The 57,671-nt window shown below is 40.3% G+C and carries 48 protein-coding genes and 1 tRNA gene (1 of these 49 running past the window's edge); 32 read left to right on the top strand and 17 right to left on the bottom strand.

Features of this window, described 5'->3' with window-relative positions:
* The 3 genes in view from PSF09_RS11360 to PSF09_RS11350 are tightly spaced (at most 40 nt apart) and all read right to left on the bottom strand, a layout consistent with a single transcriptional unit that may run on beyond the window.
* A protein-coding gene (locus PSF09_RS11360) for a D-cysteine desulfhydrase (RefSeq protein WP_272665765.1) crosses the window boundary here: on the bottom strand, positions 1–307 show its 5' portion. Its footprint begins 692 nt before the window's first position; the window shows 307 of its 999 coding nt (coding positions 1–307); the start codon lies at positions 305–307; its stop codon lies off the left edge, out of view.
* Between the two features lie 16 nt (positions 308–323).
* Positions 324–1,748, bottom strand: coding sequence for a Na+/H+ antiporter NhaC family protein (locus PSF09_RS11355; RefSeq protein WP_272665764.1), 1,425 nt, complete (start codon positions 1,746–1,748; stop codon positions 324–326).
* A 40-nt stretch (positions 1,749–1,788) separates the two neighbouring features.
* Positions 1,789–2,934 (bottom strand): trans-sulfuration enzyme family protein, encoded by a 1,146-nt coding sequence (locus PSF09_RS11350; RefSeq protein WP_272665763.1) that lies wholly within the window; start codon positions 2,932–2,934, stop codon positions 1,789–1,791.
* A gap of 1,216 nt (positions 2,935–4,150) precedes the next feature.
* Between PSF09_RS11350 and PSF09_RS11345 the strand changes: the two genes are divergently transcribed.
* The 3 genes from PSF09_RS11345 (at position 4,151) to dbpA (ending at position 8,390) form a co-directional block, all read left to right on the top strand.
* The gene (locus PSF09_RS11345; RefSeq protein ID WP_272665761.1) at positions 4,151–5,281 is read left to right on the top strand and encodes a M20 family metallopeptidase; all 1,131 of its coding nucleotides are present in this window, start codon (positions 4,151–4,153) and stop codon (positions 5,279–5,281) included.
* A 23-nt stretch (positions 5,282–5,304) separates the two neighbouring features.
* Positions 5,305–6,744, top strand: coding sequence for a YfcC family protein (locus tag PSF09_RS11340; protein ID WP_004913421.1), 1,440 nt, complete (start codon positions 5,305–5,307; stop codon positions 6,742–6,744).
* 272 nt (positions 6,745–7,016) lie between these two features.
* Complete coding sequence (gene dbpA / locus PSF09_RS11335) at positions 7,017–8,390, top strand: ATP-dependent RNA helicase DbpA (RefSeq protein WP_210837787.1); 1,374 nt, start codon at positions 7,017–7,019, stop codon at positions 8,388–8,390.
* Between the two features lie 70 nt (positions 8,391–8,460).
* Here dbpA and PSF09_RS11330 read toward each other — a convergent pair whose 3' ends face one another.
* Entirely contained in the window at positions 8,461–8,904 is a 444-nt protein-coding gene (locus PSF09_RS11330) for a PACE efflux transporter (protein ID WP_210837788.1), read from the bottom strand.
* A gap of 101 nt (positions 8,905–9,005) precedes the next feature.
* Here PSF09_RS11330 and PSF09_RS11325 point away from each other — a divergent pair, with 101 nt between their 5' ends.
* The 4 genes from PSF09_RS11325 to cfa all read left to right on the top strand — a co-directional run bounded on the left by PSF09_RS11325 (position 9,006) and on the right by cfa (position 14,220).
* On the top strand, positions 9,006–9,890 hold the full coding sequence (locus PSF09_RS11325; RefSeq protein ID WP_272665845.1) for a LysR family transcriptional regulator: 885 nt from the start codon (positions 9,006–9,008) through the stop codon (positions 9,888–9,890).
* A gap of 161 nt (positions 9,891–10,051) precedes the next feature.
* Positions 10,052–11,299 carry a cytosine permease gene (gene codB / locus PSF09_RS11320; RefSeq protein ID WP_210837790.1) on the top strand — a complete coding sequence of 416 codons (1,248 nt, stop codon included), beginning with the start codon at positions 10,052–10,054 and terminating at the stop codon, positions 11,297–11,299.
* On the top strand, positions 11,292–12,584 hold the full coding sequence (locus PSF09_RS11315; RefSeq protein ID WP_272683919.1) for a cytosine deaminase: 1,293 nt from the start codon (positions 11,292–11,294) through the stop codon (positions 12,582–12,584). Before codB ends, PSF09_RS11315 begins: the two co-directional genes overlap by 8 nt.
* 472 nt (positions 12,585–13,056) lie before the next feature.
* Positions 13,057–14,220, top strand: coding sequence for a cyclopropane fatty acyl phospholipid synthase (cfa, locus tag PSF09_RS11310; protein ID WP_210837794.1), 1,164 nt, complete (start codon positions 13,057–13,059; stop codon positions 14,218–14,220).
* Positions 14,221–14,290: 70 nt separating this feature from the next.
* Here the strand turns inward: cfa and torS are convergent, their stop codons facing one another.
* Entirely contained in the window at positions 14,291–17,044 is a 2,754-nt protein-coding gene (gene torS / locus PSF09_RS11305; RefSeq protein ID WP_272665758.1) for a TMAO reductase system sensor histidine kinase/response regulator TorS, read from the bottom strand.
* 84 nt (positions 17,045–17,128) lie between these two features.
* Between torS and torT the strand changes: the two genes are divergently transcribed.
* Positions 17,129–18,160 carry a TMAO reductase system periplasmic protein TorT gene (gene torT / locus PSF09_RS11300; RefSeq protein ID WP_272665757.1) on the top strand — a complete coding sequence of 344 codons (1,032 nt, stop codon included), beginning with the start codon at positions 17,129–17,131 and terminating at the stop codon, positions 18,158–18,160.
* Here torT and torR read toward each other — a convergent pair.
* On the bottom strand, positions 18,133–18,834 hold the full coding sequence (torR, locus tag PSF09_RS11295) for a two-component system response regulator TorR (RefSeq protein WP_272665755.1): 702 nt from the start codon (positions 18,832–18,834) through the stop codon (positions 18,133–18,135). The two genes, torT and torR, sit on opposite strands and share 28 nt — an antisense overlap.
* Before the next feature lie 136 nt (positions 18,835–18,970).
* On the opposite strand from torR, the gene torC reads away from it, so the two are divergent.
* From torC to torD, 3 genes are read left to right on the top strand one after another with little or no spacing between them, the layout of a single operon-like run.
* Positions 18,971–20,149: a pentaheme c-type cytochrome TorC gene (torC, locus tag PSF09_RS11290; RefSeq protein ID WP_272665753.1), complete on the top strand. Its 1,179-nt coding sequence runs from the start codon at positions 18,971–18,973 to the stop codon at positions 20,147–20,149.
* A complete protein-coding gene (torA, locus tag PSF09_RS11285; protein WP_272665752.1) occupies positions 20,139–22,685 on the top strand; it encodes a trimethylamine-N-oxide reductase TorA in 2,547 nt (848 codons plus the stop codon). The genes torC and torA overlap by 11 nt, the downstream gene beginning before the upstream one ends.
* A complete protein-coding gene (gene torD / locus PSF09_RS11280; RefSeq protein WP_272665751.1) occupies positions 22,682–23,299 on the top strand; it encodes a molecular chaperone TorD in 618 nt (205 codons plus the stop codon). The genes torA and torD overlap by 4 nt, the downstream gene beginning before the upstream one ends.
* A gap of 85 nt (positions 23,300–23,384) precedes the next feature.
* Here the strand turns inward: torD and PSF09_RS11275 are convergent, their stop codons facing one another.
* Positions 23,385–24,311 carry an Rpn family recombination-promoting nuclease/putative transposase gene (locus PSF09_RS11275; RefSeq protein WP_272683918.1) on the bottom strand — a complete coding sequence of 309 codons (927 nt, stop codon included), beginning with the start codon at positions 24,309–24,311 and terminating at the stop codon, positions 23,385–23,387.
* 309 nt (positions 24,312–24,620) lie between these two features.
* Between PSF09_RS11275 and PSF09_RS11270 the strand changes: the two genes are divergently transcribed.
* Positions 24,621–25,157: a GNAT family N-acetyltransferase gene (locus PSF09_RS11270; protein WP_272683917.1), complete on the top strand. Its 537-nt coding sequence runs from the start codon at positions 24,621–24,623 to the stop codon at positions 25,155–25,157.
* Positions 25,158–25,206: 49 nt separating this feature from the next.
* Here PSF09_RS11270 and PSF09_RS11265 read toward each other — a convergent pair whose 3' ends face one another.
* A complete protein-coding gene (locus PSF09_RS11265; RefSeq protein ID WP_272683916.1) occupies positions 25,207–25,830 on the bottom strand; it encodes an SDR family oxidoreductase in 624 nt (207 codons plus the stop codon).
* Positions 25,831–26,312: 482 nt separating this feature from the next.
* Here PSF09_RS11265 and PSF09_RS11260 point away from each other — a divergent pair, with 482 nt between their 5' ends.
* The 3 genes from PSF09_RS11260 to PSF09_RS11250 all read left to right on the top strand — a co-directional run bounded on the left by PSF09_RS11260 (position 26,313) and on the right by PSF09_RS11250 (position 31,582).
* The gene (locus tag PSF09_RS11260) at positions 26,313–27,059 is read left to right on the top strand and encodes a Slam-dependent surface lipoprotein (RefSeq protein ID WP_272665747.1); all 747 of its coding nucleotides are present in this window, start codon (positions 26,313–26,315) and stop codon (positions 27,057–27,059) included.
* 79 nt (positions 27,060–27,138) lie between these two features.
* Complete coding sequence (locus PSF09_RS11255) at positions 27,139–28,593, top strand: porin family protein (RefSeq protein WP_272683915.1); 1,455 nt, start codon at positions 27,139–27,141, stop codon at positions 28,591–28,593.
* A gap of 25 nt (positions 28,594–28,618) precedes the next feature.
* Positions 28,619–31,582, top strand: coding sequence for a TonB-dependent receptor domain-containing protein (locus tag PSF09_RS11250; protein WP_272665745.1), 2,964 nt, complete (start codon positions 28,619–28,621; stop codon positions 31,580–31,582).
* A 77-nt stretch (positions 31,583–31,659) separates the two neighbouring features.
* On the opposite strand, the gene PSF09_RS11245 is transcribed toward PSF09_RS11250, so the two are convergent.
* Positions 31,660–32,106 carry a GNAT family N-acetyltransferase gene (locus tag PSF09_RS11245; RefSeq protein ID WP_272665744.1) on the bottom strand — a complete coding sequence of 149 codons (447 nt, stop codon included), beginning with the start codon at positions 32,104–32,106 and terminating at the stop codon, positions 31,660–31,662.
* A gap of 811 nt (positions 32,107–32,917) precedes the next feature.
* Between PSF09_RS11245 and PSF09_RS11240 the strand changes: the two genes are divergently transcribed.
* The 4 genes from PSF09_RS11240 to PSF09_RS11225 all read left to right on the top strand — a co-directional run bounded on the left by PSF09_RS11240 (position 32,918) and on the right by PSF09_RS11225 (position 37,272).
* The gene (locus tag PSF09_RS11240; protein WP_004913472.1) at positions 32,918–33,706 is read left to right on the top strand and encodes a DUF3100 domain-containing protein; all 789 of its coding nucleotides are present in this window, start codon (positions 32,918–32,920) and stop codon (positions 33,704–33,706) included.
* Between the two features lie 12 nt (positions 33,707–33,718).
* Complete coding sequence (locus PSF09_RS11235; RefSeq protein ID WP_004262394.1) at positions 33,719–34,195, top strand: hypothetical protein; 477 nt, start codon at positions 33,719–33,721, stop codon at positions 34,193–34,195.
* A gap of 18 nt (positions 34,196–34,213) precedes the next feature.
* On the top strand, positions 34,214–35,539 hold the full coding sequence (locus tag PSF09_RS11230) for an amidohydrolase (protein ID WP_272665743.1): 1,326 nt from the start codon (positions 34,214–34,216) through the stop codon (positions 35,537–35,539).
* Positions 35,540–36,093: 554 nt separating this feature from the next.
* On the top strand, positions 36,094–37,272 hold the full coding sequence (locus PSF09_RS11225) for a M20 metallopeptidase family protein (protein WP_272665742.1): 1,179 nt from the start codon (positions 36,094–36,096) through the stop codon (positions 37,270–37,272).
* Between the two features lie 61 nt (positions 37,273–37,333).
* Here PSF09_RS11225 and PSF09_RS11220 read toward each other — a convergent pair whose 3' ends face one another.
* Both PSF09_RS11220 and PSF09_RS11215 read right to left on the bottom strand, forming a co-directional pair.
* On the bottom strand, positions 37,334–38,311 hold the full coding sequence (locus PSF09_RS11220) for a LysR substrate-binding domain-containing protein (RefSeq protein WP_272683914.1): 978 nt from the start codon (positions 38,309–38,311) through the stop codon (positions 37,334–37,336).
* A gap of 226 nt (positions 38,312–38,537) precedes the next feature.
* Positions 38,538–39,041, bottom strand: a complete 504-nt coding sequence (locus PSF09_RS11215) for a DUF2938 domain-containing protein (RefSeq protein WP_272683913.1) — start codon at positions 39,039–39,041, stop codon at positions 38,538–38,540.
* A 401-nt stretch (positions 39,042–39,442) separates the two neighbouring features.
* Here PSF09_RS11215 and PSF09_RS11210 point away from each other — a divergent pair, with 401 nt between their 5' ends.
* The 3 genes from PSF09_RS11210 to PSF09_RS11200 are packed head-to-tail and all read left to right on the top strand — an operon-like array spanning position 39,443 to position 41,600.
* Positions 39,443–40,420: a serine hydrolase domain-containing protein gene (locus tag PSF09_RS11210; protein WP_336298951.1), complete on the top strand. Its 978-nt coding sequence runs from the start codon at positions 39,443–39,445 to the stop codon at positions 40,418–40,420.
* On the top strand, positions 40,404–41,141 hold the full coding sequence (locus PSF09_RS11205) for a GNAT family N-acetyltransferase (RefSeq protein WP_272665738.1): 738 nt from the start codon (positions 40,404–40,406) through the stop codon (positions 41,139–41,141). Before PSF09_RS11210 ends, PSF09_RS11205 begins: the two co-directional genes overlap by 17 nt.
* 9 nt (positions 41,142–41,150) lie before the next feature.
* Entirely contained in the window at positions 41,151–41,600 is a 450-nt protein-coding gene (locus PSF09_RS11200; protein ID WP_272665737.1) for a GNAT family N-acetyltransferase, read from the top strand.
* Positions 41,601–41,815: 215 nt separating this feature from the next.
* Here the strand turns inward: PSF09_RS11200 and arsC are convergent, their stop codons facing one another.
* From arsC to PSF09_RS11180, 4 genes are all read right to left on the bottom strand, one after another.
* Positions 41,816–42,247 carry an arsenate reductase (glutaredoxin) gene (arsC, locus tag PSF09_RS11195; protein WP_272665736.1) on the bottom strand — a complete coding sequence of 144 codons (432 nt, stop codon included), beginning with the start codon at positions 42,245–42,247 and terminating at the stop codon, positions 41,816–41,818.
* 10 nt (positions 42,248–42,257) lie between these two features.
* Positions 42,258–43,547: an arsenic transporter gene (locus PSF09_RS11190; RefSeq protein ID WP_272665735.1), complete on the bottom strand. Its 1,290-nt coding sequence runs from the start codon at positions 43,545–43,547 to the stop codon at positions 42,258–42,260.
* Between the two features lie 134 nt (positions 43,548–43,681).
* Positions 43,682–44,017: a metalloregulator ArsR/SmtB family transcription factor gene (locus PSF09_RS11185; RefSeq protein ID WP_272683911.1), complete on the bottom strand. Its 336-nt coding sequence runs from the start codon at positions 44,015–44,017 to the stop codon at positions 43,682–43,684.
* Positions 44,018–44,604: 587 nt separating this feature from the next.
* A tRNA-Arg gene (locus PSF09_RS11180) sits at positions 44,605–44,681 on the bottom strand.
* 187 nt (positions 44,682–44,868) lie between these two features.
* Between PSF09_RS11180 and folD the strand changes: the two genes are divergently transcribed.
* The 5 genes from folD to fruA all read left to right on the top strand — a co-directional run bounded on the left by folD (position 44,869) and on the right by fruA (position 50,200).
* On the top strand, positions 44,869–45,726 hold the full coding sequence (folD, locus tag PSF09_RS11175) for a bifunctional methylenetetrahydrofolate dehydrogenase/methenyltetrahydrofolate cyclohydrolase FolD (protein WP_004913518.1): 858 nt from the start codon (positions 44,869–44,871) through the stop codon (positions 45,724–45,726).
* 18 nt (positions 45,727–45,744) lie between these two features.
* Complete coding sequence (ybcJ, locus tag PSF09_RS11170) at positions 45,745–45,957, top strand: ribosome-associated protein YbcJ (RefSeq protein WP_004913522.1); 213 nt, start codon at positions 45,745–45,747, stop codon at positions 45,955–45,957.
* Positions 45,958–46,401: 444 nt separating this feature from the next.
* Complete coding sequence (gene fruB, locus PSF09_RS11165) at positions 46,402–47,553, top strand: fused PTS fructose transporter subunit IIA/HPr protein (protein ID WP_272683910.1); 1,152 nt, start codon at positions 46,402–46,404, stop codon at positions 47,551–47,553.
* Positions 47,550–48,494, top strand: a complete 945-nt coding sequence (gene fruK / locus PSF09_RS11160; RefSeq protein WP_110732200.1) for a 1-phosphofructokinase — start codon at positions 47,550–47,552, stop codon at positions 48,492–48,494. The genes fruB and fruK overlap by 4 nt, the downstream gene beginning before the upstream one ends.
* Before the next feature lie 11 nt (positions 48,495–48,505).
* A complete protein-coding gene (gene fruA / locus PSF09_RS11155) occupies positions 48,506–50,200 on the top strand; it encodes a PTS fructose transporter subunit IIBC (protein ID WP_272683909.1) in 1,695 nt (564 codons plus the stop codon).
* Positions 50,201–50,270: 70 nt separating this feature from the next.
* Here the strand turns inward: fruA and PSF09_RS11150 are convergent, their stop codons facing one another.
* Both PSF09_RS11150 and cysS read right to left on the bottom strand, forming a co-directional pair.
* The gene (locus tag PSF09_RS11150; protein WP_272683908.1) at positions 50,271–51,524 is read right to left on the bottom strand and encodes a protein-tyrosine phosphatase family protein; all 1,254 of its coding nucleotides are present in this window, start codon (positions 51,522–51,524) and stop codon (positions 50,271–50,273) included.
* 190 nt (positions 51,525–51,714) lie between these two features.
* Entirely contained in the window at positions 51,715–53,103 is a 1,389-nt protein-coding gene (gene cysS / locus PSF09_RS11145) for a cysteine--tRNA ligase (RefSeq protein WP_272683907.1), read from the bottom strand.
* Positions 53,104–53,370: 267 nt separating this feature from the next.
* Between cysS and ppiB the strand changes: the two genes are divergently transcribed.
* From ppiB to PSF09_RS11120, 5 genes are all read left to right on the top strand, one after another.
* On the top strand, positions 53,371–53,865 hold the full coding sequence (gene ppiB / locus PSF09_RS11140) for a peptidylprolyl isomerase B (protein ID WP_004913539.1): 495 nt from the start codon (positions 53,371–53,373) through the stop codon (positions 53,863–53,865).
* A 9-nt stretch (positions 53,866–53,874) separates the two neighbouring features.
* Complete coding sequence (locus PSF09_RS11135; RefSeq protein ID WP_272683906.1) at positions 53,875–54,600, top strand: UDP-2,3-diacylglucosamine diphosphatase; 726 nt, start codon at positions 53,875–53,877, stop codon at positions 54,598–54,600.
* 150 nt (positions 54,601–54,750) lie between these two features.
* A complete protein-coding gene (gene purE / locus PSF09_RS11130; RefSeq protein WP_272665729.1) occupies positions 54,751–55,254 on the top strand; it encodes a 5-(carboxyamino)imidazole ribonucleotide mutase in 504 nt (167 codons plus the stop codon).
* Complete coding sequence (purK, locus tag PSF09_RS11125) at positions 55,254–56,336, top strand: 5-(carboxyamino)imidazole ribonucleotide synthase (protein ID WP_272683905.1); 1,083 nt, start codon at positions 55,254–55,256, stop codon at positions 56,334–56,336. The genes purE and purK overlap by 1 nt, the downstream gene beginning before the upstream one ends.
* A 116-nt stretch (positions 56,337–56,452) precedes the next feature.
* Positions 56,453–57,671, top strand: a 1,219-nt coding sequence (locus tag PSF09_RS11120) for an MFS transporter (protein WP_272683904.1), incomplete at its 3' end; no start/stop codon positions are given.

Here is a 57,671-nt window from a genome sequence, read left to right as displayed (position 1 = left end):
GGTTTTCTAATAATGCGACACATTCCAGACCATACATTGACGCTATTGCAGCTGTTTGGCGAACATGGTTTGATTGAATAGCCCCTGCCGTCACAATCACCTTAGCCTTTTTTTGTGTCGCATCTGCAATGATATATTCCAATTTACGCAGCTTATTTCCCCCCATCGCTAGGGGGGTCATATCATCACGCTTAATATAAATATCACGGCCTAAATATCCGGAAAGATTATTTAATTTTGCTAACGGTGTTGGCCTTTGAAGTAGATCTATTTTATTTATTGCAGCTAATCGTTGTCTAATATTCATTATATTATTCACCCTATTAATATGTGAAACCTAAATAGAGATAAACCATCAGCGCAAAAGCGGCAGTCACCGTGGCATAAGGCATTTGAGTACGAATATGCTCAATATGGTCACAATCTGTTGCCATAGAGGCCACAATCGCATCACTGGAAATGGGTGATGTCATATCCCCATAAATTGAACCTGCAATTGCTGCACCTATCATATATTCAACAGGCATTCCGACTGAAAGCCCTAATTGCACACCGATTGGGATCATAATGGCAAATGTCCCCCACGATGTTCCTGTTGCTAATGACATCACCGCACTAATTAAAAAGATAAAGCCGATTGAGAAAGCAGGTGAAATGACACCAGAGGTAATTTCAGCTATATAAGCACCAGTGTTTAAATCTGAAGAAACGGTTCCCATTAAAAAAGCGAGGATCATCACTGAGCTAATTTTTACCATGCTGGCATAGCCGATGTATAACTCTTTAAAGAAAGTCTCAATATTGAGTACTCGGCGCGCTAAGAACCACACAAAAGAGACTAAAGTTCCAAACATGACTCCCCAATATACCGATGTTGAGCCACTACCTTTACTAAAATCACCATTACCAGTGATATAAAGCGCAATAGGTACCATTAATACGGTTGATAAAATTGGAATAAAAAAGTTAAGAGAGGTATGGCAATTAGGATGCTCAATAATATCTTCATCATCCTGCTCAGTTTCTTCTGCAGACAATAAAGTTAAAGCTTGCTGCTCTGCGCGTAAATCCGCTTTTTTCATTGGTCCCCAAGAAACATTGGAGAAAATATAAAATAATACTGAAGCTAGAGAAAACCACGCCATGATATTAAATACCATTGAGCCAGCTAAAATTTCAAATGGCTCTCCAGTAATTAAACCTTTAGATATTTGTACACCAATAACACCCATCATCGCCGCTCCCCAGCCGTTAATCATGGCTGATGAACAAACTGATACGCAGGAAGTTTGTACAATATAGGACATTTTTTCTGGCGAAACACCGTACTTCTTCGCTAATGTTTTTGTTGATGCTCCAGCAATTAATTGGTTAATCGAGCTTTCAATAAAAATTAATGACGTAATAATCATCGCCATTAATTGAACAGCTTTTTTATTTTTAATTAACTTTGTTTTATTTGTTAATAATTTAACCAATGAGCGCACACCGCCAGTAACAACGACTAGCCGCATAATACCGCCAATCATTACCATAAATAAAATTGTTTTTGTATTTCCCGGTGATGCAAACGTATTAATAATACCATCGAGTGTTCCGTTTATACCCAATAGTATATTGTGATCATATATAACGGTAAAACCAACTAGTATCCCCAGCAATAATGATAATATAACTTGTCGTGTAAAAATGGCTAAAAGTATCGTCACCATTGGCGTGACGATGGTCCAAATTCCATAATCATTCATTAGATGCTCTCTTATTATATTTTATTTTGATTTTAATAAATTAAGATAGTGCGTTTTCTAAATCATTTAATAAGTCAGTGATATCTTCAATACCTACAGATAAACGTAATGTGGTGTCATATACATGGATACTTTCCCTTTCTTCTTTTGTCATCGACCCATGTGACATCGTGGCAGAATGGTTTACCATGCTTTCAACACCACCCAATGATTCGGCTAATACAAAGTAATTAACTTTAGATAAAAACGTTTTAGTATCTTCAATATTCCCTTTTAATTTAATTGTCACAACTGCTCCACCTGTACGCATTTGCTTTTTACATAATTCATATTGTGGATGTGAAGCTAATTCTGGGTAATAAACCTGTTCCACTTTCGGGTGCGTAGATAAATAGTTAGCCACTTGCGCTGCATTGCTGCATTGTGCCGCCATACGTAACGCTAATGTTTTTAATCCACGTAAAGCAAGGTAGGCGTCAAAAGGAGAAGCAATTGCTCCTAAAGTCGTTTTTAGAAAATCAAGGCGGCTGGCTAAGTCTTCTCTTTGGGTGATCACAGCACCACCAATTAAATCGGAATGACCGCCAATATATTTACTTGCCGATAACATCACTAAATCAGCACCTAATTCTAACGGCTTTTGGTTCCAAGCTGTTGCAAATGTATTATCAACACAAGTTAAAATATTATGTTTTTTTGCAAGTGAACAAATCGCATTGATGTCAACTAACTCTAATAATGGATTAGTTGGGCTTTCAATCCAAATTAAGCGTGTGTTGTCTTTTATTTTTGTTTTAACTTCATCAAGGTTATTCAAATCTACATAATCTATTTGATGACCGCTATTAATGGTTGAAACTCGTTCAAATAACCGAAATGTTCCACCATAAACACCTTTCATCGCAATAATATGGGAGTCTTTTGGTAATAAATTTAAGACTAAACTTGAAGCAGCCACACCGGATGCGGTTGCTGTTGCATAGCTTCCACCTTCAATTTCTGCTAATAAGGTTTCATATGCATAACGCGTTGGGTTGCTGCAACGTGAGTAACAATATTCACCATGCTCTGTTAAACTTTGCTGAACAAAAGTACTGGCTGTTGTTATAGCAGGGAAAATAGCATGATTAACAGTATCTTGCTGCTTTCCACCATGAATTAAAATTGTAGCAATATTCTTAGTCATAATCTAAAACCCAATATAGTAAAATAAAAGTGATATCTTTATATTTGTTGCTAAAAAGAATATGCCATAGGGAAATAGAAAATTTTTTCTAAAAATTGGTGTCTTTATTCAAATTAAGAGAAAAATTTTCTATTAAAGAATTAATTTCCTTTTAATTCATAATGTTGATGCGTTCCCCATAAATGAGCGAGCCGTCACAATATTATTATTTTATTTATCTTCCACAACCAAGCAATCTACAAAAAACGCATAACCCACTAAAACAAAACAATAAATGTTTTATTAAAGTTAAATATATCATCAGCCAATGTAATTATTTAGTAGGTATTTTGTCGTTAATTTAACATAAACCCTAGTATTCATACCTATTTTTTCTCTTCTCATACTGCATAATAGACATATAAGAGAAAGTTATTCTCTTGCACCTTATTTCTTGTAATGAGCTATATCACTTAAAAGCGAGAAGAAGTCGATTAATAAAAATACAAATCAACACGTAAAAGAATGATTATCAAGCAATAAGGGCTATTTATAAGATAAGGAAAACACAGAGACTAAATTTAACTGAGTTATTTTTAATTTAATTACCCCAATTTTTTTGTTCAAAAAAAGCACAATAAACTATTACAAACTATGATAAATAAAATGCTATCGCTATTTAAATTATTAGAAAAACGCATGACCACTATATATTTTATAAATTATTCTAATCACTTTTTCTTAAAGAATCTCAATTTAGCCTAGTGCAGAACTATTCATTATAAATTCAAATTTGCTCGAACGAATTCAGTAATGTATTCCATATTACATATCTTCGTAAAATTACTCTCTATATAGGTTTAATTTTTTAGTGAAGAATCATCTTGTATACAAATTATTTATTATGATACAGTCAAAAAATGCCTATGATTCAAGCATCAAGCATCGATATTTGTTATATCCTTAACTGTGGTATAACTCGCTTGAGCATAAAAGATTGAGGCATTAGTTTTCCACAATACAAACGGTGAGAATCAAAAAAAAACACAATTGTTATTAGTAAATTTGAATTTTATCTTTTGTTTTTATCCTTAATAAAAGCCACGTTTTATTTAGCGAAAATCTGAATTATATAAATTTAACTTAATATAAACTCTGTTTTTATATTACCTAAAATTAAATTTACCACAATAAAAACAACTTAATTTTGTAGTAGAGACAATATAAGGAAACAATTATGAATAATAACTTTTCAGTGCATGAAGCCAGTATGCTTGCGCTACTTAAACAAGTAGTCAATATTGAATCAGGTTCTTATGACAAAGAAGGTGTAGATAACCACGCTGCTGTCTGGTGTGAAAAATATCGCGAAATGGGGTTCGACGTCGAAATCATTGAAAATGAATCACTCGGCAATAATTATCGAATTTATCACCCATCAACAAAGGCTGATATATTAATTTTATTGCATTTAGATACCGTTTTTCCTAAAGGTACCGTTGCTGAACGTCCTTTTAGCATTGAAGGTGACCGCGCTTATGGCCCTGGTGTAATTGATATGAAAGGCAGTCATGTCATGGTATATCAAGTCATGAAGCAACTTCATGATAATCAAGACATTCGCTACAAAAATATTGAGATTCTCCTCAATTGTGATGAAGAAATCGGTTCTATTTCATCTCGCGGTATCATCGAACAATGTGCCTTAGGAAAACGCTACGCACTTGTGATGGAGCCTGCGCGTGCTAATGGCGCGATAGTGAGTGCTCGCCGTGGTGTTGGGACTTATGTGTTAAATATTGAAGGGAAAGCCTCACATTCAGGTATCGCACCTGAAGCAGGTATCAGTGCAATTCAGGAACTATCATATAAAATTCAAAGCCTACACGCACTCTCTGCTCATGATAAAGGCCTATCCGTTAACGTTGGTCTAATTTCTGGCGGAACCTCCGTTAATACTATCGCACCGAATGCCAGAGCAGAAATCGATGTTCGTATCTCGTCTGAAGAACAGGGTATTGAAATCGATAAAAAAGTCAGGGAAGTGTGTAGTACACCAGTATTAGACGGTATCAAACTCACCTTAACCGGCGGAATTAATCGCCCACCTATGGCTAAAACGGATGAAAGCACCGTTCTTATCAACATCATTAAAGAAGAAGCAGCCCAACTAAACATTGATTTACTCGATGTTTCCACTGGCGGCGGCTCTGATGCCTCTTTTACTGCGGGTGTCGGGACTGCCACTGTCGATGGGTTAGGCCCGATTGGTGGTTACCAGCACAGTGATAAAGAATATTTAGAAATACCGTCACTTACAGAGCGCGCTCAACTATTTTTCAATATATTACAACGTATTACACAATAAAAAATAATCCAATAGGAAACTCTATGACAACGATGTCAACAAACACAACAACACCACCTAAAAAACGTTCTGAAGGCTTAAACCCTTATGTGCTTTTGTTTTTTATCTTAGTATTGGCAGGCATTGCGACGTGGATCGTTCCTGCGGGGCAATATGCATCAGAAACAAAAGTCATCACCATGGTAAAAGATGGTATAGAAACAAAAGTATCTAGTTCTTATACCATTCCCGGTAGTTATGAGCGCTTACCTGAACAACACGGTATTTTGCCAGGGCAAATTTTCACCTCAATTGCCGATGGTCTAATCAAAGCTGCTCCTATTATCTTTTTGATCATTTTCACTGGAGGAGCATTACATCTTCTCGAAGAAACTGGGGCTATCAAAAAAGTACTCAATAATATCTCGCGCAGTAAAAGACTTAATGACTTTTTACTAATCAGTATATTCTTTGTTGTTTTTTCTATTTTAGGAACAACTGGAATTGTCGTTAACTCAATTATTGCATTTGTTCCTATCGGCCTTTTAGTTGCTAAATCCGTGGGAATGGACGATAAATTTGGTGCCGCTTTAGTCTATGTCGCCGCTTATTCGGGCTTTAACGCCTCAATCATGGCACCAATGACGGTTGGCCTATCTCAAGGTTTAGCCGATGTCCCGTTGTTATCCGGTCTCGGTTTTAGAATGGCAATTTATATTGCATTTGTTATCGCAGGTATTTTATTTTTAACGATTTATACCAAAAAATGCCGTAACAAAGGTATGGTTCGACCTGATATTGAAATTAACACTGACGAACACCAAACCTCTAAAATTTCAGCTTTGCATGTCATTACCCTTTCCTATAGCGCATTCTGCTTAATCGGATTTATTTTCGGTGCCGTTGAGTGGGGCTGGGGAGAAAAAGAGATGATGGCAATGTTTATTATCTTAGGCGTTGGCGTGGGTATTTTAAACCGTATGTCGCCTAATACCATTGCAACAGGTTTCTTAAAAGGTTGTGCAGGAATGGTAGGCGGCGCGTTTATCGTTGGTATGGCTCGTGCCATTGCTATCGTATTATCTGATGGGATGATTTTGGATACCATCGTTAATGCCATTATTTCAATGATGGACGGTTTACCGAAGACTTTATCCGCCCTTTCCATGTTCGCAACCGCAGCAATTATGCACTTCTTTATTTCATCAGGTTCTGGTGAAGCGGCAGTGCTCGTCCCTATTTTCACGCCAATGGGCGATTTATTAGAAATCACTCGCCAAACGACAGTGCAAACTGTATTACTTGGAGAAGGTGTTGTTAACTGTATTAACCCAACATCTGGAATTTTAATGGCTGTGCTTGCAACGGCAAAAATTCCTTATACACAATGGGTGAGATTTATTTGGCCATTAGTCTTCACATGGATAGCCATTTCTATTGTCGCTCTAATATATGCAGTAATGACAAATTTAGGTCCTATCTAAGACATCAATATTGAATAACCCATCTTTTTAGCACCACTTTTAAGTGGTGCTAAAGGTTGTTGATACAAAACAAAGTAAAAACGTGTTTTTCCCGCCTCGTGTTATCAACCGCTGTTGCAAATTTTCCATTTCATCACTTCCTGGTGATTTAATTTTGAACTATATCAGTGATAGGCAGGTTCTACATTAATAACGAATTAAAAACAGACAGAATAAGGTAGGAATAGTATTATTAGCGCCATTATGCCTTTTATTCTATTTGAGATTGTATTGTGACTTCATTTGCTGACCTAAATGCGCTTTCTGCGGAACAACTCGCTAACTTGCAAGAGTTAGGCTACCTCAACATGACGCAGATCCAAGCTGCCGCTCTTCCTCCGATCCTTGCGGGTAAAGACGTTCGAGCACAAGCTAAAACTGGCAGCGGCAAAACTGCTGCTTTTGGTCTGGGCTTATTACAACATATTGATGCCAAGTTATTTAAAACTCAGTCATTAGTTTTATGCCCAACTCGCGAACTGGCAGATCAAGTCGCCAATGAATTGCGTCGTTTAGCTCGCGCTATTCCTAATATCAAAATTTTAACGCTCTGCGGTGGTGTCCCTTTTAGCGTACAACGCGACTCCCTTGCTCATGCAGCACATATCATTGTTGCTACACCGGGGCGCTTACTTGATCATCTAAATCGTGAAACCGTTCAACTTGATGCCTTGCAAACATTGGTTTTAGACGAAGCAGACCGAATGCTCGATATGGGCTTTATGCCAGATATTGAAACCATCATTGACTACGCACCAATTAATAGGCAAACATTATTATTTTCAGCTACTTGGCCAGATGAAATTGCACGAATTAGCCAGCAAATTCAAAATAATCCACAAGCCATTGAAATCAATAGCGTTGATGAGCTTCCCGCAGTTGAGCAGCAATTTTATGAAGTTGCTCGTCACGAAAAAATTACATTATTACAAAAGCTCTTGAGCCGTGAACAACCCGCTTCTTGTGTCGTTTTCTGTAATACTAAAAAAGATTGCCAAGCTGTTTATGATGCCTTAACTGCAAGCAAACAAAGTGTCCTAGTGCTTCATGGTGATATGGAACAGCGTGAGCGTGACCAAACTCTTGTGCGTTTTGCTAATGGAAGTAGCCGTGTATTAGTGGCTACGGATGTCGCATCCCGCGGGTTAGATATTAAAGCCCTCGAAATGGTAATTAACTATGAATTATCATGGGATCCTGAAGTGCATGTTCACCGCATCGGTCGAACTGCACGTGCCGGTGAAAGCGGTTTAGCAATTAGTTTATGTGCACCAGAAGAAGCTCAACGAGCCAATGCTCTAGAAGAAATGTTAAACATGAAGCTTAATTGGCAAGCCGAACCGACAGGTTTACGAGTCACTCCATTAGAAGCGACGATGGTGACCTTATGCCTTGATGGCGGTAAAAAAGCCAAAATACGTCCCGGCGACATTTTAGGTGCCTTGACCGGAGAAGTTGGCCTCAATGGCGACGATATTGGCAAGATTGTGATCCACCCGACCCATGCCTATGTGGCGCTCAAACGCGAGGTTGCCGAACATGCTCGCAAGCATTTACAGCAAGGGAAAATTAAAGGGAAATCCGTTAAGGCTAGGTTATTAAAATAATATGTGTGATTCGTGTTTCCTTCCGCACAGCGTTAGCACGCAAGGAAACACGATAATTTCATTACTTTTCTTATGATGTGGCGTTATTCTCTTGCGGCAAAGCAGATTTAGGCAATCCAAAAATCTTATCAAATGCCCAATTAAAAAAGAAAGTATAAATTGGGATAAAAATAATTAAGGCGAAATCGAGTATTAACGCCTGTAAAAGACTAATTGATAACCACCACGCAATTAAAGGAATTAAAAAAATCACTAACGTTAATTGGAATAATATGGCGTGTACGAACCGGCGCCTAAAGGTTCTAATGCGTGATTTTTGTTTTGATTCCCAATACTCAAATGCGGTATTAAAAATAAAGTTCCAGCTCACTGCAATAGTTGTTATGACTAAAGCTAATGGACCTGTTGTTTCTGCTGAATTACCCGAAAGAAAAGCCAATGCTAAAGCTGAAATTAGCCAGCCAATAACCTCATAAGCCGTTACAAAAATAATTTTACGTTTAATCCCCTGCATTTTCCCACCTCCAAAAATATCATTATCAACAAGGTGGTAAAATAAATATAATTCAATGATAATAAAAGTCAGCTTCTATCAATTTTATTGACAGGTCAATGATGCCATTTAATAGCGATAACCTAACGATTTTTCTCACCGTGTTAGATAAAGGCTCATTTTCTGCGGCAGCTAGGACATTAAAACGTGTGCCATCAGCGGTCAGTATGGCAGTCGCTAATCTAGAAGCTGAACTGGGATTTGAACTATTTGATAGGCACACTAGAGAGCCTAAACCCACTGAAAAAGCACTGTCATTAGCCCCCTATGCACGACATATTGTGGCTAATTTATCGCAGCTCAATACTTTTTCTCTTGAATTGACCCAAGGCGTTGAAAGCACTCTGACTATTGGTATTGCGGCAGGTATTAATGCCAATTTACTCTTTGACGCTCTACATATTTTAAGCCAGCGTTACCCTTTACTGCATATTGAGCTGATTACCGCGCCTCAAGATGATCTTTTACCCTTATTACATGAACAACAAATTCATCTCGCAATCGTCTTTGGTGGTTTAAATGTTAATTCCCAAGAGCAATTTCATTACATTGGCGAAGAATCAATTATTGCCACCATTTCGGCTAAACATCCCTCTTTGCAAAATAAAACGTCGCTCTATATCGAAGACCTTGTTGAAAGCCGCCAAATAATTATTGCGAGTCGTCAGCGTGAATTGAGTGATATCCGTATTCTAGTTTCTAGTAATTATTGGAAAACAGACAGTTTTTCTTTGGCTCTCGGTTTAGTCGAGAGTGGTATGGGATGGGGAAATTTTCCTTTATCACTTATTAAAGATAAATTGCACGATGGCTCACTAAAGCCCCTTGAATTTAAAAATACCCCAAATGGCTTCAAGCTGCCTATTCACGCAGTATGTTTGCAAGGTCATGCGCTTAAACGTGGCGCACAAGAATGTATTGAGTTGCTGAAAAATAAGGTAATTTAGACCTTCAGTTATCTATTTTCCCTATTTTTAATTCCATAAATTAAATTATTTTTGAACACATTAATTCTTTTAAATTATCAACGAAAACGTTTGCTTTTTATTTTGATGGCTATAAAATGCGTCGGATTTTTTTGGCCTGAAAAAAATAACTGGAGACAATCGTGCCTGACGATAAAAATTATAGCCATGGCCCCGTGCCCATATCTGCGCGGAAAGGCGGACTAGCATTAACCTTTGTGATGCTAGGTTTAACGTTCTTTTCCGCCAGTATGTGGACCGGAGGCGCTCTCGGTACCGGTCTTGATTTTCATGATTTCTTCCTCGCAGTTCTTATCGGTAATCTTCTTCTTGGTGTCTACACCGCATTTCTTGGTTTTATTGGTTCTAAAACAGGCTTAACTACTCACCTTCTTGCTCGTTATTCCTTTGGTATTAAAGGCTCATGGCTCCCCTCATTCCTATTAGGTGGCACACAAGTCGGCTGGTTTGGCGTCGGTGTTGCGATGTTTGCCATTCCCGTTGGCAAAGCCACGGGTTGGGATATCAACTGGTTGATTGGTATTTCAGGGGTCTTAATGACCGTTACGGTCTTTTTTGGCATTTCTGCTCTGACTATACTGTCAATCGTTGCAGTTCCTGCCATTGCGATACTCGGCAGTTATTCCGTCTACCTTGCTATCACTGATATGGGTGGAATGAGTGCATTGCAGGCTGTCGTTCCCGCGAAACCTATCGATTTTAACCTTGCCTTAGCCATGGTAGTGGGGTCTTTTGTGAGTGCAGGAACATTAACCGCTGATTTTGTGCGTTTCGGACGAAAACCTAAGATTGCGGTGCTTGTCGCCATTATTGCTTTTTTCCTTGGTAATTCATTGATGTTTATCTTTGGAGCCGCTGGCGCGGCATCATTAGGTATGGCAGACATCTCTGATGTGATGATTGCCCAAGGTTTATTATTACCCGCAATTATCGTTTTAGGCTTAAACATTTGGACAACTAATGATAACGCCCTATATGCGTCAGGTTTAGGGTTTGCCAATATCACCGGGTTATCCAGCAAAACCTTATCCATTGTCAATGGACTGGTCGGAACACTATGTGCGCTGTGGTTATATAATAATTTTGTTGGCTGGCTAACATTCTTATCCGCGGCGATTCCCCCAATTGGCGGAATTATTATCGCAGACTACCTCATGTACCGTCACCGCTATGAAACCTTTGACCGCAGTAAAATGCGTGATGTCAACATCAGTGCATTAATCGCCGTTGCCGCTGGGGTTATCGCAGGTAACTGGTTACCAGGCATTGTTCCTGTCAATGCCGTACTGGGTGGTGCATTATGTTACGCTATCCTTAACCCATTATTAAATCGCCGCCATACTACTGATTCGGAGATGACCCGTGCTTAACCAAACTATCAAACATATCCATAATGTCCGTTTACCTGAACGTGATGGCCTGTGGCGTATCGATATCGACAATCAAAAAATTCAAGCCATTCTTCCACAACCTCAAGGTGAAGTATTACCAGACAGCGTAGATGGTGAAGGTGGATTAGTTACGGCTCCCTTCGTTGAGCCACATATTCACTTGGATACCACTCAAACCGCAGGGCAACCAAGCTGGAACCAATCAGGAACACTCTTTGAAGGCATCGAACGTTGGGCAGAGCGTAAAGCGATGCTCACCCACGATGATGTTAAAAACCGAGCGTGGCAAACCCTTAAATGGCAAATTGCCAATGGTATTCAACATGTTCGTACTCATGTGGATGTGTCAGATCCGACATTAACCGCACTGAAAGCGATGTTAGAGGTAAAACAAGAAATCGCACCTTGGGTTGATGTGCAAATTGTAGCTTTCCCGCAAGAAGGTATTTTGTCTTATCCAAATGGCGAAGCCCTGTTAGAGGAAGCGTTACGCCTCGGAGCCGACGTCGTTGGTGCTATTCCACATTTTGAATTTACTCGTGAGTATGGCGTGGAATCACTCCATAAAACATTCGCTTTAGCACAAAAGTATGACCGCTTGATTGATGTCCACTGTGATGAAATTGATGATGAGCAATCTCGTTTTGTTGAAACCGTCGCAGCGTTAGCGCATGCACAAGGGATGAGTTCTCGCGTCACGGCAAGCCATACCACCGCGATGCATTCATACAATGGCGCTTATACTTCCCGTTTATTCCGCTTGCTAAAAATGTCTGGAATTAACTTTGTCGCTAACCCGTTAGTGAACATTCACTTACAAGGCCGCTTTGATACCTATCCTAAACGTCGAGGCATTACCCGTGTTAAAGAGATGCTCGCTGCAGATATTAATGTCTGTTTCGGTCACGACGATGTATTTGACCCATGGTACCCATTAGGTACCGCCAATATGCTGCAAGTACTGCATATGGGGTTACATGTTTGCCAATTAATGGGTTACCAGCAAATCAATGATGGGCTGAAACTGATTAGTGAATACAGCGCACGTACATTGAACTTGCAAGATTATGGTGTGAGTGAAGGAAACCGAGCTAGCTTATTGATTTTACCTGCAGAAAATGGCTTCGATGCTGTGCGTCGTCAAGTTCCTGTACGTTATTCTATTCGTGATGGCCAAGTGATCGCCAATACCCAACCTGCGGTAACACAAATTCATTTAGAACAAACAGAAACAATCCGTTATGGATATTCTCCAAAAATCTAATCATTGAATTTTTATTCTTAAATGGCTCTCCATAATCATAGGTGAGCCATTTGCCTACGCCCCATCATTAATTTCAATAAAACCAGCCCAAAAAACCAATCTTAATCAGATAAAAAGTAACAAATAACGTATTTTTTCACACAAATGTCATTTCTATATACTAGACTTACTCCAATACTCATTGAAGAGCTTGAAAAGCTTTGATAAGCAAATAATTGTCTTATAAGAACTCTTTTTTTGGTTATAAGTGCCATTTCTAAGTGTTAAGTGCAATTTCTATTGAAATTCAATGTGAACGTTTTATATTTTTTATAGAGTTATCTGAAACTGGATTTGAGCTTTATTTATAGCAACAATAACGCTAATACACTGACTGTCGTGCAGCGGTGGTCAATATTCCTGTTTTGCTGTACCACGAATACGTCACAAATAAAGTTCTCTGAATCCCACTTTGATAAAAATTGGAGATCAGATGAGTACTGAACAAGTCGTTAACCAAAAAACCACTATCGACTCTTGGCAACGCATTGCTACTGAATTATTGAGTGAAGCTGGCATTAAAATTAATGGCTCCCGCCCTTTCGATATCCAGGTACACAACCACCATTTCTTTAAACGAGTGCTACAACATGGCTCAATAGGATTAGGTGAAAGTTATATGGATGGTTGGTGGGATTGCGAGCGTTTAGATATATTTTTCCAATATGTCTTACGCCATAAACTCGATAAAAAAATACCTCATAATTTCAGTGATACATTGAAAATTGCTGTCGCACGTGTACGCAATTTGCAAACCCTAAAACGTGCTCGAATTGTTGGAGAAGAGCATTACGACCTCGGAAATGACTTATTTTCTCTGATGCTCGATCCTTATATGCAATATTCTTGTGGCTACTGGAAAGGTTTAGAAGCGGTTCCTGAAAACCTTCCTCTCGCGCAAGAACAAAAATTAAATTTAATCTGCGAAAAACTGCAATTAAAACCCGGTATGCGATTACTTGATATCGGCTGTGGATGGGGTGGGCTCGCTGCTTATGCAGCAAAAAATTTTGGGGTTTCTGTTACAGGAGTCACTATTTCCGCTGAACAACAAAAATATGCTCAAGCTCGCTGCGCAGGCTTAGATGTTGATATTAAATTAGAAGATTATCGGAATCTCAACGACCAATTTGACCGTATTGTTTCTGTCGGTATGTTTGAGCATGTCGGCCCTAAAAATTATGCGACTTACTTTGATGTTATTCAACGCAACCTAAAAGCTAACGGTTTGTTTTTACTTCACACCATTGGTTCTAATCAAAATAAAGTGAATGTTGACCCATGGACTAATAAATATATTTTTCCAAATGGCTGCCTACCTTCTGTGCAAAATATTGGTGAAGCCAGCGAAGGCAAACTGGTCATGGAGGATTGGCATAATTTTGGTGCTGATTATGACCATACACTCATGGCATGGTATTCCCGCTTTCAAGCCGCTTGGCCTGAGCTCGAACATAATTATACACCTCGTTTCAAACGCATGTTTTCTTATTATTTAAATGCTTGTGCTGGTGCATTTAGAGCTCGAGATATCCAATTATGGCAAATACTGTGGAGCCCACAAGGTGTGAGCGGTGGCCTGCGTGTTGCGCGCTAAATCTTAGCCCTGAACATGGTCTTCAACAGATAAAAAGCAGCTAAATGAACCTTACTGGCTATTTGAAAAATCAATGCGCTCTATTCAACCATTGCTCAATAGCCTGTAAGCCTTGCTGTATATCCTTTTTCAGTTGAGTATCCGCCATTGGCTGCTGCTCTAATAATACACAGCTTTGTACTGCACTTTGCATTCCCAAACTAGCGCAACTACTTTTTAACTGGTGAGCAAGGCGTTTTATTTGTTCTGTGTTATTTTCTGCTCGTGCGATATCAATTTGGCCGATTAACGGTAAAGAATGTTGTTTAAAAATACTCACCCATTCACGAATTTTTGAGAGCCCCATTAATTCAGCATCACTAATAAGCTGTTGCAAATCTACAAATTTTTCCTGAACACTAGAATCGGACAACGGATACTCACCGCCTGAAATATATTTAACGATTAACTGGTTTAACCTATCTCTTGGTACTGGTTTTTGAATGATGCCGCGAAAAACTTGACTCGTCCGTTGGCGCAATGTTTCATCAATCACATGCGCACTAAAACCAATCAAAACCAATGTAGGATAGGCTTTCGCTATTTGTTTAGCTAAGGTGATTCCATCGATATCAGGTAAACCAAAATCCACTAACGCCGCTGTAAATTGTTGCCCAGTTTGTAGAGCTGCTAATGCTTCGGCCGCAGAACCAACGGTGTTTACCTGTGCCCCACTTCGGGTTAACATTTCTCCACTGATTTTCTGAGTCAATGGGTTGTCTTCTATGAGTAATAAATGTACACCTCGCATGTCTAATGGCAGATCAGCCGATTTACTAACTGGATGCGAGGCGATACATAGCGGCAGTGTTAAACGAAAACAGCTCCCACTCCCTAACTGACTACTAACCGTCAATTCACCGCCCATCGCTTGTGCTAAACTTGCACTAATTGTCAGCCCAAGTCCTGTTCCACCCCGCTGGCTATCGACTTGCACAAATGGCTTAAAAATATCAGTAAATCGCGAGTTATCAATGCCACATCCGGTGTCTTCCACTTCAATAAACCAATATTTACCATAACGGCAACTACGTAAAGTAATCTGCCCCTGCTGAGTGAAACGCAATGCATTACTGAGTAAATTGGTGATAATTTGCCGGATCCGGAGTGGGTCCCCTTGTAAGGCAGTAGGTAAATCATCTGCAATATCAGCAACTAACTGAATAGCATGGTTTTTATTACTAGCATTCATTAGATACAAGGTACTTTCCAATAATGGCTTGGGCTCAAAAGGCTCCTCATTGATCGAAACATTTTGTCCCCCAGCTTCAATAGCAGAGTAATCTAAAATGTCATTCAAAATAGCCAATAAGGATTCACCTGAATCCGTAATTGCATATAAATCATCATGATATTGATTAAGCGTTTTATTTTCTAATAACAGTTGTGCTGTCCCCAAAATTCCATAAAGTGGTGTGCGAATTTCATGGCTCATTGCCGCCAAAAATGCCGATTTCGCCTGATTGGCTTTTTCTGCTTCAGCGCGAGCTTTGCGGTGCTCAACAACCATCACACGCAGTTCTGCCGTTCTCACTTTGACTTGGTCCGCTAGCTGTTCGCGTTGATTATTTAAGGCATGTACACTCGCACGAAATGCATCCATTAAACGGCCAATCGTATCTAGCTCTTTCACTCCTGCGGTTTCAGGAAATGCAGAGTCAATATCGCCCTCAAGCAAGCGTTGAAGCGCTTGGGTTTGCTGTGCCAGCGGCTTTGTTACTAAGCGGTAAACCACTCGCCAAAGAATCAAAATCAATGAGAGTAATGAGACAATACTTAATGCTAGCAACCAATTTTGCCCCCGTTCACTGGCTTGTTTAAGTTGCCCCAATGCGGTTTGGTTACGAAGTTCAATGATGTCAACTAATTGCGCCACTTCACTACTAAAACGTGCAAATTGGTCAATATTATTTTGCGATAAAATCTGTAAACGAGTTGTGATGTCGTTATCTTGGCGATACAACGCAATTAACTCGGTATAGCGCTTAACACTATCTAATGCATTTTCTACTTGGCCTCTCACGGCGGGATCTTCAATGTATTTTTGCCGACGTTGTAAGATTTTGACTGCAGAATTCAGCTGATTTTCTAATTCTGCCATATTACGATTGGGTTGATTTGAACCTAAATTAAGTACCATCTGCTGTACTCGCATAGCACTTAATCGCAACTCATTCATTTGGCTAGCATATTCAAGATCAATATCAATAAGTTGATCAAGAGCTTGTTGAGCTTGTTCCCCTTGTTTTCGCTCGATTAGGTCATAAATACTCACCTGCGTTGCACCAGCGGAGGTCGCTGCATTATTGGCTTGCCCATGCGCTTTTTGGGCGATATCACCCGCCGCAGCGATGATATGTTGCCTTAACTGTTGTTGCTCAGTGCGCAGTTTTAACCGCTGGCCAACTAATTCACCTTGTTGGCTTAATGATTGAGCGATTTCTTTTTCTTGTTGTTCTATATCTTGTGTGTTGAAGCCTTGTTCCCGTAATGTTTTCAGCAAATTAGTGATTTTAAGGCTTTGTGCCGTTAACATCCGTCCTTGCGCTAACCAAATACTTTCGCTATCTGCATTGGTGAGATTCTGCGCAGAAAATAGCTCCCAAGCACTCGCTTCACTCAGTTGCCTTGCCATATTCATGGTTGGAATCAGTGCCTCGGTATTGGCCTGTTCAACTTGGCTAACAAAACGTAAGTTGTACCACCCCACAAGGGTGCTGATAAAGGTCAATGCTGCCATCAGCGCAAAGCCCATCCACAATCGTCTAGTTAGTGATAAATTCACGGTTTAGTTAGCCTAAAAATTAAAATGGTTGAGTTAACTGCAAGAAAGCATTTAGGATAAAGGTTTCTGGTTTGTGAGGCTATCATGCGTGTATTGATTTTACTACTGTTCACATTTCACTCATTACTGAGCCTAGCAATGGCGCAGAATAGTTCACTCATTCAGTGGCGTGATACACTACACTTTACCTCTCAACCACATAATCCTATTACCGCTACAAAAACATGGAAATTGTGTGCGCTTTATCCTAGCTTAAAAGATTCTTATTGGTTATCAATTAATTATGGCATGCAAAAAGCAGCAAAACGCTATGGTGTTGACCTAAACGTATTAGAAGCTGGCGGATATAACCAGCTAGCAACCCAGCAAAAGCAAATTACGCAGTGCCAACAGTGGGGAGCAGATGCCATTTTATTGGGCAGTAGCACCACAGCCTTTCCAAACCTTAGCCAACTGGTAGGAAATACCCCCATCATTGAAGTCATCAACGCGACACACGACAAAACAGTCAAAACCCGTGTAGGCGTACCTTGGTTTCAAATGGGCTATCAACCGGGACGTTATTTAGTGCAATGGAGCCAAGGTAAACCATTGAAAGTTTTACTTATGCCTGGGCCATTAAATGCTGGCGGTAGCCATGAAATGGAACAAGGCTTCAGAGAGGCTATTGCAGGTAGCCATGTACAAATTGTGGATGTCGCACAAGGGGATAACGACATTGAAGTTCAACGCAATTTATTACATGAAATGCTAGAGCGTAACCCGGATATTGATGTCGTCGTTGGCACAGCTATTGCCGCTGAAGCCGCAATGGGTGAAGGCCGTAACTTAACGAAGCCATTGAATATTGTTTCTTTTTACCTATCTCATCAAGTCTATCGCGGCTTAAAAAGAGGCCGAATAATTATGGCAGCTAGCGACCAAATGGTTTGGCAAGGTGAGCTAGTCATTGAACAAGCCATCAAAGTATTACAAAAGCAGCCAGTTCCAAACAATATAAGCCCGCCAATTTTAGTGCTTACTCAACAAAATGCAGATAGTGAACACTTACGTAATTCATTATCTCCAGGAGGATTTAGACCCGTATATCAGTATACATCGGCGGCTAAAAAATAACCTTCACCATGCTGCGTCACTAATAAATCAGCATTAATCTTATGGCGTAAACGGCGAATAAGTACATCTACCGTGCGTAAATCAGGGTGATCAACTCGACGAGCAGATAACATACGTAAAAGACGTTCTCGGGTTAGAATCTCCCGTGGGTTCGTCACAAAAGCCACTAGCATTTCATATTCAGCACGAGTGAGTTTGATTGCTTGATGCTCAAATTCGAGCGTATGCATCGAAACATTTAGGCAATAGCCAGCGAACTGATAGCAATTATCTTGAGAAACAACCTGGGTTTGTGAAGGTTTAGCAAGGTCAATTCGCCAAAGTAAATTTTTGACACGAACAACGAGCTCCCTGAGTTCCAAAGGTTTAGTAACGTAATCATCCGCTCCCATTTCTAAACCCACAATACGGTCAATTTGGTCACAGCGGCCTGTGACTAAAATAATTCCCACTGTAAAACGCTCACGTAACGCCCTCGTTAACATTAACCCATTTTCATCCGGTAAGTTAATATCCAACAGAATCAAGTCAACTGCTTGCTGATCCATAATTTCGCGTAAACCAGCACCATTCCCCGTCACAGAAACACGATATCCTTCTTGCTCAAAGTAAGCCTGTAAACGCGCCTGAGTAACGGGTTCGTCTTCAACAACCACAATATGATGTGATGTCATTGATATACTCTCTTCTGTTCATATCTGTTCATATTTATCCATATCTTGCCGTAAGCTGTTCATCCTGACTAGTACCGCTATTCATATTAACTCAATAAGATCGCCTGTATTAAACCATATAATTACAGGGGCTATTATGCGGAAACTCTGGAGAGCGTTGCGAAAACCAAGTGCTCGTTGGTCAATGCTTACGTTAATCGTTGTCGGGATTGCAGTGGGCGTTGCGTTAATCGTTATACCCCATGTTGGGATGAAAGTGACTAGCACCACTGAGTTTTGTGTCAGTTGCCATAGCATGGAACCCGTTTACGAAGAATATAAGCAATCCGTGCATTTCCAAAATGCCTCTGGAGTACGTGCAGAATGCCATGACTGCCATATTCCCTCCGACCTTCCAGGCATGATTAAACGGAAACTCGAAGCAAGCAATGATATTTATCAAACATTTATTGCTCATTCGATAGATACCCCAGAAAAATTTGAAGCCAAACGCGCCGAACTTGCAGAACGTGAATGGGCTCGTATGAAAGAGAATAATTCAGCCACTTGCCGCTCTTGCCATGATTACGACTCGATGGACCACGCCAAGCAAAATCCAGAAGCGGCTCGCCAAATGCAAATCGCTGCGAAAGAGAATCAATCCTGCATTGACTGCCACAAAGGGATTGCTCACCAATTGCCTGATATGAGCAGTGGTTTTCGTAAACAATTCGATGAGTTGCGCGCGAAGGCAAATAGTGATTCCGATATTCTGTATTCACTTGATATTAAACCTATTTATGCAAATAAAGGGGATAAAGACCCTGCTGGCTCGTTACTTCCTGCCTCAGAGGTGAAAGTCCTAAAACGTGATGGCGATTGGCTACAAGTTGAAATCACTGGGTGGACAGAAACCGATGGTCGCCAACGAGTCCTATCCGAATTCCCTGGTAAACGAATTTTCGTGGCTTCAATACGCGGTGATGTTCAAGAAAATGTGAAAAATTTAGAAAGTACCGTTGTCGCTGCAACCGATACTTCATGGAGCAAATTGCAAGCGACCGCATGGATGCAGCAAGGTGATATGGTCAATGATATCAAACCGATATGGGCTTATGCAGACTCTTTATATAACGGGTCTTGTAATCAATGCCATGGGGCTCCAGATATTGCCCACTTTGATGCTAACGGTTGGATAGGCACATTAAACGGTATGATTGGCTTTACCAGCTTAGATAAGCGAGAAGAGCGTACCTTACTGAAATACTTACAAATGAATGCGTCTGATACCGCAGGATCTTCACACGGTGATAACGGAGTACAGAATGAAAAATAATTCGACTTTTCAAGCTTCTCGTCGACGCTTTTTATTCCAGCTTGGCGGGCTCACAGTTGCGGGAATGTTAGGCCCTTCCCTCTTAACACCACGTAAGGCTAGCGCTGCAACGGCTGGTGAACAAACAACAGTAGTGCAAGAAGGCATTCTGACTGGGTCGCACTGGGGCGCAATTCGCGCTACCGTAGTTGATGGTCGCTTTATCGAAGCCAAGCCCTTTGAACATGATAAATTTCCATCCAAAATGATTGCGGGGTTACCTGACCATGTTCATGGTACCGCCCGTATTCGTTATCCAATGGTACGTGTTGATTGGCTACGTAAACGCCATTTAAGTGATACCTCACAACGAGGTGATAACCGCTTCGTACGTGTTTCTTGGGATGAAGCCCTTGATTTGTTCTATCAAGAATTAGAACGTGTTCAAACAACCTATGGACCAAGTGGATTACTCACTGCAAATGGTTGGCAATCGACAGGGATGCTTCACAACGCTTCAGGTATGTTAGCTCGCGCCATTGCGCTACATGGCAATAGTGTCAGTACTGGCGGAGACTACTCAACAGGTGCTGCACAAGTGATTTTACCTCGAGTTGTGGGGTCGATGGAGGTTTATGAACAACAAACCTCTTGGCCGTTAGTCCTCAAAAATAGTAAAACTATTGTGTTGTGGGGCTCTGACCTGATTAAAAATCAACAAGCTAACTGGTGGTGCCCTGATCATGACGTTTATGAATATTATGAACAACTGAAAGAAAAAGCCGCTAATGGTGAGATAAAAGTCATCAGTATAGACCCGATAGTCACCTCAACGCATGATTACCTTGGGCGTGCCAATGTTCAACATATTGCGATTAATCCGCAAGCGGATGTGCCACTGCAATTAGCCATCGCCCACACGCTTTACAGTGAAGACTTACATGATAAAACCTTCTTAAAAGAATATTGTGTCGGTTTCGAGCAATTTGTTCCCTACTTAATGGGAAAAACGGATGGGCAACCGAAAGATGCACAATGGGCGTCTGAAATTTGTGGTATTGATGCCGACACGATCCAAGCTTTAGCCCGCCAAATGGCAGCAGATCGCACCCAAATCATTGCAGGTTGGTGTGTTCAGCGCATGCAACATGGTGAACAATGGTCGTGGATGGTTGTCGTTTTAGCTGCAATGTTAGGTCAAATTGGCTTACCGGGTGGCGGGTTTGGCTTCGGTTGGCACTATAATGGAGCAGGAACTCCAAGCCGTCAGGGAATTATTTTGAGTGGTTTTTCAGGCTCAACCAAAGTGCCACCTATTCATGATAGCAATGACTACAAAGGCTACAGCAGCACCATTCCTATTGCTCGTTTTATCGATGCGATTTTAGAACCTGGAAAAACGATTAACTGGAATGGTAAAGCGGTTAAATTACCACCACTAAAAATGTGCGTATTTGCCGGAACCAACCCATTCCACCGCCACCAACAAATTAATCGTATTATTGAAGGCTGGCGCAAACTTGAAACAGTTGTTTCTATCGATAATCAATGGACATCCACTTGCCGCTTTGCCGATATCGTATTACCAGCAACCACGCAATTTGAACGAAATGACCTTGACCAATACGGTAACCACTCAAATCGTGGGATTATTGCGATGAAACAACTGGTTGAACCGCAATTTGAGTCACGCAATGACTTCGATATTTTACGTGACCTATGCCGCCGTTTTGGTCGTGAAGAAGCCTTTACTGAAGGTTTGGACGAAATGGGCTGGCTAAAACGTATTTGGCAAGAAGGCAGCCAGCAGGGGAAAGGCCGTGGTATTCATTTACCCTCCTTCGATGTGTTCTGGGAAAAAGAAGGCTATGTGGAATTTGAACATCCACAAATGTTTGTTCGTCATCAAGCATTTAGAGAAGATCCCGACTTAGAACCGTTAGGAACACCGAGTGGTTTAATTGAAATTTACTCAAAAACTATTGCCGACATGCAATATGATGATTGCCAAGGTCACCCAATGTGGTTCGAAAAAGCGGAACGCTCTCATGGTGGTCCAGGTTCAAAAAAATGGCCACTACATTTGCAATCTGCGCACCCCGATTTTCGTTTACATTCACAACTGTGCGAATCACCTGTCTTACGTCAATATTATTCCGTTAGTGGAAAAGAACCGGTCTTTATTAGTCCTCAAGATGCGAAAGCTAGGGGCATACAAAATGGTGATATCGTTCGCGTTTTCAACGACCGAGGGCAAGTGTTAGCTGGAGCTGTGGTTTCTGATCTATACACAAAAGGTGTTGCTCGTATCCATGAGGGAGCTTGGTATGACCCGACTAAGGGCGGAGAAATCAATGCGCTGTGCAAATACGGAAACCCAAACGTATTGACGCTAGATATTGGAACCTCTCAATTAGCGCAAGCCACCAGTGCACATACAACCTTAGTAGAGATAGAAAAATATACAGGACAAGTGGATAACGTGAATGCATTCGATGGGCCAATTGAAATGGTTGCTCAGTGTGAATATGTCCCTGCATCACAGGTGAATAAATGACAAAAAAAATCACTTTAGCACCAGAACAAATAGCATGTATTTATGCATGGCTAGCACAATTGTTCTCACGTGAACTAGATAGTGCAACATTAGCGCAACTTCAATCTAGCGAAATGATGGATTGGTTTACGACTATCGAACAGGAACCCGTTTTAACTTTGCCAATTCAAGCGGTTAAAACAAAAACCCAAGCGCTAGTAATGCGAAATGATGCTCAACTCGAATTGGCCGCCGACTTCTGTAGCTTATTCTTAATGTCTGATAAGCAATCAGCTTTACCTTACGCCTCAGTTTATCCAAACTGTGAGCAAGGTAATGAACAAATTAAGTACTTATTAGCCGAGGCTGGAATGGATACTAGTGAGGAGTTTAGAGAGCCTTCTGACCATATTTCAATTTTTTTGGAGCTATTAAGTCACTTACATTTTTCATTAAATGAAACCCATTTGGACCAAGAAAAAGTGAGGCAATTGCGCCTAAAAACCTTGTCACTTTTACTGCAATGGCTACCAGTATTTAGCCAAAATTGCCAACGGTATGATGAATACGGTTTTTACGGTGCGTTAAGCCAATTATTATCCGTACTGGTTCAATGGGATGAGCAAACCCAGTAGATGCCATTTAAATAATTTTTATATTATTCAACAAAGGGATATTGATAAACAATGTCCCTTTTAACTTTCAGCTATAAAACCTGAGTTACTGTAAAGAAATAAGTTTTTCACGGCTCAACCCAGTGCTTTTCATAATTATCTCAATACTAATTCCTTGCTCCAAAAGATTCCGTGCAGTTGCTATATTTGCCTCTTCTTTGCCTTTTTTAAATCCCTCTTGCAACCCTTCTTGCCGTCCTTCTTGCCGTCCTTTATCTTGCAATCGTTGAGCAATATTCATGATTGTCTCCTTATGCTTTTCTGTTTGTTCACCTAGAACTTGAATAACTTGTTCAAAATTATGGGAGTCCAAGGCAATAAACAAATAATTGAGGATAGTTATGATGTCGTTATCACTATTATAATGTTTATTGAGTGCCTTCGCCAAGAGAGGGAGTACTTGTTGGAATTCATCTCGAAGATATTTATGTTTCATCGCTAATTCCATTACTGCTATTTTTCGATGGTTAACGAGTTCATTATCATCAATAACCGTAATATCTACGAGTGGAAACGGTTGGGTGTATAACTCATGTGCAATCTCTGGTAATGGAAAACACGCCGTCCAAAGTTGTGTATATGGATAAGGCGAACGCCCCCCATGGTAAAATAATATAGGCACAACAATGGGTAATGTTGTATTTCCTTGCTGCATATGCTGATTCATTGCTAAAAACGCATAATGCATTAAACGCCACGCCATAAGTTTATCGGGGGTTGATTGGTGTTCAACTAAAAGATAAATATACCCTTCCCCTTGAGAGGTTTGTACTGAATACAATACATCCGATAACCGTGAGCGAAGTTGTTTATCAATAAACGAGGAATTTGTCAGCGATAACGTATTGAAATCACATAATGATTTTATATGTTCCGGTAAATGAATTTCAAAGAAGTCTCGCGCATTTTCAATGTTTGTCATAAATCCTTTAAAAGCCGCATCATGTATTGTTGATGTCGTTTTTTTCTTCATTCAATAATCCTTATTGAAAAGAGCAACGACCACACAATAAAGTAAAAAAACCAGCTTGTCTTTTCGATATAACCATATGATAAAAATCGAATTTTATGAACAAAGAGATATTCATAACGTCAATGTTATATTAATAATAATTGAGAAATACACAAAATATATCGATGGCTTTATTAAAAAACACCAAAATAGCTTTTAGCACTAGCGCATTCAAACCATCATAGCCAATTTGATATGTTATATACTTTCATCCTACAAGCTTAACGATTTTTTCTTTCTGCCCTCTTTACAATTATTCCATGGTGCTAAATGACAATAGAATATAAAAACAAACACACCTCTCAACTTTCAACAGAGAATAGAGAGGCATTGTATTCCATGTTATATCAAAGCTTTGAGCAAGATTTTACCCATGATGATTTTGAACATGCTTTGGGGGGAATGCACGTCTTGGCCTATGACCAACAACAGATTATAGGCCACGTTGCTATTATTCAACGTCATATGGCAATCGGTAATACGCCAATAACAGTTGGTTATGTTGAAGCGATGGCGGTACTGGAAAACTACCGTCGCCAAGGGATCGGCAAACAACTTATGGTGGCTACCAACCAAATTATTACCGATTGTTACCAGCTGGGTCTGCTTTCCGCATCGGATGAGGGCTTCCATGTATATCAATCTGTCGGCTGGCAGGTATGGAACGGGCCATTGTATGAGCTCAATCAAGGCCATTATATCCACTCTGTCGATGAAGAAGGTGGCGTCATGGGGTGGTCAAAAAACAATTTAATTGATTTTTCACAACCCCTATACTGTGACTTTCGTAGTGGAGACCAATGGTAGCCTTATTTGTAATAAAAAACAGATAGCTACATAAATAGCCTCGTTTTTATTAAGCGGGTACCAACCCCGGCTGTACCACGCTATAAATTTGTTTTTTCAATTCACCTTGCTTAGCCAACTGGTAAACATGCGCAGCAACATCTGCACGCATCACTAAGCCATGAACTTCAACCTCTTGTTGAAGAACTGCTTTTCCCGTTGGCTCACCATGTAATAACCCACCAGGGCGAACAATCACATAATCTAATGAGCTAGTTTGTAGCCATGACTCCGCAAGGGATTTTTCCCTCACCGCCTGACCAAATGCAGCGCGTGACCGGGCTGACAAATAAGGCCATGAATCCCCACAACCTAATGATGTGACTAACACCATACGAGATATCCCAACATGTTCTGCACAATCAATCACCGTACGGTGAGCTAAATAATCTTGAGTCCCCCCCATGGTTGAAATAACCGTGGCAGTTGCTCCTGCGGCATGACAAGCAGCCTTAACCACTTCACTATCACAAGCATCACCAATGAAAACTTGCGCACCTACCGCCTCCAATGCCTCTGCTGACTGCTTATTACGTACAACAACGATGACAGAGCGTTTCTCTGCAATTGCTAACTGAGCAATTTGATGACCAACACCTTTTCCACCCGCGCCAAAAATTAACCATGGAGCCATATCTTTATTCCCTTATATTTTGAGTGATTATAAACCTAACTGTGTACTGTAAAGACAAAATTACCACAACAGTAATGATAATGCGCATTGTTTGCATTTATTATTTTGCTTTATTTAACCCTCCATTGACTACCATCGATGATGAAGCAATAAACAACATTAACTTTAATGTTGTTTATGTAATCCATTCAATTAAACGCATAAAAATGTGACTAATTTAACTTTTTTATCAAAAAATAATTACCATTAAAATTGATAACCCAACAAATTAACTACAAAAATAAATCGTAATATCAACAACTAACAACAAGAGCAATATCACTATCTCATTGATACCCATAATTATTTTAATGTTAATGCGAAGAATTATCATTTGCATTTATATTATTATTTGGTTTAATACCAATCGCCATATATATGCGAAATAATAATTTCTTAATCAATAGTATCGTTAATATCTTTAATAAAAATGGAGTATTTCGATGAAAAAGTTAAATATTATCGCTCTAGCACTCGCAACCTGCACAGTGGCTTTTGGTGCTTCTGCGGCAATCGGTTCTGGCCAAAGCCAACCTTTCGATGCTAACCAGCCTTCCGTTCGTGTTGGCGCGACAGAAGGAACCGGTGGCGGTCATGGTGGTGCTGCGGGTGACCCAGGTATTGGTGTGCAATCAGTTTATGGTGGAAAAACCATTTCATTCTCAGGTTTAACTCGAATGGCACCAATACAAGCAGGAAATGAAGCACATGTTATTTCCATGCCTAATGGACCTGGTTCACATGACAAAATGGGCGTTTTTAACTTTGCCAAAATTGCAGATGCAGAAGTCTATTTCGGCGAATGGTCATCGACAGGACAAGTTAGTGACACCACTCATACCGCTTACTATTCTGGCAAGGATGTCACCACCAATATGCCTACAGCTGGCACAGCGGAATACTCCGTTAAAGGAATCAGCCAATATAATGGAGGCGCACTAACCGCAGGGACGCTGACAGCCAACTTTGGGACTAAATCCTTAGCAGGGAATATTGGTGCAACCAATATTGATGCCACCATTAAAAATAATGCCACGTTCGCCGGAGCGGCCACCCTTAATGGTGAATCCGGCTCAACAAATGGGCATTTCTTTGGCGACCAAGCTAAGCATATTGCTGGTGTCACTCAATTTGAAGATCACAGCAAAGATATGGCCTTTGGTGGAAGCCGTGGGAATATTTCCCAGTAACCCGTAAATCAACCTTGGTGGCCAACCATAAAGCGTGACAGGCAGTTGGCCACTGCCTTTTATTACCGAAGCTAATCTTATGCGATACCTGTTATTAACTCCTGCCATCATAATGCTTATGGTCACATCCTTTGCATTTCCAGCCAGCTTGGACACTGACCGAGAACAGCTGTTATGGCAAAAAGACAAACAAAACTATCGTGATAAAAGTGCTGTAGTCCCCAATAAAGACCAATTGCTTCTCCCTGATGACCTATCAATTAATTTGAATGGGGAAAATTATTCTCTTAAGAATAATGCCCAAGACCTAGGGCAGGCTATTTATCTGGCAATTAACCACAAGCAATTTGAAGACGTACAGCGCTTATTACCCCGCTACCAACAGCTCGCTGATGCAGATCCATTGCTTATTTTATTTGCAAAAGCAGAAATCGCTAAAGCGCAAAATCATTACCCAGAAGCAATTGCCCATTACCAACAAATATTGGTACTGTCACCAAAGTTTCTTCGCATAAAATTAGAACTTGCACGTACCTATTTTGAAGATAATCAAAATAAAGAGTCTTTGGCTTTATTTCAAAGTTTAATTAACGATGAAACACTCGCATTACCTATTAGTGTAAAGCAAACCATTCAACAATTTATTAGTGCTATCGAAAACCGCACAGCTTGGACAGGCAGTCTCTCCTTTGGCTATAAATACAACAGTAATATCAACCAAGTTCCAGATAAAAATAAAGTTTGGGAAACGCCAGGGGGGACCTGGAAAATGGCTAATCCCAAATCATCACCGGGGCTCACCTATGATGCGAGTCTGAGCAAAATTATTCCTATCTCGGGCAACCATTCCCTGCAAATCAAGGGAACCTCTTATGGTGACCGCTATCCGCACCATGCTGAATTCAGTGAGAACACTACCTCTTTAGCAACTTTATATCGTTTTAATGATGCGAACACCACTGCCGCATTCGGCCCATTAGTTGAGTTAAAAACGGTCAATGAAAAGCGTCGTTATTTAGGTATAGGGGGCAAAATTGAAGCTGACTACCAATTTTCACCTCGTGTGCTCCTTAGTACCTCCGCCGACTACCAACAACTTCATTACCAAAAACCGTATGACAGTGCCGATGGTAATCGAAGTAGCCTACATCTAACTGGTGTCTATGGTATTACCCCAGATACCTCCCTCTTTTTGGGGGCTGATGCGACTCGTCTCACCACAGAAGTTCGTAGCGATGATTATGACCAATTGGGTATCCGAGGCGGTTTTTATCACGTGCTAACACCCGATATTCATTTACTGGCACTTGCAACTTATCGAGAAAGCCAATTCAAGGCCTTCAACCAAATGTTGAATGTAAAACGCCATGATAAAGAAGCGATGTATTTTGCGCGACTTAGTTTTCCAAATTATTCATTGCTCACATTTACGCCTTATACCAGTTATCGCTTTCGTGATAACCGCAGTTCTGCAGATGGAATTTACTCCTACCACCAGCACGAAATTTCTATTGGGTTAGAAACCCGTTTTTAAGCGTTATGGCATAGAGAAAAACACAATGTATAAATACAAATTAACACCTATTACTACTGCAATTATTACTGCTCTTTTTATTCCAACAACCGCTTTAGGGGAAAAAGAAGAACACATCGGCACCATTACTGTTCAAGATTCAGCAAAAACCATCAAAGAGCGGGATCAACAAGGTTACGATGAGCAATATGATGCTAAAGGTTCTAAAATTTATTTAGGAAAAGACCTTGTTGAACGCTATAAAGGCACCAGTACCGCGGATGTGCTTAATAGTGCAGTTGGTGTCTATAGTGGTGATGCAAGAAACAGTGGCGCGTTAGACCCGAATATTCGAGGCATTCAAGGGCAAGAACGTGTTCCTGTCACGGTTGACGGCACAGAACAATCATTAACCGTTTATCGGGGTTACAATGGTGCAAACAACCGTAACTATGTGGATCCAAACCTCATTAGTAGCATTGAGATTGAAAAAAGTGGTTCTCTTGCTGGTGATATAAAAACCTCTGTTGGTGGTGGGATAGCCATCAGAACCATAGGAATAGATGACGTTGTTGCACCGGGTGAAAAATTTGGTGTCAGTTTAAAACTGGAAACCAGCAGCAATTCTACTCGTGAGCGTGTTCCCCACTTTGGTTATGGCGAAGATTACCGAGATCACCCTGAGATTTATAAGAACAAGAACTATGTCTTCTCCGACCCCGTTGTCAACATCACACCGAAATCCCGAGGAAGCGCTCAATTCTTTAATTTTAAAGATAATGGCGGAAGAATAGCGGTTGGGACTCGACAAGAAAAGTTTGATTTAATGGCCGCCTATGCTTATCGCCGGCAAGGTAACTATTTTGCGGGGAAAAATGGCGCTCACCGTTATAAAGAATCGGTTCAATTAAATGAACAACAAACAGTCCAGCAACAGCTTGGTCCAGACCCTTACTTACCTTTTGCTGCTAATGTATTTCGCCCCGGAAAAGAAGTTACGAATACCTCCAATGAGTTGGAATCCTATTTAGTTAAAACTAATTTATATCTCACTGAAAACCAAACATTACATCTTGGTTTTCGCCGGAGTGAAAGCACCTATGGTGAAATTATGCCGTCACGTTTAGGATTTGCTGAGCTTGAAGGAAAACACGTATTACCTCAGTGGCCATTAGCTCACTTTACAGTCAATGCCTATAATGCCGAATATAAATGGAAACCTGAAGATAATCAATGGATTGACCTAAACGCAAATGTGTGGATGACCCATTCCGTAGGGGATACTAACACCTCAGGTGGCTACCCACGAGAGCCTAAAGAACGCGATTGGGGATTCGAATATGGTTATGGTGATGGAAAAGACCCTAACATTGATGGTTCTTTAATTAATACCGCAGCAACTAACTCTGAGAATGACCGTATTGGCTTTAATTTGCGCAATACCATGGCACTCACGCCCGATCTTGATTTAACGATTCGTGGCTCAATGCTCAAAGAAAAATTAGATTCTAACGACGTACCGCCATCTCAAACCGCCAGCCCTTTTATTGCCCTTCCCCGTAAAGGTCATCGTCAAGAAACCAGTATTGCCTTTAACTTTAACTATCGCCCAACGAGTTGGTTAGAGCTGGATGCGGGAGCAAAATATATTGATGGCTGGACAGAAGATGATTATTTAAAAGAGCAAATGCGCAACCGTACCAAGGGCTTTCAAAACCCTGACGAGCGCCTTGCTAAGCAGATAAATTATAACCGAATTTTAACCCAAGAAGAGTATGATAGCGCTGTTAAAAATGGCTACCAAGCGTTTAATGGTGGTTATAAAAACAGCCAAATATTACTTAAAACATTAGGGTTGGAAGATACCGACTATACCGTTTTTATTACTAAAAGAAACAACGCTCAGCGCCCAGAAGAAAATGGTGTTTTAGACGTTAACTTCCGCGCCGAATGGAAATCAGATAGCGATGGACGCTATACCACAAAAACAAACCCTTTCCATAATGGTACTTTCGATTCTCAAGCTCGTGCTGTTGACCCTGTAACCGGCAAGGAAGTTTATGTCTATGGCTCAAGTTATTCACACCCAGCTGATGACATTAAGCGCGAACTCACTGAAGAAGAAAAATGGAAATTCTCAGGCAAACAAAAAAGCCATGGCTGGGCTCCCGCTTTTGGTGCCAATATTTGGTTATCTGATAACGACCGGGTTTATGCACGCTATATAGAGACGGTTCGCTTACCAAGTATTTTTGAAAATAGCATTGGGTTTGCAGGGGAAAGTGAAGCCCGTAAAGAGAAAATGTTATTTAAACCCGAACGTGCAAAAACCTTTGAATTTGGTTATTCACGTAATTTACAAGGTTTACTCGGTGCTGAACGCCATGCTGATGTGAAAATAGGCTATTACCATACTGTCATTGAAAATGCTTTTGACCGTGATGGACGTCTTAATTTTGTTCAAGTAAAAGAACATAAAACAGCAGGAATTGAAGCTTTGGCACGCTATGATAATGGTGGCGTATTTATGGATATTGGTGTCGATTACCGCCTCAAAAATGAAGTGTGTGATGACTCGGCGCCAGCCAATCTTGACCCGGCTAATCGCTATAATATCTCCCAATGTACAACTGCAGGTTTCCCTGGCGGTTTTTTACGTACACAATTACAGCCTAAATATGCCATAAATTCCAACCTAGGCATGCGCTTTATGGATGAAGCCCTCGAAGTGGGAACACGCTTACGTTATACCAGTAGCGTACAAAATAAAGATGAACGCAAACTGATGCAGCAGTTCCCGGGGAGTTATTCGATGGCAAATAATAGCCCAATGCACTGGACTCCTACCTTTACTGCGGATGCCTATGCAAGTTACCAAATTGACAAAAATATTAATGTCGAATTCTTAGTGACCAACTTAACTGACCGTTATTATATCGACCCACTGACGCGCAGTATGATGCCTGCCCCCGGGCGCACACTACGCTTAGGATTAAATGCGCAATTTTAAATAAATAATGTAGGTTTATCGCTTTATAAATATCCGCTGCTAACTTTAAGTTGGAGCGGATATTCGTCATTTCAGCACTAAAAAACTAGCCGCATAATGGTTTCATCAAATTCATCTTGGTCAACAACGGAAAAACCAAACTGTTCAAAAAATGGTTTCATCATATCATTGCCTTCGATATAACAAATTGATACTGATTGATATTTACCTAAGCTTTTTATTTCATCAAGAACAAGTGGGATAGCCAGAGAACCAAAACCTTTTCTTTGATGTTTTATATCAATCATTAATTGACCAATAAAAACTTCTTCGGGCCTACCATTTTCATGGTTTGAATAATATTGAACAAAGCCAACGGGCTCATTATTAACATAGATACCACGATTAATATAGTAATCAAAAAATTTTGAGGCTGCGATTGACTCTGAGTTAAGAGCCACAAAGTCTTCCTGCTCTTTAGTTATTTCAAGACAGATGATATCCACCCAATTATCTTTGGTGATATCTTTTAACGTAATAGTCATAAACACCTTTCTTTAGGTTTGCCGTTCACAATGCCGCTGCGATAAAAAGACGACTTAGTGTAAATTAACAACAAACACTTTTTTGTTCGCGCAATTCGTGCCTTTATATTTTTCGATATTCAATAAACAAATAACAGGTAAACATGTTACGGATAACATGAATTTCAGCAAATAGACTAAAATAAAATTTCGACTCATTTATTGCTTTCAAATTAAGAAATATTCAGAATTGAGATCCATGTCAAATATCACAGCCAAATACAATATTATTGTAAAATATCAAATTTTTTTGAAGAAAATTCGCAAAAATACATCAGTACATTAAACTGACAATTAAACTAAAGATAGACTAAAATAAAAATAAAAACCCAAAATAACCACAATAATATCCAATTAAAATTCAATTTTTATCATTATATAAATTCAATAAAAATAAAACCTTGCTATAAAAAAATAAATAAAACCTGAACAACCTCACATTTACTGGGTATTTGATAATTCCTCGCATTAACACACCAAAAAATCAAAATTACTTATGAAACAGTATGTTAAAAAATTAATAACACTTTGTATCATCCTGAATAATAAAAATATTTTTAATATTAAAATGCAAAAATATTTCAATAACTGCATCTTTATTAACAAATATTAATTTATTGATTTTAACCATGCCTTTTCGGCATGGCTAAGAGACTTTCGGAATATTGTCAGGAAAATAGTTTCATGGATAGTATGAATACGAAAATGATGCATTTTTATTATAAATATATACGAAAAACTCTTAAAAACATTTCCAATGAAAGGTAACACTATGGGTATATTAAAAGATAGTAAGTTGCTTTTGGTTAGCTTACTTATCATTCTTCTTTCGGAAGCTATAGGGCAAATTAAAATCAGTTTAGTCATGGTTTTTCCAATGCTTTATTCCATGTTGATGGGTGGTATTATCAGTTTTCCAAAATTCAAAATCCTCAGCGAAAAAAATATGGCACACGCTAGCTCGATAATGAGTGTCGCGTTAGTTATCTTAATTGCAAAATTAAGCACCTCCGTTGGTGCATCTTGGGAAAAAATTATTCAAGCCGGTGGCGCATTAATCTTGCAAGAAGTCGGTCATTTTATCGGTACCATATTGCTCGGTTTACCACTTGCTATCATGTTAGGCATGGGCCGTGAGGCCGTTGGTGCCACTTACTCTATCGGTCGTGAACCCAATATTGCCATTATCGAAGCCAAATATGGTTTAAGTTCACCAGAAGGCCGCGGCGTTATGGCAATGTATATTTGCGGGACGTTATACGGTGCGGTTTGGATGGGTGTTATCGCCAGTGTTATCGCAGGACTCGATATTATGAGCCCACTTGCTTTAGCCATGGGTGCTGGTGTGGGTAGTGGTTCGATGCTAGCAGCATCTGTTGCCCCATTATTGGAACTTTATCCTGAACACGCCGCAGATATTCAAGCATTCTCATCCTCTGCAAACTTGATGTCTTCGGTATTAGGTCTGTACATCTACATCTTCTTCTCCTTACCGTTTGCCTCTTTCTTGTACAACAAATTGAAAAGAAAACGTGCAACCGCATCAGCAGATACAGAATAAGGATATAAGATCATGAAAAAGATGGCAGAAATTGCAATAATCATCGTGTTAGTCATCATCTTCACTTCACTGGGTGATGCACTCGGCGGTTCAATTTATGGCCGTGGTAGCTTTGGCGCAGTCTTTAGTGACTCACTTATCGCCATGGCATTATTAGGGGGTATGTCATTTGTGGCATACTTAATTGCACAAATCCCACCATTAGGTAAGTTACCTGTGATTTTCTGGGTATCTCTAATTGCGGCGGGTCTGTGTTCACCGTTATTCCCTTACGATAAAGAAATGATCGCAATGACTGGTAAAATCTCACTTGCCGTCATCAGTACGACAGTACTTGCCTTTGCTGGTCTTTCACTCGGTAAAGATATCGACAAATTTAAAGCCATTTCTTGGCGGATTATCCCAGTTTCACTGGCGGTCTTTACGGGAACATTCTTATTCGCTGCACTTATTGGTCAAGTGACACTTTCATGGAGCGGCGTTATCTAACAACAGGAAATATTTACCATGACAATGACCAAAGACCAATTGAAAGCCATCGTCTGCGAGACAATTGCATCCCATAAAGGGGATATCAAAAAATTGGCTGAAGATATTTGGGCAGAGCCTGAGCTCGGCTATAAAGAAGTCAAAACAGCAAAAAAAGTGGAAGCTGCATTTTCTGCCTTAGGCGTTAATTACCGTAACCAACTCGCATTGACGGGGGTTAAGGCTCGCCTTAAAGGTGGAAAAGGGAGTAAACATAGTATTGCTGTGATTGGTGAGCTCGATGCAATTATTTGTGCGGAGCACCCAGAGGCTGATGATTTAACGGGCGCTGCTCATTGCTGCGGGCACAATGCACAAATAGCTAACATGATGGCAGTCACTATTGGTCTGGTTAAGTCAGGTGCTATGCAATACCTCGCGGGAGACGTCGTTCCTTTCGCCGTTCCCGCAGAGGAATATGTTGAACTAGCTTATCGTAATAAACTGATTGAGCAAGGAAAAATCAGTTATATCGGCGGTAAACCTGAGCTGATATCTCTTGGTGAATTTGATGATATCGATATGGCGATGCAAATTCATTTAACCAGTGTCAAACCTGAACGTGAGACTGGTTTTATTGAAATGTCGACTACCACCAATGGGTTTATTGGCAAGCTGATTAACTACAAAGGCAAAGCATCTCATGCGGCGGCGGCTCCTCATCTGGGTGTTAATGCACTCAATGCAGCAATGATGGGGATCATGGGGGTCAATGCGATTCGCGAAACCTTCCAAGAAAAAGATTATATTCGTTTCCATCCGATCATCACACAAGGCGGCGATTTAGTGAATGTCACCCCAAGCGATGTCCGTATGGAAAGTTATGTCCGAGCGTCAAATGTTCCTGCGATGATTGATGCGAATGAGCGTATTACTCGTGCATTGATTGCTGGTGCAATGTCAGTCGGTGCAGAGGTAGAAGTCAAAGATTTACCGGGTTACCTGCCGCTGTATAACAACGATACATTAAACGACTTATTGCAACACAATGCCCACGATTTGATTGGCGAAGAAAATGTTTGGGTTGCTGGCCATATGACTGGAAGCACAGATACAGGCGACTTATCACATATCATGCCTGTGAGTCACCCGTGGATTGGCGCAATTCGCGGTGGTTTGCACGGTAAAGATTACGTTGTTTTTGATGATGATATGGCCTACATCCGCCCTGCGCAAATGATGGCAATGGCAATTATTGACCTATTATTTGATGATGCATCCCAAGCTGACGAAATGTTAGCTGATTACACCCCATTGATGAGCAAAGAGGAATATCTCTCATTTATTGGGTCTTTTAAGAACTAATTATAAAAACATGTCCCTTATTAATGCGTTAATCGCAATAAGGGACATATGATTTTTCTAGCTTTAATCCTATCTCTAAAATTTCTCTTCTCATTAATTCGATATATTTCTATATTCGCCATTTCATTTAAGATAATATACAAAACTATCCTACTAATCGCCCTATTCCAAACAATAGAATTTAACTTAATCTCAATTAAACACAAAAATCTTTAATATAAAAACAAAAACATAACATATTGATAATAGAGAATTTTAATTGAAAATACATTTCCTAATGATTATTTTATTAAATTACCATCCTTATTATTCATGAGCCATGCAATACTGATATGATATAAATACGATCTCCATCACGCTCACTTTTTTAATATCCACGTTAAAATTCACTCTATGAATTGTTAGATAAAATAACAGCTAGCAGAAATGACTTATTTCTGAATCTAACGCTTAAAATATACATAAATTAAATGAGTACGCTGTTTTTTATTCATGCTCACACCAGGGGCCCCTTAACAGCATTAAAACGCTTTTTGTATACGGGATAAAACGTAATGACCAATAAATACAATATCAATGAAAAGCTCTTTGCTTTAGAAACGTTTAGCAAAAAAACACGTCAGGATTTACATAAGATCCCTGAATTGTCTGGGCAAGAATTCAAAACCTCACAATATTGCCGTGAATTGATGGAAAGCTTTGGCTATAACATCCGTTTATTTGAAGGCTACACCGGTTTTACCGCTGAATTGATTATCGACCCAGCAAAGCGCTTGATTGCCTACCGTACCGATATTGACGGCCTTGAAATGCCTGATTTGACATGCAATGAGCACAGCTCTGTCCATGAAGGTTGCGCTCATAACTGTGGCCATGATACCCACATGACCATCGCCTTAACGGCAGCAAAATACCTTAGCGAAAACCGTTCTGAACTCACTCATAACGTCCGTTTTATCTTCCAAATGGCAGAAGAAGACATGAGAGTACCGGGCGCTAACAAAATGGTAGAAATGGGCTGTATGGAAGGTGTTGATGAGGTTTACGGCTTACATAATGATGCAGCTTTTGAAACAGGTTATATTAAATTCAATTCCGGGGTTATGTCCTCTTATGGCTCTGCATGGACACTAGATGTCCACGGCGTTTCTGCTCACGGCTCAACCCCACATAAAGGGTTAGATGCCATCCGTGAAGCAACACGTATCATTGATTATATGGATTACATTGTAGCCAAAAAAACCGACCCTTTCAGCCCTGCCGTATTTGGTTGTGGCATGATTAATGGCGGAACTATTCCAAATGCGTTGGCTGATCATGTTCAGGCACGCGGTACCATCCGTTCAATGGATGAAGAAACGGATAAAATATTAAAAGCCAGCTTCAATGAAATTGTGGCTCGTAGTGAAGCCGGCGGGTTTAAAACCACATTAGAAGCAAGCGGTTATCCCGCTGTCGTCAATCACCCGCAGGCTGCTAAAGTGATTTATGATGCTGCTGCGGCCTTCTTACCTGCTGAACAGATTGATGCGAATGGTAAGCCAATGACGGGCAGTGAAGACTTCAGTTATATGATCAATGCCACTAAAGATAAACTCGGTGCCATGTACTTTTTAGGAAGTGGTAATCAAGCAAAAGGGATTAATAATTATTTACATGCTAACCCTTATTTTGTTGATGACGATTGTTTGCTGATTGGCGCTCAAATTTTTATTAATATTGCCACTCGTTAGAATAAAAATAACACACACAGTAATTTCAAAGCCGAGTAAATCATATTACTCGGCTTTTTTCTTATAACTCAGGTAGTTCACTATACAGTTTATCTCGCTCACCTTGTTCGGTTGGTACCCATTGATTCGGCTGATGAATATAGTTCAAATCAAGGTGAGGTGCATAATTAGAGATAAAATCATACATATAATCTTTTAAATGCATATGCCGGTTAATGCATACATGGGTATAACTTGGCTTCACTAAATGGCTGATATCAATGCAGCGTAATGCCTCGCTATCTTCTTCTGGATCAAAAGCGACCGTTGAAATAATACCTACCCCAGCACCACGTTTTACATAGTATTTAATAATTTCGGTATCTACCGCAGTTAAAACAACATTTGGCGTTAATTTATGTTGATAAAATACTTGGTCAAGCTTTGAATGCCCGGTAAAACCAAATACATAGGTAATTAATGGGTAACCAGCAAGGTCTTCAATAGAGAGCTGTTCGCATTGAGCAAGTGGGTGGTCATGGGGCACAATAATACTGCGAGACCATTGGTAGCAAGGCATCACCAATAAGTCATCATAAAGGTGCATAGACTCAGTCGCAATGGCAAAATCCACATCCCCATTATTCACCATTTCTGCTATTTGGGCGGGAGCCCCTTGGTGAAAATGCAGTGAGATATTGGGGTAACGTGCATTAAAACGTTCAATCACTTGGGGTAATTTATAGCGGATTTGTGTGTGTGTGGTTGCGATATGAAGATTTTGTTTTATCGTGGCATCTTCATATGAAACGATACTTTTAATTTTATCGAACTGCGCCAGAATATCACACGCGACATGATGAACTTTCTCACCAATCGGGCTCAAAGAGAGTAAGTTATTATTTTTCCGATTGAATAATGAAACGTTCAGTTCATCTTCCAATATTTTAAGTTGCTTACTGACAGTCGGCTGAGAGGTATATAATTTTTCAGCCGCGTTGGTGATATTGAAATCACTTCGAACCACTTCAACAAAACTTTTAAGCTGACTAATGTTCATTGCTGATTTATCCAATGCAAAATGGATTAAAAAATAGAGATATAAATCCAGAGTAAGATGCGACACCTTGGTTGTTATGTACAGTAATTATACCATAACGAATGGATTAGCAAGAACTACACTGTTGCTTATTCCCAAGCAAATCACCCCTCTTTTATAATAAAGCAACCTAACATTAGTAAATGAAAAGCAAATTATTCACTCAAGATCACTAAAATTAAAATAATCACAAAAAATAAATTAATAAAGGCTGTAACACTAAAGCTGTCAGGTAAAGACCAAGGCCAAATACGCCATGAGACAATAAACTCATTAGCCGAGCCTTACTTGGGTTAAGTGTTTTACTGGCAGCAATACCTGCTCCCATCGCAGGTTGCATAATGAAGTAAGGAGCTACGACCGTTATTACGCCAAAAAACAATGCAGGCCATAATATCGGTGATGTAAACCAGGTTTCACCAAATAAAAAAATAAATAGAAAGGCAAAAATAATACCGGTTGCATAGTGAACTCCCCAACCCAATGCATTTTCGGCAGGGATATTTTCCTTTTGTGCGATTGATGGCTGGTGTATAAACTGCCCATTCGCCATATGCCCAACCCAACGCCCTACCAACGAAAAATTTAACGTCGGTTGGCCGCATAGTTTAAGGATAAGCGCCCATAAATCCATCACGATGGTCGCCCCAACCCCAAGTAAGACTGTCAAAAATACCATTGATAGATTCATATTAATTTCCTTTTTATATTCGTTTTACCCGTTCATTACTGCTGAACAGTATTATCAATATTAACTAAAATCGAATATATCGAAGGCAAAATAATGCTTTCTCCCTCCCCTTAAAATTCAAAATCGAGATTGACTTAAAGTCAGCTTGAAGATGTAACATTCATATTCTGATTTAACCAATAGCATCAATAACCTTTTAAGAAAACATGCGTTGTAGTACAACTAAGCATCGCTATCAGCTAATTTTATGCGTTAAATCTACGTTTTTTAGTCAATGAATTTTGAGGCAGGGAAAAGTGAATATTTTCACAGATAGAAAGAACGTAAGGATTAATAATACGTCACAGCAACTTTTAGCATGGGAACAACAATTTAACACCGAAGGACCAGGTTTTAGTTACATGGCCAAATTTGATCAAGACGAATCTTATTCAGGTAACCTTGGGTTTGCCGATCTCGAACAAAAAAAGCCATTAACAGCGAATACTATTTTTAATTTAGCCTCAGTCTCAAAGCAATTCACCGCCTTTGCTATTTTGCTGTTAGAACAAAGTGGCCAACTTGCTTTACATGACCCCATTACCAAATACATTCCTGAGTTACCTGAATATGCCAATGAGATCACCATTCAAGATTTAATTTATCATATCAGTGGCATGGTGGATTACATCGAATTAGCCTTGAATAAAGGCGTTGATTATGCGGACTCATTAGGGCCAGCAGAAAGCTTGGCAGACTTAATTAGTTACCCTAACCCTCTTTTCCCTGTTGGGGCACAATTTGATTATTGTAATACGGGCTATTTTTTATTATCCATAATTATTGAGCGCGTCAGTGGCCAAAGTTATCACCAATTTGCCCAGCAACATATTTTTAAACCATTACAAATGGACAGCACTTTTATCGTGGAATCGTACCCTGTTCACAGTGCAATTGCTCGAGGGTACCGTGAAAACAGTGAAGGTGGTTACCAATTAAGTGAAAGTTTGTGGACTCAAACCGGCGATGGTGCCGTTCATTCAAATGTTTTAGATTTAATGAAATGGGGTGAAAACTACACCAGTGGTAAGGTCGGTGGCAAAGCACTAGTCGAGAAAATGCTTCAAGCATTACCTCCTCAAAATAGGCTGGGTAAAGCGATTGAACACCACCAGCTATATGCCTATGGCGTTATTGTTTCACAACACTTTGGCTTAATGCATTTCGAACATTCAGGGGGTTGGGCTGGCTGTGCGACCTATTTTTTACGTCTACCTGATTTAGGCTTAACCGTTGCTGTGCTAGGAAATATTGAAGATTTAGACACGCAAAAGATAGCTTATGAGATTACTGACATCATTTTGACCCAATATAAGGAATGCCATGACGACCGTGATTAATGATGATATCTCTGCATATTGGCTGAAAGAAAAAACTACCGGTGAATGTTATTTAGATCAAAGTGATTTGGCGTTGTATGTAAATCCTCATATTGATGAAGATTATTTAGCCATGGCGATTCAATACCAAGATAAATATTGGCTTTCATTACATCCACAGCTCTGTGTTGAATTATCTATCACACCCGATTTAACTAGAGAAGCTGCTGACACATTGCGTGACGCGCTGACGAAAAAATGGCATGGAGCAGACCAGTTTTTTTATTTTAGCCAAGAAGCGTCATCTAAATTACAACAACATAAAATACCGAGTAATATTCGCGCCTTAACAAGTACTGATGCCGCCGTATTTCAAACTTTTTGTGAAGCATCTAGTGAAGAAGATTTAGACGGTGCTTCTGTAGAACTTGATCACTGGTTAGTATATGGTTTGTTTTTTGATGAAAAGTTAGTCGCCGCTGCGAGTATGTACCCTTGGGATGATAAAAATTTGGCTATCGCTGATTTAGGGGTTTTAACCTTATCGGAACACCGTGGAAAAGGTTATGCACGCAAACTCGTCTCTGCGATTTGTCAAATAGCGTTAGATAAAGGATATCAGCCACAATATCGATGCCAGCTAGACAACCAAGCATCCTTAGCACTCGCAAATTCGTTAAATTTAATTCCATACATTAAATGGGATGTCATTGTGCAGCCGAATGCAGTAATAGAAACATAGAGTAATTATATGGTTACCATAAAGAATATTGACCAAGACAATTTGTTTGATGTCTGTGAATTAACCTCTAATTCAGATGGGATCGCCACTGTCTTAGAGGATTTTATCTGTTGTAATGCGACATCAATTGCAGAAGCGAGCTATTTCCCAAACTTTTACCCAAAAGCCTTATATTTTCAAAATAATATAATTGGTTTTTTTATGTATAAGATAAGTAGCACTAATTTAAACGAAGTGATGCTTTGCCGATATATGCTTGATTATAAATTCATTGGCAAAGGGCTAGGCCGTAAGTCATTTAAAGCAATATTGGATTTTCTCTATTCAGAAGGCATCCAGCGCATCACTCTCGGGCTAAATGAAGACAATATTGTGGCAAAGAACCTCTATCAATCCTTTGGTTTTGAATTTACAGGAAATATTGTTGATGGGGAGCATATTTATTATTTAAATCTATAATGTAATAGGTATTAATCACCTTGATAATATAATGAATTCACTGATATTTTTCTTATTTGTAAGATGATGAGTCTCTATCACTAATTAAATTCATTATTTGACCTAGATTTCTAGCTGAATATTCCCCATAGGAATATAACTTATTGATTTTAAATACCCTACAGGGTTCAACATAAAATCATACAGAGTGTTAAAGTTGCCAGCAACACTCAATCCTATCCATTTGCATTTTTACATCGTGTACTACCAATTACTATTTGACCATCTTCCTTGATAAATTCACTTTGTTGGGGATTAGGTAATATCTCTAACACTACCTCAGAAGGCCGACACAACTTTACACCTAGCGGAGTGACGACGATTGGCCTATTAATCAGTATCGGGTACTGCAACATAAAATCAATCAATTGCTCATCGGAATAAAGGTTATTTTCTAAATTTAATTGCTCATACGGCTCAACATTTTTTCGTAATAGCTCCCTCGCTGTGATTTTCATATCAGCAATAAGTTGCACTAACACATCCTTAGTCGGAGGTGTTTCTAGGTAATAAATAATCGTCGGCTCAATACCATTATTGCGGATCATGGCAAGGGTATTACGTGAAGTGCCACAATTGGGGTTATGGTAGATAGAGATCTCATTCATTGAATGCCCCTTAATTAGACAGCGAAAGTCGAAGCACTAAAGCAACGAGTGTGACAATAAGCACAGGGATAGTCATGATAATCCCGGTTTTGAAATAATATCCCCATGTAATGGTCATGTTCTTTTGTGATAAAACATGCAACCATAACAATGTTGCCAAGCTGCCAATTGGTGTAATTTTTGGCCCTAAATCGGCACCAATCACATTGGCATAAACCATCGCCTGTTGGATTAACTCTGTCGCATCACTCCCTTCAATAGATAGCGCACCAATTAATACCGTTGGCATGTTATTCATTATGGATGATAAAAATGCGGTAATAAATCCAGTGCCTAGAGTAGCTGCCCATAACCCTTTATCGGCAAGGTAATTGAGCGTTTCAGAAAGATAATCGGTTAACCCTGCATTTCTTAAACCATAAACAACCAAGTACATACCTAAAGAGAAAATGACGATTTGCCACGGTGCACCGCGTAAGACTTTTTTGGTATTAATCGTATGGCCTCTGGCTGCAATCCCCCAAAGGAGCAGAGCACCAATAGCGGCAATCGCACTAACCGGAATCCCCAAAGGCTCCAAAACAAAAAAACCAACCAGTAATAACACCAGTACTAACCAACCTGCTTTAAACGTTGTCATGTCCTTAATGGCTAAAGTCGGTTCACTCAGTTTGGTAACATCATAGTGTTTAGGAATATCTTTGCGGAAAAACAAATGCAGCATCGCTAATGTTGCAATAATTGCAGCAATATCCACTGGCACCATAATCGATGCATATTCTGTAAAACCAATATTAAAGAAGTCCGCAGAAACGATATTCACGAGGTTCGAAACAATCAGCGGCAAGCTCGCCGTATCTGCAATAAATCCAGCAGCCATGACAAATGCTAATGTCGTGCCTTTGTTAAAACCAAGTGCCAATAACATCGCAATCACAATGGGCGTTAATATCAATGCTGCGCCATCATTGGCAAATAAGGCCGCTACCGTTGCACCAAGTAACACGATATAACTGAATAACAGTTTTCCTTTACCCCCGCCCCACTTGGCAACATGTAATGCCGCCCATTCAAAGAAACCACTTTCATCTAACAGCAGGCTAATAATAATGACTGCAACAAATGTCGCCGTTGCATTCCACACAATATTCCAAACTATAGGAATATCTTGAAAACTAATGACACCAAAAATAAGGGCTAAAACGGCCCCTGCTGTTGCACTCCAACCAATACCCAGTCCTTTGGGCTGCCAAATAACAAAGGTGATCGTTAAAATAAAAATTAAAGCGGCAATAAACATAACAACCTCATGAAAAGGAACAGGAAGATACTTTTTTGCTCATCCTGAAATAAATTGGCTAATTAATCGGCCTTATTAAATTCCCCACCCGAACATAAATATATGGTTTTTCATATGCGTTAATTTAAAAAATTTTATAGCGAACAACGACTCACAGGTTCTTTTGTCTCTAAGCTTTTGAGTAAAGCTGCAACTTTATTTTTCTCTGTGGCATAGGTGACATCAATGATACTTTTCACCCACGGTAGTAATGCTGGAGATAATCGATAATGAACCCATTTACCATGTTTTGAATCGAGCAAAAGGCCTGATTCTCTTAGCATTGCTAGGTGTCGAGAAGTCTTTGGTTGCGATAAATTCAAGGCCGTATAGATATCACAGACACATAGCTCACCAGATGCTTTCAAAAGCAACACGATATCCAGCCTTGTTTGGTCACCTAAAATTTTAAACAGTTGTAATGGTTCCATGTAAACCCCAGACTAACAATTTATTCAAATAAACACTTATACATATACACCAAAACATATATATCAATCAATATGAACACATAAATAATTTGATATAAGTTAGCTTATGTATACTAATACTGGCTCGAATTATTAAACTCACAAGGATAGAAATGAACTCAATTTTTGGATTATATTTTATTCAACTCATACTGATCATTTCAGTATTTTTATGCTTTTGGAGGATAGGCAAATCTAATTCATTCTGGGCATTCATTAGAGTCATTCTCTCTTTATGTATTATTTCAGCAATAGCATTCCTTGCATTTATAATATCGTATGTCTCAAATTAACCTCACACATTCATAGCTTAAACCTCTTTGAAAGTATAAAACTAAAATCTATGCTGCTGTATACAAAATAGAGAATAGGAAAATTAGGGAGCAGAGATAATCGGTTGATGTGGTGAGAAAATATGCTTATTTATTGCCTAATCATTTAACTGAATACGCAAAGAAAATAGACACTATTTTTGGCACTTAGCCCCAAATACGTCCCAATTAGAAAGAGCGAAGCATTTTAAATGATGGTAAGTGATTGAAAATTAATGGTACGCCCTACAGGATTCGAACCTGTGACCTACGGCTTAGAAGGCCGTTGCTCTATCCAACTGAGCTAAGGGCGCATTTATAATGCGGGCAGCCTATCTGGCTGATGGCGTTGAATTATACGGTTGCTGCGCGCTGAGTCAATGGCTTTTCGCTACTAAAATAACTATATGCTCATTTTATGTAATAGTTTGAACTGACAATGACGTTAACTTCTGACAAAATAGAGACATTACCGTGTCTCATATATGGATTAAGTTACAGATGTTAGCAAAAATTATTGATGGGAAAACGATTGCGCAGACAATTAGGCAAGAAGTTGCCCAAAAAGTACAATTACGTTTAGAACAAGGAAAACGCGCTCCTGGGCTTGCTGTGATTTTAGTCGGCGCTAACCCCGCGTCACAAATCTATGTCGGCAGCAAACGCCGCGCTTGTGAAGAAGTCGGCTTTATTTCACGTTCTTATGATTTACCAGATACAACAACAGAAGCTGAATTACTCAAATTAATTGATGATTTAAATCAAGATACTGAAATTGATGGAATTTTAGTTCAACTACCATTACCTGCGGGAATTGATAACGTCAAAGTCATTGAGCGTATTCATCCAGACAAAGATGTTGATGGTTTTCATCCGTATAATGTCGGCCGCTTGTGCCAACGTGCGCCACGCCTTCGCCCATGCACCCCTAAAGGAATTGTTACTTTACTTGAGCGCTGCGGTATCAACACTTATGGTTTAAACGCTGTAATTATTGGCGCATCCAATATTGTTGGTCGTCCAATGAGCTTAGAACTTCTGTTAGCAGGTTGCACTACAACAGTAACGCATCGCTTTACCAAAGATTTAGAACACCACGTTCGCCATGCTGATTTAGTTGTTGTCGCAGTGGGGAAACCCAATTTTATTCCTGGTGAATGGATTAAACCTGGCGCGATTGTGGTCGATGTCGGTATCAACCGCTTAGATAGCGGTAAAGTCACAGGAGATGTCGATTTTGACGAAGCCGCGAAAAATGCCGCTTGGATCACCCCTGTGCCTGGTGGTGTTGGCCCAATGACTGTTGCGACTTTAATTCAAAACACCCTTCAGGCATGTGAAGAGTACCACGATATTTAATGTAATTTTGGAGTAATCATGGATATATTCAATTTAAATGGGCACCCACACGTCGAACTGTGTGATTTGCTAAAAATTGAAGGCTGGGCGGAAAGCGGTGCAATGGCAAAAGCCATGATTGCAGATGGCTTAGTTGAAGTTGATGGTGTGGTCGAAACACGCAAACGCTGTAAAATTGTAGCGGGTAAAATCGTTTCAATGGGCAGCCAAAAAATCAAAGTTGTAGAATAATACATTTAGGTAAGCTGAAAAATTTCAGCTTACCTCCCTTTACATAATAAATAACCACCTCCCTATCCCCCTTTGTTCAAAATAACCCGATTTATTGTAAGACGATCAAAGCTATTTTGACGTTTTAGAAGATTTTTCTTTAGCCATATTTAGTGTATTAAGCATTCAAATAATCAAACATATTGATAACTTAATTTATTGTTTTACATATATAAAAAACTTCAGCAATTACTTCAGCTTTGCCATAAAGCAGATAAAACACACTCAGTTTCCTTCCTTAAAAAATTTAACTTAGCTCTCATTTTTTGTATTTCGTACCTTAGCGACATAGACAAGACTAAACGATTCAGCTAATCTTGTTAACGATAACATGATTAACAAACAATCAGATCCGCTTGCAAGTCTTCTGGCTGATCCGGCAATAAATAATAATCAGGAGAAATTATGTTTAACTTACCAATAAGCGATATCCACCTTGCAGCTGCTGCATCTGATAAAAAAAATGCAATAGAACAAGTCGCTAAGGCTCTCGAAAATGCAGGTTATGCAAAAAGCGGTTACGCACAAGGAATGCTTAACCGAGAAACCCAAGCTCCTACCTTTTTAGGAAATGGCATCGCTATCCCACACGGGACAACGCAGACACGAGACCAAGTGTTGAAAACAGGTTTTGCGGTTTTCCAATTCCCTAATGGTATTGACTGGGGTGATAACCAAACTGCTTATATTGTTATTGGCATTGCGGCTCAATCCAATGAACATCTCGAATTACTTCGCCAGTTAACCCACATTATCAGTGATGAGCACACGGCTGACGCGATGGCCAAAGCTGACACCCCTGAAGCCTTAAAACAACTTCTAATGGGTGAACGTCAAACTCAACCAGTGAAACTTGATGACTCAATGGTCACAGTTAACGCTCAGGTTGATAATATAAACACATTAAAAATACAAAATATTATTAACTTACAAAACGCCCAAGCTGTTAGTACCGACTTTATTACCCAAGCTCTCACCCAAACACCTTCGTATTTAGGTCAAGGTATTTGGTTAAGTGATAGCCCTATTGGAAATATTCAGAATGCGATTGCGATAACGACCGTAAAAAAACCATTTCGCTTTCAAGGTAACCCAGTCAATGTCCTAATCACTCTCTCTTACGCTAATTATCAGATAGAGACTTTTTTACTTAAAATAAATAATTTTTTGAAAAATAAAGAATTAAATCTAATTGACAATGATGGTAACGTTAACAATTTAGTTAATTTATTGCGTAGTGATGATTCACATACGGAAAGTGAATCAAGTACATCCGGAATCACTCAGGACTTCACCGTTCTTAATCCACATGGGCTACATACGCGCCCGAGCACCCAGTTAGTCACCACCATTAAGCAGTTCGAAAGCACTATTACTGTGAGTAATCTTGATGGTACTGCGACTCCCGTAAATGGTCGCAGCTTAATGAAAATCGTCAGTTTAGGCGCTAAATGTGGGCACCGTTTACAAATTCACGCAGAAGGTACAGATGCACAAGAAGCTATCGTTACCATTGGCGAGGCAATTAACTCAGGACTTGGAGAAGAAATCGCATGAGCAGAAGAGTCGCAACCATCACGTTAAACCCCGCCTATGATTTGGTTGGGCTTTTACCTGATATTCATCGAGGTGATGTGAATTTAGTCAAAACTGCTGGGCTTCATGCCGCTGGAAAAGGCATAAATGTGGCCAAAGTGCTTAAAAATTTAGGGATTGATGTCACTGTTGGTGGTTTTTTAGGCAAAGAAAACCAAGATGGTTTCCAAAAAGCGTTCAGCGAAACAGGAATTGCTAACCGCTTTCAGGTTGTCGAAGGCCGCACCCGTATCAATGTAAAACTGACAGAGCACACCGGTGCAGTTACCGATTTTAACTTTTCAGGCTTCAGTGTCACTAAAGCGGATTGGCAACGTTTCGTCACCGACTCACTCAGCTGGGCGGGTCAGTTTGATATGATTTGCGTCAGTGGAAGCTTACCTCAAGGCGTTGATTTAAAAGATTTTACTCAATGGATGTTACGCCTTAGAGAACAATGCATGTGTGTCATTTTTGATAGTAGCCGTGAAGCTTTTGTTGCTGGACTCAAAGCTTCTCCTTGGTTAGTAAAACCTAATCATCGTGAGCTTGAAATTTGGGCAGGAAAATCTCTTCCGACTCATCAAGATATTGTTGATGCCGCAAATCAACTTCGCCAACAAGGTATTGCCCATGTGGTGGTTTCTTTAGGCGAAAAAGGTGCCATGTGGGTCAATTCATCAGGCGCTTGGTTTGCTAAACCACCTGAATGTGACGTTATCAGCACCGTTGGCGCAGGGGACTCAATGGTAGGAGGGTTAATTTACGGGCTAATGATGAGGCAGACAAGTGAGCACACACTACGCTTAGCTACTGCCATTTCTGCACTTGCAGTCTCCCAACCCAATGTCGGTATCACAGACCGAGCGCAACTTGCACATATGATGACAAAGGTTGACTTACAACCGTTTACGGCTCAATGAGGATGAAAAACATGAAAATAATAATCGCTCCAAGCCACCAGCAAGGCCCTGCTATTTGCTGGCTAGCCATCGATGCCTTAAAGAATGTATCTGCCTTACAAAATATCACCTTCACTGAACAGCTTACTGATGCTGACATTGTGATTTGTTTTGACACTCAGTTGCCTGAAGATTTCAATTGTGCAGACAAAAAAATCTATTTCGGCCACCCCGATGTCGCTGTTAGGCAACCTGCTGAATTCTTGACATCAGCAATTAATGAAGCCACGCTTTGTGAACAACAAATTGCCGAACCGCAGCACACAAAAACCTTCTCTATATTAGCCGTTACAGCTTGCCCTACAGGGGTCGCGCATACCTACATGTCCGCAGAAGCACTTGAAGCTGAAGCAAAAAAACGAGGCTGGAATATCAAAGTAGAAACTCGTGGTTCTGTAGGGGTTGGAAATGAAATTACACCTGAAGAAATTGCACAAGCTGATTTAGTCATTGTCGCTGCTGATATCGAAGTTAATGTGGATAAATTTGCGGGGAAGCCAATGTACCGCACCTCTACCAGTGCAGCATTGAAGAAAACAGCACAGGAATTAGATAGAGCGATAAAGGAGGCGAGTACATTTTCGCCACAAAATGGCAAAAACTCATCACAATCAAGCCAATCCAACGAAAAGCGCGGAGTCTATAAGCACTTACTCACAGGTGTGTCTTATATGCTCCCGATGGTTGTCGCAGGCGGATTGTGTACTGCACTTTCATTTGCTTTTGGTTTAGATGCATCCAATGTAGAAGGCTCTCTGGCCTGGGCGCTTAGCCTAATTGGTGGGCAAACAGCCCTTGCGTTAATGGTGCCTGTACTATCAGGTTATATCGCTTATTCTATTGCTGACAGAACGGGGCTAACCCCAGGTTTAGTCGGTGGGGTACTTGCGACCACTTTAGGTGCGGGTTTTTTAGGCGGGATCATTTCCGGTTTCCTTGCGGGCTACAGTGCTCACTTTATTAGCACTCGATTAAAATTACCGCAAACAATGGAAGCGTTAAAACCGATTTTAATCGTGCCATTGATTTCGACTTTATTTACCGGTTTAGCCATGATCTATGTGATTGGTCACCCTGTAGCTTGGTTGATGGACTGGTTAACCAACTGGCTAAATACCATGGGAACCACCAATGCAGTGATCTTAGGCGCAATACTAGGTGCCATGATGTGTACGGATATGGGAGGCCCGGTCAACAAAGCGGCTTACGCCTTTGGTGTCGGCCTATTAAGTTCACAAACCTACGCACCAATGGCAGCAATTATGGCTGCAGGTATGGTGCCGCCACTGGCAATGGGGATTGCCACATTAATAGCGAGACATAAATTTGTTCCCGCTGAACGCGAAGCAGGTAAAGCCTCTTTTGTTCTCGGTTTATGTTTTATTTCAGAAGGCGCAATTCCGTTTGCCGCCAAAGACCCTATACGTGTTCTTCCTGTTTGTATCATTGGTGGTGCAATAACTGGGGCGCTATCCATGTACTTTGGTATTCAGTTGATGGCACCTCATGGTGGTTTATTTGTGCTGTTAATACCCGGAGCGATTAATCATGTATTGATGTATTTATTCGCGATAGTAGCTGGTACGGTAGTTTCTGGTGTGCTTTATGCCATTGTCAAAAAAGCAACGCCCAAAGAAGCTCAACAAGAAATGGCAAGTACCGCTTAAGCACTCAGATTTAAGTTCCATTCCTAGTCCCTGTTGGTAGTCTTATTCCCCCCCTTAACTTGGGGGGCTTTTATTGTGTCAATTTACTTACATTTAATAATGTTTCAAGCTCAAGTAATTTATTAAATTGTTCTTTATTTTGAACCATTTTATCGCAACCAGTTTTACGCAATTCCATAATAATTTCCGATACACACAGTTTATTATTAGGTTTAATTAACTGCATTACCGTTGCAACTTGCCCCGTTCGACCAATACCAGCGGCACAGTGAATAACTGGCAATAATTTATTTTCATCATGAATTGCTTGACTAACAACCGATTCATAAAATGTTCTTTTTTTCATAACACTGTCTTCCATATACTCAGCTAATTTTATTAATTCTACAGTGCCAGCGGTTGTTTGATCCGTCCAATTTTCAATATGAACAACTGGAATATCAATGGCTTTCTTACCATCACTCAGCCGCATACTATAGTGTTTTGCATTTAGGCCTCCAAATTTATTTGGTTTATCAAAGCCTTCGTATTCTTTTACTTCAGCAATCATTCTACCGTACGTACCGCTCGTCCTGAAATAAGCCGGCAAGTTTCGTTGTTTAATATCCCCATCAGATGCGAGAACGCATAGCATAGGGGTTCTATTCTCATATAACATCTGCAAATGGTTTTCTATACTTTCAGTTGCATTAATAGGGCTTTGCGAACGAATAAATAAATTATTATCACCTACTCTTACCCTATTCGCTGGTAAACCAATCTGAATACCGTGACTATTAGTAATACGAATTTGGGTTTCCTTAGCTGTTTTAATGTCAGAAAAGCGAGCGCCTTTAACTTCTTGTTGGTCACAATATTGGAAATTTTGCAGTTTCGTGAATTCTGCTAAGTCATGAAAATTATCAATATCTTTTACTGACTTGGTATTTATTAACTTAGGAAGCGATACTGGCACTGTATTATTAACCAAAATGCTACTAGGCGTTAGTGATGAAGTAGGTGTCTTTAATTTTGCGACTGAATTTAAATCAACAGTTTTAGAATTAAAGGCATAACGAGGGGCTAAAGTCCCATCTTGTTGTATGCTGACTATTTGCCTCGAAAAAATCCCAGTAATCCGATCACGAATAGAAATAATCGTATTAATAATGCGCGCTCTGATAGATGACGTATTCTGAGGCATAGGTACAGTGGTATTTTTAATGTGACTCATACTATCCGATGTTCTAGCCCTTGCAGATTTACATTCAGTATTAGCGACTGACTCAAGACTCGTTGTTCGGATTGGGGGGGTAGGTGGTATCTCTCTGCATTCAGATTTCATTTTCTTTTTCCTTAGCTAGCAGTTAACAAGCTAATCAATCGGTTTGAATTACATATTACGTACCCCGATTATTGCTGACCCATTATGCGAGTTCTTTCAAATTTAGCTAACACCAATAAAAAACCCGCTAACATTACCTAGTGCTGACAGCGCTAAGTACTGTTAACGGGCTAATTTTTAAATGTAAAATTTACTTACGACGCCAAGTGGTCCCCTGAGCCCCGTCTTCAAGCACAATCCCCATAGCTGTCAGCTCATCACGAGCCGCATCCGCTTGCGCCCAATCTTTATTTTGCCGCGCATCTAGGCGTTGTTGAATTAATGCCTCGATTTTTGCCACTTCCGCATCACCTTCAGTCTGTGCACCGCCTTTTAAGAAACTTTCTGGGTCTTGTTCTAACAAACCAAGAACGCCAGCCAGTTCACGAAGTTGTGCCGCCATCGCATTGGCCGCTGACATATCTTCTGATTTCAGACGGTTAACTTCACGAACCATGTCAAACAACACGGAATAAGCTTCTGGTGTATTAAAGTCGTCATTCATCGCTTCAATGAAACGTGCTTTAAATTCATCACCACCAGCAGGAACTGCCGACTTATCGGTACCACGTAGTGCCGTATACATGCGCTCAAGTGCGGTGCGCGCCTGTTTCAAGTTTTCTTCTGTATAGTTAAGTTGACTACGGTAATGGCCTGATAACAGAAAATAACGCACTGTTTCTGCATCGTAATACTCAAGTACGTCACGAATAGTGAAGAAATTATTGAGAGACTTAGACATTTTCTCTCTATCAACCATGACCATACCGGAGTGCATCCAGTAATTCACATAAGGGCCATCATGAGCACAGGTAGATTGTGCAATTTCATTTTCATGGTGTGGAAACATTAAATCTGAGCCGCCACCGTGAATATCAAAATGGTTGCCTAACGTTTTACTGTTCATTGCCGAACATTCAATGTGCCAACCTGGACGGCCTAAGCCCCATGGCGATTCCCAGCTTGGTTCGCCTTCTTTAGACATTTTCCACAAGACAAAGTCCATTGGGTTGCGCTTTACATCAGCCACTTCGACGCGAGCACCTGCTTGCAACTGCTCTAAATCTTGGCGAGATAGCAGGCCATAATTTGGGTCGGTTTTCACTTCAAACATGACATCGCCATTCGCAGCGACATAAGCATGACCACGCTCAATCAAGCTTTGGGTTAATTCAATGATTTCACCAATATGACGCGTTGCGCGTGGTTCGCTATCAGGACGCAAAATATTCAATGCATCGAAATCCTTATGCATTTCAGCCAGCATACGCGTTGTTAGCTCTTCAACACTTTCGTTATTTTCTGCTGCACGTTTAATGATTTTATCGTCAATATCGGTGACGTTGCGCACATAATTTAAGTCGTAACCCAAATAACGCAAATAGCGGCTAATTGCATCAAATGCCACAAATGTACGGCCGTGGCCGATATGACACAAGTCGTAGATAGTGATGCCACACACATACATCCCAATCTTCCCTGCGTGGATGGGCTTAAACTCTTCTTTTTGACGACTTAGTGTATTAAAAATTTGTAGCATCTGAACTTTTCCATTTATTTGAAAAATGATTATCGATTTCTACCGATAAAATATCATGTTATTGAACCCCGATCACCTTAAGAATGCAAGGGTTTACCCCGCTTCCTTTTCAGTTTATTCATTAGGTTTAATACACACCTATTATGCTATAAACTACCGACTAAGCTTCCTTCCGCTTCAAGTCAGGTTTTATCTGTGATATAAACGTGCTGATCTCAACGCTTTCGCAAGTTAGCGCACAAAAAACAATTATTCAGGATAGCTATTATGGTTACATTTCATACCAATCACGGTGATATTGTTATCAAAACGTTTGACGATAAAGCCCCCGTTACAGTCGAAAACTTTTTAACTTACTGCCGTGAAGGTTTTTACAATAATACCATTTTCCATCGTGTTATTAATGGTTTCATGATCCAAGGCGGTGGTTTTGAGCCAGGCATGGAACAAAAAAACACTAAAGCACCTATCAAAAACGAAGCTAACAACGGTTTAAAAAATAGCCGTGGTACCTTAGCAATGGCTCGTACTAACGACCCTCATTCAGCAACAGCACAGTTCTTTATCAACGTTGCTGACAACGACTTCTTAAACTTCCGTTCAGAACGTCCAGATGGCTGGGGCTACTGTGTATTTGCTGAAGTGGTTGAAGGTATGGACGTTGTTGACAAAATCAAAGGTGTCTCAACTGGCCGTAGCGGTTTCCACCAAGATGTTCCACGTGAAGACGTTATCATTGAAAAAGTGACTGTCAGCGAGTAAACCTGACGCATGTCCACTTACATCATTGCAGATTTGCATTTAAGTGAAGATGAACCGGCGATCACCGCCGGTTTTATCAACTTTATTCAACAGCAAGCCATCCATGCCGAAAGCCTGTACATTCTCGGTGATTTTTTCAATTATTGGGTGGGCGATGATGATGACAATCCACTTCATCAGCTTGTGGCAAACGAACTAAAACAACTCACCAATCTTGGTATTCCCTGTTATTTCATCCATGGCAATCGCGATTTTTTGATTGGCAAACGCTATGCTAAACAGTGTGGCATGACCATTTTACCGCAAGAAACATTGCTAAAGCTGAATAACAAACGCATTCTCATCATGCACGGTGATACCTTATGTACAGATGATGCCGCCTATCAAAATTATCGCAAAAAAGTTCATACCCCATGGATCCAACGGGTATTCCTTTTGCTGCCGCTGTTTATTCGCCGTAGAATAGCGCAAAAGATGCGCAAGAACAGCCAATATGCTAGCAGCATGAAAACTGAATCCATCATGGATGTGAATCCCCAAGCGGTAAGTAACGTGATGAAAAAACACCAAGCTCAATGGCTTATCCATGGTCACACCCACCGCCCTGCAATTCACGAAATAAATATCAATGGTAAGTTGCATTATCGTGGCGTACTAGGGGCATGGCACCATGAAGGTTCAGCCTTTATCATTAATGAACAAGGCGTTGAGCTAATTTTCTTTCCCTTCGAATAACTCCGTAAAAGTTCTTGGTCGCAAATACGACCGTTTGCTTACTTATTAACCACGCAAACGTTTTCCTTGCTGCATTACCATGATATGATCACCGCAATTCAATTTCCCCCATCTTCGGGTCATGTTTTTTTCACTACAGGAAAGCACTAAATGACTGTTCAATCTGCGGCAAAAATCGCCATTGTTATGGGTTCAAAAAGTGACTGGGCAACCATGCAGCATGCCGCTGATGTGTTGACTGAACTGCAACTCCCTTTCCATGTCGAAATCGTCTCTGCACACCGTACCCCTGATAAGTTATTTTCCTTTGCTGAAAATGCAAAAAAGAATGGGTTTGATGTGATTATTGCGGGTGCAGGTGGCGCAGCGCATTTACCAGGTATGCTAGCTGCGAAAACCTTAGTGCCTGTCTTTGGTGTACCAGTACAAAGCGCTGCTCTCAGTGGTGTCGACAGCCTATACTCCATCGTTCAAATGCCTAAAGGCATCCCTGTCGGCACACTAGCAATCGGTAAAGCGGGTGCAGCAAACGCAGCGCTGTTAGCCGCTCAGGTATTAGCAATAAGCGATACTGCTATTTTCAACCGCCTTGCCGCATGGCGTGAAGCACAAACCAATGATGTGCTGAACAACCCTGACCCGAGGGATGCATAATGAAACCCGTTTGTGTGCTTGGTAATGGCCAACTAGGCCGCATGCTGCGTCAAGCGGGTGAGCCATTAGGCATAGCCGTTTTTCCTGTTGGGCTTGATGCAGAGCCGGAAGCGGTTCCTTATCAGCAAAGCGTTATCACCGCTGAAATTGAACGCTGGCCAGAAACCCCTCTGACAAAAGAATTAGCTCGCCATAATGCCTTTATTAACCGTGATATTTTTCCACGTTTAGCGGATAGGTTCCCACAAAAAAGCTTATTTGATAGCTTGCAACTTTCCACTGCACCTTGGGCATTATTAGAATCTCCTGAACAATGGCCTGAATTATTTGCAACTTTAGGTGATTTCCTCATTGTAAAACGCAGAACTGGCGGCTATGACGGGCGTGGTCAATGGCGTGTTCGCCCTGGTGATGAAAAAGATTTGCCCGCTGAAATTTACGGCGAGTGCATCGTTGAACAAGGCATCCCTTTTGACGCGGAAGTGTCTGTCATTGGTGCCCGAAATGCAGAAGGGAAATCCGTTTTTTACCCGATTACCCATAATTTACACCAAGAAGGTATTTTGCGGACAAGTGTAGCCTTCCCTAAGTCAACTAACCCGCAGCAGGAACAAGCTCAAGCCATGCTCAGCGCAGTCATGGATGAGTTAGGTTATATTGGTGTGATGGCAATGGAATGCTTTGTCGTGGGCAATAACCTACTGATTAACGAAATTGCGCCTCGAGTACATAATAGCGGCCATTGGACACAAAATGGCGCATCCATTAGCCAATTTGAGTTACATCTACGTGCCATTTTAAACCTGCCAATGCCATCACCTGAAGTGTATAGCCCTGCTGTTATGGTCAATTTAATTGGTACGGATGTAAATATAAACTGGTTAAATTTACCTCTAGTTCACCTTCACTGGTATGAAAAAGAGGTGCGCCCTGCTCGGAAAGTGGGTCATTTAAACCTTTCTCATCGCGACTGCAATCAATTGTCTGCAACACTTACTGCTTTAGTTCCACTTTTACCAAATGAGTACAAAAGTGGCATTGAGTGGGCAAATGCAAAATTAGACTGGTACTCTCATCAATAAATAGGGAAAATAGCCCTATTCGATGCCCGAACCTATTTTCGGGCATTATGCTATTTTCGCCGTCATCCAGAAAACAAATATCCTGATTTAAGGTGTGCGGCATTACTGGAGTCAATATGTCCTCGCAGCCTTTTAGTCTGTTTTATCAGTGGTGCATTCTTGTTCTATTAGGGCTGGTTTATTTTTTAGCCACTGCAACCACCTTTACATCTCTTGGTGTGGTTTTACCTGAGATGATAAGTGAGCTCAAATGGAGTTGGAGTGAGGCTGGATTTGGTTTTACGCTACTGGGCTTAACTTGCGGGCTTGCGAGTTTTCTCCCTTCTCTACTGATCCGTAAAGTCGGTGTACGGGCCACTTTATTGCTAGGTACCAGTGTCTTTGTTGCGGGCTTTTATAGTCTTTATTCCACACAAGCCATCAGCACCTATTTTTTAGGCACCGCATTAATTGGTATTGGTTTCACCTTACTCGCCACAGTTCCTGGGACTTACGTTCTTTCGCGGCTATTTGAAAAACAATCCCTTGCCTTTGGGTTATATTTCACCATCGGGGGCTTGGGAGGGGTTGCAGGCCCTTGGATTTACTTTTACGCCTCAAACCAATTAGGCTCTTGGCGTATGCATTGGGTTCTATGTGCCGTTTATCTTAGCATTGTCACGTTAATCACTATTTTTATGCTACGTGAAGGTAAACAAGAACAAGAACACGCAAAAAAAGTGATGCAAAAACAAGTGAGTGATGCGAGTAAACCTATTTATCGTACTGCAGAGGTTTGGACAGTCGGCAGAGCACTGCGCACATGGCAGTTTTACTTAATTGCTGCAACCTATACCTCATTTTTATGGTGTGGTATTACCGTTAATAGCTTTGCTGTTGCCCATATTGAAGAGCGTGGTTTTGGCATGACTGTGGCGGTTTCATTGTTAAGCACAATGGCATTTGTTAATGCATTCTCAAGACTTATTGGTGGGGCTGCTGGGGAATGGCTAGAACCAAAGAGACTATTAATTGGTAGCCTAATTACCATGGTATTAGGTGTTATTTTCCTCAGTATTGCCACATCATGGCTATGGCTAATCTTGTTTGTGTTATGCGTTGGTATTGGCTATGGCATGACTTTTTTGGCATCAAGTGTTTTGCTTTCAAATTATTTTGGTCGAGGCCCATACCTAGAACTTTTCTCTGTGGTGAATTTAATTTCAACCGTTGCATGTTTAGCACCTTTTATTGCTGGTGCAATAAAAGATTTCACAGGGAGTTTCACCCCTGCATTTTTGGTTATTGCCGCGCCTGTGGTCGTGATTTTAGGTCTTACATTGATGATGAAGCCCC

It is taken from the genome of Providencia sp. PROV141, assembly GCF_028481645.1.
Taxonomy (GTDB): Bacteria; Pseudomonadota; Gammaproteobacteria; order Enterobacterales; family Enterobacteriaceae; genus Providencia; species Providencia rettgeri.
This window is presented reverse-complemented; position numbering and strand designations above follow the sequence as displayed.

What these genes read in the sequence shown, in the direction of transcription:
- PSF09_RS11355 (WP_272665764.1), bottom strand. Translation starts at nt 1,748, where the DNA reads ATGAATGATTATGGAATTTGGACCATCGTCACGCCAATGGTGACGATA.
- PSF09_RS11350 (WP_272665763.1), bottom strand. Translation starts at nt 2,934, where the DNA reads ATGACTAAGAATATTGCTACAATTTTAATTCATGGTGGAAAGCAGCAA.
- PSF09_RS11345 (WP_272665761.1), top strand. Translation starts at nt 4,151, where the DNA reads ATGAATAATAACTTTTCAGTGCATGAAGCCAGTATGCTTGCGCTACTT.
- PSF09_RS11340 (WP_004913421.1), top strand. Translation starts at nt 5,305, where the DNA reads ATGACAACGATGTCAACAAACACAACAACACCACCTAAAAAACGTTCT.
- PSF09_RS11330 (WP_210837788.1), bottom strand. Translation starts at nt 8,904, where the DNA reads ATGCAGGGGATTAAACGTAAAATTATTTTTGTAACGGCTTATGAGGTT.
- PSF09_RS11325 (WP_272665845.1), top strand. Translation starts at nt 9,006, where the DNA reads ATGCCATTTAATAGCGATAACCTAACGATTTTTCTCACCGTGTTAGAT.
- cfa (WP_210837794.1), top strand. Translation starts at nt 13,057, where the DNA reads ATGAGTACTGAACAAGTCGTTAACCAAAAAACCACTATCGACTCTTGG.
- torT (WP_272665757.1), top strand. Translation starts at nt 17,129, where the DNA reads ATGCGTGTATTGATTTTACTACTGTTCACATTTCACTCATTACTGAGC.
- torR (WP_272665755.1), bottom strand. Translation starts at nt 18,834, where the DNA reads ATGACATCACATCATATTGTGGTTGTTGAAGACGAACCCGTTACTCAG.
- torC (WP_272665753.1), top strand. Translation starts at nt 18,971, where the DNA reads ATGCGGAAACTCTGGAGAGCGTTGCGAAAACCAAGTGCTCGTTGGTCA.
- torA (WP_272665752.1), top strand. Translation starts at nt 20,139, where the DNA reads ATGAAAAATAATTCGACTTTTCAAGCTTCTCGTCGACGCTTTTTATTC.
- torD (WP_272665751.1), top strand. Translation starts at nt 22,682, where the DNA reads ATGACAAAAAAAATCACTTTAGCACCAGAACAAATAGCATGTATTTAT.
- PSF09_RS11275 (WP_272683918.1), bottom strand. Translation starts at nt 24,311, where the DNA reads ATGAAGAAAAAAACGACATCAACAATACATGATGCGGCTTTTAAAGGA.
- PSF09_RS11270 (WP_272683917.1), top strand. Translation starts at nt 24,621, where the DNA reads ATGACAATAGAATATAAAAACAAACACACCTCTCAACTTTCAACAGAG.
- PSF09_RS11265 (WP_272683916.1), bottom strand. Translation starts at nt 25,830, where the DNA reads ATGGCTCCATGGTTAATTTTTGGCGCGGGTGGAAAAGGTGTTGGTCAT.
- PSF09_RS11260 (WP_272665747.1), top strand. Translation starts at nt 26,313, where the DNA reads ATGAAAAAGTTAAATATTATCGCTCTAGCACTCGCAACCTGCACAGTG.
- PSF09_RS11255 (WP_272683915.1), top strand. Translation starts at nt 27,139, where the DNA reads ATGCGATACCTGTTATTAACTCCTGCCATCATAATGCTTATGGTCACA.
- PSF09_RS11250 (WP_272665745.1), top strand. Translation starts at nt 28,619, where the DNA reads ATGTATAAATACAAATTAACACCTATTACTACTGCAATTATTACTGCT.
- PSF09_RS11245 (WP_272665744.1), bottom strand. Translation starts at nt 32,106, where the DNA reads ATGACTATTACGTTAAAAGATATCACCAAAGATAATTGGGTGGATATC.
- PSF09_RS11240 (WP_004913472.1), top strand. Translation starts at nt 32,918, where the DNA reads ATGGGTATATTAAAAGATAGTAAGTTGCTTTTGGTTAGCTTACTTATC.
- PSF09_RS11235 (WP_004262394.1), top strand. Translation starts at nt 33,719, where the DNA reads ATGAAAAAGATGGCAGAAATTGCAATAATCATCGTGTTAGTCATCATC.
- PSF09_RS11230 (WP_272665743.1), top strand. Translation starts at nt 34,214, where the DNA reads ATGACAATGACCAAAGACCAATTGAAAGCCATCGTCTGCGAGACAATT.
- PSF09_RS11225 (WP_272665742.1), top strand. Translation starts at nt 36,094, where the DNA reads ATGACCAATAAATACAATATCAATGAAAAGCTCTTTGCTTTAGAAACG.
- PSF09_RS11220 (WP_272683914.1), bottom strand. Translation starts at nt 38,311, where the DNA reads ATGAACATTAGTCAGCTTAAAAGTTTTGTTGAAGTGGTTCGAAGTGAT.
- PSF09_RS11215 (WP_272683913.1), bottom strand. Translation starts at nt 39,041, where the DNA reads ATGAATCTATCAATGGTATTTTTGACAGTCTTACTTGGGGTTGGGGCG.
- PSF09_RS11210 (WP_336298951.1), top strand. Translation starts at nt 39,443, where the DNA reads ATGGCCAAATTTGATCAAGACGAATCTTATTCAGGTAACCTTGGGTTT.
- PSF09_RS11205 (WP_272665738.1), top strand. Translation starts at nt 40,404, where the DNA reads ATGACGACCGTGATTAATGATGATATCTCTGCATATTGGCTGAAAGAA.
- PSF09_RS11200 (WP_272665737.1), top strand. Translation starts at nt 41,151, where the DNA reads ATGGTTACCATAAAGAATATTGACCAAGACAATTTGTTTGATGTCTGT.
- arsC (WP_272665736.1), bottom strand. Translation starts at nt 42,247, where the DNA reads ATGAATGAGATCTCTATCTACCATAACCCCAATTGTGGCACTTCACGT.
- PSF09_RS11190 (WP_272665735.1), bottom strand. Translation starts at nt 43,547, where the DNA reads ATGTTTATTGCCGCTTTAATTTTTATTTTAACGATCACCTTTGTTATT.
- PSF09_RS11185 (WP_272683911.1), bottom strand. Translation starts at nt 44,017, where the DNA reads ATGGAACCATTACAACTGTTTAAAATTTTAGGTGACCAAACAAGGCTG.
- folD (WP_004913518.1), top strand. Translation starts at nt 44,869, where the DNA reads ATGTTAGCAAAAATTATTGATGGGAAAACGATTGCGCAGACAATTAGG.
- ybcJ (WP_004913522.1), top strand. Translation starts at nt 45,745, where the DNA reads ATGGATATATTCAATTTAAATGGGCACCCACACGTCGAACTGTGTGAT.
- fruB (WP_272683910.1), top strand. Translation starts at nt 46,402, where the DNA reads ATGTTTAACTTACCAATAAGCGATATCCACCTTGCAGCTGCTGCATCT.
- fruK (WP_110732200.1), top strand. Translation starts at nt 47,550, where the DNA reads ATGAGCAGAAGAGTCGCAACCATCACGTTAAACCCCGCCTATGATTTG.
- fruA (WP_272683909.1), top strand. Translation starts at nt 48,506, where the DNA reads ATGAAAATAATAATCGCTCCAAGCCACCAGCAAGGCCCTGCTATTTGC.
- PSF09_RS11150 (WP_272683908.1), bottom strand. Translation starts at nt 51,524, where the DNA reads ATGAAATCTGAATGCAGAGAGATACCACCTACCCCCCCAATCCGAACA.
- cysS (WP_272683907.1), bottom strand. Translation starts at nt 53,103, where the DNA reads ATGCTACAAATTTTTAATACACTAAGTCGTCAAAAAGAAGAGTTTAAG.
- ppiB (WP_004913539.1), top strand. Translation starts at nt 53,371, where the DNA reads ATGGTTACATTTCATACCAATCACGGTGATATTGTTATCAAAACGTTT.
- PSF09_RS11135 (WP_272683906.1), top strand. Translation starts at nt 53,875, where the DNA reads ATGTCCACTTACATCATTGCAGATTTGCATTTAAGTGAAGATGAACCG.
- purE (WP_272665729.1), top strand. Translation starts at nt 54,751, where the DNA reads ATGACTGTTCAATCTGCGGCAAAAATCGCCATTGTTATGGGTTCAAAA.
- purK (WP_272683905.1), top strand. Translation starts at nt 55,254, where the DNA reads ATGAAACCCGTTTGTGTGCTTGGTAATGGCCAACTAGGCCGCATGCTG.